Genomic DNA, 57,671 nt, shown 5'->3' on the forward strand with positions numbered 1-57,671 from the left:
ACCCGCGGCGCACTGACCACCTTCTCCATCGCCAACGACGTCGCCAAATACTTCGCGATCATCCCCGCCATGTTCACCGTGGCCTTCCCGGGGCTGAACCAGCTCAATGTGATGAAGCTGCACAGCCCGACCTCGGCGATCTCCTCCGCGATCATCTTCAACGCGCTGATCATCATCGCGCTGATCCCGCTGGCGCTGCGCGGCGTGCGCTACCGCCCCGCCTCGGCGGCGCAGCTGCTCAACCGCAACATTTGGGTGTACGGACTCGGCGGTCTGGTACTGCCCTTCGCCGGCATCAAAGTCATCGACCTGATCATCCAGTTCATCCCGGGACTGAGCTGACGGAAGAGGAAGGCGACCCACCATGCTCAACGCCCTTCCGGCGATGGTCCGCACGCTGCTGGCCGCCCTGCGGATACTGGTGGTGCTCACGGTGATCACCGGCGTCGGCTATCCGCTCCTCGTCACGGGCATCGCGCAGGCCGCTTTCAGCCACAAGGCCAACGGTTCCGACGTCGAGCGGAACGGCCGGGTCGTCGGCTCCAGCCTGCTGGGCCAGAACTTCGACCTGCCGAAGAAAGACCCGGACAACGCCGACGAGGCGCCCCGGCCGGACCCGAGGTTCTTCCAGCCGCGCCCGTCGGCCGGATCGTACGACCCGCTCGCCTCCGGGGCCTCCAACCTCGGCCCGAACAACCCCGACCTGATCGCGTCGATCCGGCAGCGCCAGGCCGCGATCGCCGCCTTCGACGGGGTCAGCCCGAACAGCGTGCCGCCCGACGCGGTGACCGCCTCCGGCTCGGGGCTCGACCCCGACATCTCCCCGGCCTACGCCCACGAGCAGATCGCCCGGGTCGCCAGGGCCCGGGGCCTGCCCGCCGCGACCGTCCGCAGACTGGTGACCGAGAACACCCACGGCCGGGTGCTCGGCTTCCTCGGCCAGAAGCACGTCAATGTGCTGAAACTCAACCTGGCGCTGACCCGGGTCACGTGAGCGGACCCGCGTACCGGGCGAAGGGCCCGGTACGCGGTGGCGGCGGCTACGGGGTGACGCCGGTGGTCTCCTCGGCGGCGATCCGGACGGAGTCGGCCGCGCTGCGGGCCCGCGCGGCAGGGGACGCGGGCTGCCCGCAGAAGACGGGGTCGAGAGCCAGGCGCTCGGCGGTGAACACCGCGTTGTTGTTGGAGGCGTTGGCCGAGACCGTCAGCTGCCGGGAGCCGTCCTTCGTGGTGTACGAGTACGTCTGGTAGCCCTCGACGATGCCGTCGTGGCCGTACACCTGGGTGCCGCAGGACAGGGTGTACTGGCGCATGCCGAGTCCGTAGGCGGACGTGGAGTCGACCGGCTGGACGGCTTCCATCTCCGCGAGCTGCGCCGGGGGCAGCAGCCGGCCGGCGGTCAGGCCCCGCCAGTAGGCGTTGAGGTCGGCGGTGCTGGAGATGGCCGCGCCGGCCGTCCAGATCCAGGAACCGGTCTGGGCGGTCGCGTCGGACAGCGGCTTGGAGCGGTCGTCCTCGGTGAGGTAGCCGACGGCGTGCGGGCCGCCGATTCCGGTCTTGGGCACGATGAAGCGGGTGTGGGTCAGGCCGAGCGGGGCCAGCACGCGCTCCTGGAGCACCTGCTGGTACGGCTTGCCGGTGAGGTGCTCGACCAGGATGCCGAGCACGACGAAGTTGGTGTTGGAGTAGCCGTACTGGCTGCCCGGGGTGAACTGCGAGCCGTGCGAGAGGGCGTCGGCCACCAGGTCGGCCGGGTCGTAGGTGGCGTACCGGAACTGCTGGTAGCCCGTGACGGTGTCGCCCACCAGGATGCCGGGGAGGTCGTTGGTGTAGTCGTACAGGCCGCTGGTGTGGTTGAGCAGTTCCCGCACGGTGATCGGCGAGTCGGCCGGGAGCACACCGGTGGGGAGGTAGCCGGCGGCCGGGGCGTCGAGGGTGAGCTGGTGGCGCGCCTCCAGCTGGAGGACCAGGACGGCGGTGAGGTTCTTGGTGATGCTGCCGACCCGGAACTGCCCCCGCTGGTCGACCGGGGTGCCGGCCGCCAGATCGCCGGTACCGACGCCGACCGATCCGCCATGGCCGGCGCGGTCGCTCACCAGGGCGAAGGCGCCCGGCGATCCGGCCGTCAGCACGCCGTTCAGCGCTTGCCGCAGCCCGGGCAGGTCGGGCGCCGGCGCGGTGGCGGCCGGGGCCGCGCTCGCGGTACCCGCCGTCAGGGCGGCGGAGGCGAGGGCGACCAGCGCGGCCGTCACGGCCAGGGCGCGGGAGTTGATGCTGCTACGACGCGAACGCACGGTGGGACTCCAGTTCTGTCTTGCCGCGGGTGCGCCGGTTGTGACAGCACCCGCGGCTAACGACTTCGCCGGGTCCCCCGTGGTTCCGTCAAGATCCCATCCGGGCGCGGGAGTTACTTCGACGCGACCCGCACCACGGACTTGCCCGCCCGCGGGGAGGTCTGCTCGGCGATCATCCGCGGCACGTCCTGGAAGTCGTACACCGCGCCCACCGGGGTGGTGATCGCTCCCTGGCCCGCCAGTTCGGCCAGCCGGGCCCACACCGCGGCCTCCGCCTCCGGCCCGCCGGGGATCGCGAGCACACCCACCGCCGTGTAGTTGCGCAGCAGCAGGTCCATCGCGTCGAGCGCGAGCGGAGCGCCGCTCGCGAGTCCGACCAGGGCGATCCGCCCGTTGCGGGCGATGCTCCTGACCGCGGTGGCCGCCGTGTCGCCGCCCACCGGGTCGTAGACGAGGTCGACGCCGCGGCCGCCGGTGATCTCGGCGATCCGCGCGGTCAGGTCCTCGGTGCGGTGGTTCAGCACGTGGTCGGCGCCGTACCGGGTGCACAGCTCCAGCTTCTGCGGGCTTCCCGCGACCGCGATCACCGTCGCGCCCAGGGCCTTGCCGAGCTGGAGGGCGGTGGCGCCGCTGCTGCCCGCGGCGCCCAAGACCAGCAGCGTCTGCCCGGCCTCGACCGGGGCGCGCTCGACGAGGCCCGCGTACGCGGTACGGAAGCCGATCGGGAAGCCGCCCGCCTGCTCGTCCGTCATACCGGCCGGGATGCGGATGGCCGAGCCTTCGCGCAGGTAGGCGTACTCGGCGTACCCGCCCCAGCCCTCCAGGAAGTCGGTGATCCCGGTGATCTGCTCGCCGACCGTGAACCGCGAGCCCGGCGGCACGGCGACGACCTCTCCCGCGGCCTCCTCGCCGAGACCGAAGGGCGGGTCACCGAGCAGCGGGAACTGACCGGCGGTCATCATCACGTCCGGGTAGCCGGCGCCGGCGGTCCGCACCCGGATCAGCACCTGACCGGGCGACGGCTCGGCCCAGGTCATCTCCTGGAGCTCGATCACCTCCGCCGGGTCGCCGAATCCCACCAGGCGCCACGCACGACCAGAAAACATCTCGTCCCTCTTCAGCTCACTCGCCTCAGTCCTCGAACACGGCGCGCCGCACACGTCGGCGCCGCCGCTGCCGACGCTACGGTCGAGCGGTGGGCGAGGCCATGATCAGGCGTCTACGGAACTTGCGCCATCGTCTGCGGCCTCCGCGGGGTCCGGGGCGGGTGCGGCAGGAAGGTCCCGGGGAGCGGCGCCGACCCCGGCGGCGGCGCGGCCGACAGCGGGTCGGCCCGGTAGCGGCCGGGGGACACCCCGGTGATCCGCTTGAAGGCGGCGCTGAAGGCGGCCTCCGAGGAATACCCCCACTCGGCGGCGACCGACGCGACCGTACGGTCGCCGCCGAGCAGCTCCCGGGCCGCGGTGTGGATCCGCCACCGCTGGAGGTAGTCCAGCGGCGGCAGGCCCACCAGCTGCTTGAACCGCGCCGCGAAGGCGGCCCGGGACATCCCGACCGCCTCGCCCAGCGCCGCGACCGTCCAGCGCCCGGCCGGCTCCTGGTGCATCAGCAGCAGCGCGGCGCCGATCTGCTCGTCGCTCAGCGCGCCCAGCCAGCCGCGCAGCGGCACACCGCCCGGCTGCTGCTCCACCACCGCCCGCATCGCCTGGATGAACAGCATCTCGGTGAGCCGCCCGACCATCACCGGCATGCCCAGCCGGCTCGCGCCCACCTCGTCCAGGCACAGCCGCAGCAGCGGCTGGATGGCCCGGGCCGGACCGGTGCCGGCCCGGATCGCGGTGAGCGCGGGCAGCCCTTCCAGCAGCCGGGCGACGGTGGCGTCGAGGAAGTGGACACTGCCGCCGATGATCAGGGTGCGCTCCGCGCCGTCCGCTCCGGGGCCGTCGGGGAGCCGGACGATCCGGGTCGGGGACGCCATGAACACCGCTTCGCCCTCGATCAGCGGCGAGCCCGGTTCGTCGGAGATCTCGATCGTGTCGTGGGTGGCCAGCAGGAAGCAGTCGCCCGTCGCCAGTCGCAGCGGGGGACCGCCGTTCGCGCCGATGCAGCACGAGCCGCTGAGCACCACGCCGATCTTGACGTGCTCGTGCACGCCGAGGCGCAGTCCCCAGTGGCCCGAGGCGTCGAGCCCGGACAAGGACCCGGTGCGGATGTTCAGCGACGCGAAGACGTCCGACAGCGGGTCGAGCACTGGTTCCATGCCTGTGAACGGTAATCGCGTCGTGTGAGCGAGGCGAACGGCGCCGGGTCGGCCCGCCCGCCCGGTCCAGGGGAAGCGCCGGCCCGGGAATCCCGGGGAATCCGGAACTGCCCTGTTGCCAGCCGACGTTCAGCGGTGGAAGAGTTCGCGGTCGCGGTTTATGAGAGCGCACTTTCATATAGGAGCAACGATGGAGATCGGTCTGCACATCTCGGACTTCACCTATCCGAGCGGACCCGGCGGCCTCGCCGACGACCTCATACGGGTCGCGGTGGCCGCCGAGGACGCCGGATTCGCCCGGGTCAGCGTCATGGACCATGTCTGGCAGATCGGCGTGGTGGGCCCGCCGGAGCACGAGATGCTGGAGGCCTACACCACGCTCGGCTACCTCGCCGCCCGCACCTCGCGCGTCCAGCTGCTGGCCTGGGTCACCGCGGTCAGCTACCGGCAGCCGGGCATGCTCGCCAAGCTGGTGAGCACCCTGGACGTGCTGTCCAAGGGCCGTGCCTGGCTCGGCATCGGGGCGGCCTGGAACGGCGAGGAGGCCGAAGGGCTGGGACTGCCCTTCCCGAGCACCGCCGAGCGGTTCGAACGGCTGGAGGAGACCCTGCAGATCTGTCTGCGGATGTGGAGCGAGGACGAGAGCCCGTACGAGGGCCGGCACTACCGGCTGGCGCGCACGCTGAACGTTCCGCAGCCGATCCGGCGCCCGCCGATACTCATCGGCGGCGGCGGGGAGAAGAAGACCCTGCGCCTGGTCGCCCGCTACGCGCAGGCGTGCAATCTCTTTGTCAGCCCGGAGCTGGAGCACAAGCTCGACGTCCTGCGCGCCCACTGCGAGGCCGAGGGCCGCGACTACGACGACATAGAGAAGACGGTCATGCTCCCCCTCGACCCAGGTGAGAAGGGGGAGAAGATCGACGAGCTGCTGGAGCGGCTGCGCTCGCTGGCCGCGCTCGGCTTCACCGAGGCGCACGGATCGGTGCCGAAGGTCTGGGACACCGAGCGGCTCGCACTGATCGGCAGGGAGATCGTGCCGGTGGCCGCCGGGTTCTGACCAGCGGTCCGGGTCCGCCGCCGCGGCCGGGTCCGACCCGCCGGCCGGCCGCGGCGGCCCCTCCCTTCCGGTCTCGCCTTCCCCGGTCCGCAGACCGGGGAGTGGTCAGCGCGTCGGCGCCGGACGCAGCTCGGCGACGACTTCCTCGTCGGTGATCTGCGGGAAGTCGTCGTACCAGAGCCCTACGGCCTGGAAGAGTTCGGGCCGCATCAGGCAGACAATCGTGTCCGCCTCCTCGCTCAGCGCGGCGAGGGACTGCGGCGCGCCGACGGGTACGGCGAGCACCAGCCGGGCCGGGCGCTCCCGGCGGAGGTTGCGCAGCGCGGCCCGGGCGGTGGCGCCGGTCGCCAGGCCGTCGTCCACCAGCACGACGGAGCGGCCCTCGGTCTTCGGCGCCGGCCGGCCGGCGCGGTAGCTGTCCTCGCGGCGGTGGAGTTCGGCCCGTTCACGCGCCACCTGCGGGCCGAGCCGTTCCTCGGACACGCCGAGCGCGGTGAGAGCCCGCGCGTCGTAGACGGGTTCGTCCTCCCCGGCGATGGCGCCGACGCCGTACTCCGGGCGGCCGGGAAGGGCGATCTTGCGGGCGACCACGATGTCGAGCGGGGCGCGCAGCGCCCGCGCCACTTCCAGTGCCACCGGGACCCCGCCGCGGGGCAGCGCCAGCACGAGCGGGTCGGGCAGTCCGCCGGCCCGCTGCATGGCGGCCAGCGGCTCGGAGAGTTCGCGCCCCGCGGTGACGCGGTCGGCGAAACGCATAGGGCGACTCCTTTCGCCGGACTACGTCCCAGTTTAATCGAACGTGCGCACGGGCTGGAGGTGCGTCAGCACCCCCGGACGCGGGGAGACCGTGCCGGGGTGCGGCGGGCGCGAGATCGGGCCTCACCCGTGTCCGTACCGCTTGCGACCCGGAGCGGATCATGAGGCGATCGGTAGGCGACATGGTCGACAGGGAGGAGCCCGCCATGGCCACCGCTCCGCTCCACGGTCCCGTCCCGCCCGGCCTCGGGCCCGAGCCCGAGCCCGGTCCCGACCCGCTGCCCGGCCCTGAGCCCGGCCCCTCGCCGCCGGCCGAACCCGACCCGGTCCCGCCCGGGCCGCCCGTGCCGCCGGGGCCCGTCCCGGACCCGCCGCCCCCTCCGCCGCCGGGCCCCGAGCCCTTCCCGGAGCCGGGGCCGCTGCCGGAGCCGGCGTCGTAGCCCGGCGCGGGCGGCGCCGTCCTCAGTCGAGGTGGAACACCTCCTCGGCCGGCGCCCACCACTCCCCGTCGGCCGCGCTCGCCAGCGGCTGCTGGCAGGGGTCGGTCAGGCGCCACCACTCCCGGCTGGCCGGGTCGGCGGCGATGGCCGCGGTGTCGGCGGCGTAGTCGTCCCCGCTGTACTCCAGACAGCTGAACAGCAGCCCGTCCCGCAGGAAGATCGAGTAGTTGCCGATGTGCGCGCGCCGGAGCGCCTCCAGTACGTCGGGCGGCACGGCGGCGTGCAGCCGGCGGTACTCCTGCTCGCGTTCCGGCCGGAGCCGGACCACGGCGGCGAAACGGCGCACCGTACTCATCGGATCGTGTCCATCGTGGTGCTCCATCGGCTCGTGATCTGCTCGTCGGGTCCTGGCCGCGGCCGACCGATCATATTCATCCATGGTTGACGGTGGTCGGCGGGCCGGAAGGACCATAGACATCCGATGCCTTCGTGCGCAATGAATCGGCGCTGATGTGCCCGGTATGAGCGGGAATGAAGCGGTCTGACAAGTGTTCTTGGCGGATGTTCATCCGAGGTCTTCCGTTTGCTTAACGCCGATGTCATAGTGACCGCGCAAATGAATGTGATTCATCGAGTCCAGGAGGTCATGTTCCGGTGCCAGGTCAACGCAAGCCCCCGACCGGAGACGGTGACGGGGGGGCCGGGCGCTACCGGCCGGGTTACGAGCTGGTCGCCGAACAGCTGCTCGGCTACATCGCCGAGCAGGGGCTGCGGCCCGGCGACCGGCTGCCGACCGAGGCGGGTCTGGCCGAGGTGCTCGGCGCCACCCGCAATGTGACCCGGGAGGCGGTGAAGGTGCTGGCCGCGATCGGGCGGCTGAGCGTCCGCCGCGGGGCCGGCATCTTCGTCGCCGAGTCACCCGGCGGGCTCGCCGACGACCAGCTCGCGCACTTCCAGCCGACCAGCATGGAGCACGTCCTGATGCTCCTGGACTACCGCACGGTGATCGAGTCGGAGACCGCCCGGCGGGCGGCCACCCAGGCCACTCCGATCGAGGTCCGCGCCGTACGGGAGAGCGCGGACGGCTCGCTGGAGGCCGGTCGCGCGGCCGACGCCGACGCGTTCGCGACCGCGGACGCGCTGTTCCACGACGCGGTGGGAGTCGCCGCGCACAACGTCTTCCTGCGATCGAGCGTCGGCAACGTCAGGCGTTTAGCCGCACAGTCGGACGTGCTGCTCTTCCACGGCGACGCCCCCGGCTCCCTGGAGGTGGCCGGCCGCCAGCACGTGGCCATCGCCGAGGCGGTCGCCGCCGGGGACCCGGATCGCGCCGCCGGGCTGATGGCCGAACACATCGCCACCACCCGGCAGCAGTTCGAGCGCAAGATCCGCGACCGCCTGTTCAACATCACCGACCGGACCGCCGGGCCGCCCGCGACGCGGCCCCCGGCGCAGCAGCCGGCGGCGACCGCACAGACATCCCCGCCGGAGACGTCCGCCTCCTGACCGGCGCCGCCCCGGCGGGGACCACGGGGAAATGAGCCGTCCATTGCCAGGGCGGTCCGGCTGAGCCGGGCCGCCCGTCCACCCTCCCATAAGGCGATTGGATTTCCGTGTCGATACCCTCAGCTCGTCGTCGCACTCCAGTGCGAAGAAGCGTGCTGGCCGTGCTCGCACTGGCCGCCGCCGCGCTGCCGTTCAGCGCCGCCCGGGCCGAAGCGGCACCGGCGACCCCGCCGGCCGCCCTGAGCGTCTATGTGTCACCGCAGTCCGGCAGCGACACCGCCGCGGGCAGCGCCGCGCACCCCTTCAAGACCCTGCAGCACGCCCGGGACTACGTCCGGACCGTCAACCACGGCGACCGGGACATCCATGTCGAGCTGCTGTCCGGCACCTACCAGCTGGCCGGCACCTTCACCCTGACCGGCCAGGACTCGGGCCGCGACGGCCACCGGGTGGTGTACGAGGCCGCGCCCGGCGCGCATCCGGTGATCAGCGGCGGCAGCCAGGTCACCGGCTGGACCCTCGCCGACCCGGCGCACAACGTCTACAAGGCGCATGTCGGCTCCATCGACACCCGGCAGCTCTATGTCAACGGCGAGCTGGAGACGCGGGCCCGCGGCGCGGACAATCCGCCCGGCTTCACCAAGACCGCGACCGGCTACACCTTCACCGACACCAGCCTGGACGCCTACCAGCGCCCATCGGACCTCGAAGTCGTCAGCCGCTGGGGCTGGATGATGTACCGCTGCCCGGTGCAGTCGATCTCCGGCAGCACGATGACGATGCGGCAGCCGTGCTTCCACAACGCCAACCTCCACCAGGGCCAGGAGATCCAGAACCCGACCTGGCTGGAGAACGCCCGCGAACTGCTGGACTCCCCGGGCGAGTGGTATCTCGACAAGGGCCGCGGCGACCTCTACTACATGCCGAAGGCCGGCCAGGATCTGCGCACCGCCACCGTGACCGTGCCCCGGGTCCAGGACCTGGTGGACCTCAACGGCACCCTCGCCGATCCGGTCGCCGACGTCTCCTTCCAGGGCATCACCTTCTCCTACTCCACCTGGCTCGCGCCCAGTTCCGCCGACGGCGTGGTCGAGGGCCAGGCCGGCTTCCGCATCGTCGGCGGGAACAACCCCGACTTCGACTCCACCCGGCTGAACTGGGTCAAGACCCCCGGCGCTGTCAACGTCGGCTACGGGCGGGGAATCGCCTTCCAGGACAACACCTTCACCCACCTCGGCGCGGTCGGCCTGAATCTGAACACCGGCACCCAGGGCACCGTGATCAAGGGCAACGTCTTCAAGGAGATCGCCGCCACCGGCATCCAGATCGGCGGTGTCGAGGTCATCGACGCGCACCCCGACGACCCCCGGTCGATCACCAAGGACAACACGGTGACCGACAACGTCGTCACCGATGTGGCCGACCAGTACAACGGCTCGCTGGGCATCCTGGCCGGCTACACCGACCACACGGTGATCACCCACAACAAGGTCTACGACCTGCCCTACAGCGGCATCTCCGTCGGCTGGGGCTGGGGACTGACCGACCAGGGCGGTGACACCAACTACCCGGGCAACTCCGGCGTCCCGATCTGGGACACGCCCACCACCAGCCGCGACAACGTGGTGAGCGACAACGAGATCAGCGACATCATGAAGCACCAGGCCGACGGCGGCGCGATCTACACGCTCAGCGCCAACCCCGGCGGCATGGTCTCCGGCAACTACATCAGGTCCGTCCCCTCACAGGCCTACGGCGCCATCTACCAGGACGAGGGCAGCCGTTACTGGCACACCACCCAGAACGCGCTGTGCGACGTGTCCTACCAGTGGCTGCTGCTCAACCACGGCATGGACATCACCGCCGACGACAACTTCACCACCCAGCCCGCCTACAGCGCGCAGTTCAACAGCACCGGCGACAGCGTCACCGGCAATACGACGGTGGCCGGCTGCGCCCAGCTGCCCGCGTCCATCGTGGACGACGCCGGACTCGAACCCGCCTACCGGCACCTGGACCCCGACCCGGCGAGCACCGACCAGCAGGCCCCGACCGCTCCCGGACAGCCGACCGCCGTGGCCGACTTCCCGACCGTCGCCGACCTCAGCTGGCCGGCCGCGACCGACGGCACGGGAGTCACCGGCTACGCGGTCCGCCGCGACGGCGTGCTCGTCAGCGCCTCCACCGGCACCTCCGTCCGGATCCCCGGTCTGACCGCCGGGGCGACCTACCGGTTCACCGTCACCGCCCGGGACGCGGCCGGCAACGAGTCGCAGCCCAGCCGGCCGGTCACCGTGACCATGCCGGGCGGCACCGACCTGGCGCTGGGCAAGCCGGTCACGGTGTCCTCGTACTCCGACCCCAACACGCCCGGTCTGGCGGTGGACGGTGATCTGTCGACCCGCTGGGCGCAGGGTCTCGGGCTGCCCGACCCGTCCTGGATCCAGGTCGACCTCGGCGCGCAGTACGACGTGAGCGGCGCGATCACCACCTTCGAGAAGGCAAGCGGCTACCGCTACCGCATCGACGTCTCGCCGGACGAGGCGCACTGGACCACCCTGGACGACCACACCGGGGCCGACACCACCGAGGCGACCAGCTACTCGCCCGCCACCGGCCCGACCACCGGCCGCTATCTGCGGCTGACCGTCACCGGCTCCAGCTTCAACGGCGGCAGCGTCTACGAACTCCAGGTCTACGGAACAGCGCTGCCCCCCAGCACCGACCACACCGCGCCGGCCGCCCCCGGGCAGCCCACCGCGACCCCGCTGCTGCCCGGCGCGCTCGACCTCAGCTGGCCGGCCGCCACCGACGACACCGGCGTGACCAGCTACGCCGTCCTCCAGGACGGCAACCGCGTCGCGGTCACCGACCGGACGCAGCTGCGGATCACCGGGCTGACCCCCGGCTCCCCGTACTCCTTCACCGTGGTGGCCCGCGACGCGGCGCTCAACGCCTCGCCGGCCTCCCCCGCCGCCACCCTCACCATGCCCGCCGACCACGACCTGGCGCTGGGCAAGCCGGTCACGGTGTCCTCGTACTCCGATCCGAACACGCCCGGTCTGGCGGTGGACGGTGATCTGTCGACCCGCTGGGCGCAGGGTCTCGGGCTGCCCGACCCGTCCTGGATCCAGGTCGACCTGGGCGCTGTCACCCAGGTCTCCAGTGTGGTCACCACCTTCGAGAAGCCCAGCGGCTACACCTACCGGCTGGAGTACTCGGCCGACGGCGCCACCTGGTCCACCCTCGACGACCACACCGCCCAGTCCACCGCCGCCGCCGCGAACTACTCCATCCCGCCGGCCCCCGTCCCGGCCCGCTATCTGCGGCTGACCGTCACCGGCTCCAGCTTCAACGGCGGCAGCGTCTACGAACTCCAGGCGTACGGCGGCTTCTGACCCCCTATCCCCGCCCCCGACCCGCCCCCAACCCGCTGCCGACCCCCGCCGCCGCGGCAGCGGCTCACAGAAACAGAAAGCAAGGATGAAGATCACTCATGTCGAAGTCCACCGGATCGACGTTCCGCCGGCCGATCCGCCCTTCCGCTGGCGGGAGGGGCTGAGCGGCAGCGCTCCGGCGGGCGACGGCGCGGTCCTGCGGATCGGCACCGACGAAGGCGCCGAGGGGGTGGCGCTGTTCGCCCGGCCGGGAGCGGCCGCCACCCTGCGGGACCTGGTGGACCGGGTCTTCCGCGAGGAACTCGTCGGCCAGGACCCCTTCCGGCGCGAATGGATCTGGCACCGGGTGTGGGAGCTGGACCGCATCCACGAACTCCCGCTGCCCACCCTCGGCCTCATCGACACCGCGCTGTGGGACCTGGCCGGACGGGTCGGCGACCAGCCGGTCTGGCAACTGCTCGGCGGCTTCCGCGACTCCATCCCCGCCTACGCCTCCACCTCCACCTTCGCCAGCACCGAGGAGTTCCTGCACGTCGCCGACCAGTGCCTCGAACTCGGCTACCGCGGCATCAAACTCCACGCCTGGGGCGACGCCCGGCGCGACGCCGCCCTGTGCCGGGCGCTGCGCGAGCACGTCGGCCCCGACATACCGCTGATGTACGACGGCTCGGCCGGCTTCGACCTGCCGGACGCGATCCACCTCGGCAAGGCCCTCGCCGAGGCGGACTACCTCTGGTACGAGGAGCCGATGCGCGAGTTCAGCGTGACGGCCTACCGCCGGCTCGCCGAGCACGTCGCCGTACCGCTGCTGGTCGCCGAGACCTCGGACGGCGCCCATATGAACTCCGCCGACTTCATCCAGGCCGGCGCCGCGACCTTCGGCGTACGCACCGGCACCACGCTGCGCGGCGGGATCACCGGCGCGATGCGCACCGCCCACCTGGCCGACGCCTTCCGGCTGCGCGCCGAGGTGCACGGCTCGGACATCCCCAACCACCACCTGTGCATGGCCATTTCCAACACCACCTACTACGAGTCGCTGGTCACCGCCACGACGGTGGTGCGCGAGCGCCATGTGGACGACCAGGGACTCGTGCACGCCCCCACCGGACCGGGCATCGCCCTCCCGCTCGACTACGGCTACGGACCCGAACTCCAGCGCTTCGTCGAACAGCCCCGCTGAACGTGAGACGAACGTGAGAAGCGAAGAACAGAAAGGCAAGACGATGAGGTCTTCCGGATCTCCGAGAACCGGCCTGCGCCGCACCGCCGTCCAGGCCGGCGCCGCCCTGCTGGCGCTGGCCGCGGCGACCGTGCTGGCCGGCTGCGCCAGTGCCGACCCCGGCAAGGACACCGCCTCCCCGGCGGGTGGGACCGCCTTCAAGCCGGTCACCCAGAAGGAGGGCTCCCCGATCACGGTCTGGGCGGACTCCACCCGGCTGCCGGCCGTGCAGGCGTACCAGAAGTCGCACCCGGACGTGAAGATGAAGATCGTCACATACGACGGCGGCGCCGACGGGTCGACCTATCTGCAGACGAAGGTGCGGCTGTTCGACCGTACCGGCAACGGCTGGCCCGACGTCGTCTTCGGCACCCCGACCGATGTCACCTGGGCATCGGCGGCCACCAAGCCGGGCGCGGTGCCGTTCGCCGCGCCCCTCGACCAGGGCCTGGTGCCGCAGAGCACCCTGGACGGCTTCGCCAAGGGCTCGCTGACGCCCTGCCAGTTCGACGGGCACACCTACTGCCTGCGCAACGACATAGCCCAGGTCGTGCTCTGGTACAACAAGGCGCTGATGGACCAGTGGGGCTACCAGGTCCCGACCACCTGGGCGCAGTACGAGGCGCTCGGCGAGAAGGTGGCCAAGGAGCACCCCGGCTACCTGGTCGGCTCGGTGGGCGACACCAACTCCCAGGAGTCCTACCTGTGGTCCAGCCAGTGCCCGGCGTTCAGCCTGGTGAAGGCGGACACCCTGCGGGTGGCGCTGCAGGACCCGAAGTGCACCCGGATGACGACGCTGCTCGACAAGCTGATCGCGGCCAAGGCGGTCAGCACCCAGGGCTTCTTCAGCCAGGGCTTCGCCAAGAGCAGCGGGTCCAAGGTGCTGATGGCCTACGGCCCCTCCTGGTACGGCCAGTACCTGTTCAAGGCCGCGTTCAACACCCCGGCCAAGCAGATGGCCGCCGCCGCGCCGCTGACCTGGCCCGGTGAGACCACCGCCTCGACCGGGAACGTCGGCGGCGGCGTCTGGATGGTCTCCGCGCACAGCGCCGACCTGAAGGCGTCCACCGACCTGGTCAGCTGGCTGACCACCTCGAACGACAACCAGGCGTCGGCGCCCACCTACCCCGCCTACACCCCGGCCGCCACCGCGTGGCTGGCCAACCCCGCCAACCGCGACTACTTCGCCACCGACGTCAGCGGCCCCTTCCAGCAGGCGGCCGGCGAGGTGTGGACCGGCTGGTCGAACACCAAGTTCTCCGACGCCACCGCCTGGTCCAGCGTCGTGCTGCCCGCACTGACCGCGGGCAAGACCCTCACCCAGACCCTGCCCGCCTGGCAGAGCGCGATCAGCGACGAGGCCAAGGCCGACGGATACCAGGTGACCAACAAGTGACCCTGCTGGCCACCCCGCGCGTCACCGTCCCCGCCCCCCGCCGCCGCACCGCGCGGCGGCGGGGGGCGGGCGGGGCCGCCGGCTACCTGTTCGCGGCCGGCTACACCCTGCTGCTGCTCGCCTTCGGCGTCTTTCCCACCTGCTACGCCTTCTACCTGGCCTTCACCAACGAGGCGGGCAGCTTCACCGGGCTCAACCAGTTCACCAAGGTCGCCCGCGACTACCGCTTCGGACCGGCCTTCGCCCATGTCGCGATCTACCTGGTGATGTGGCTGGTGGTCCTCGTCGTCCTGACCGTGCTGGTGGCGGTCGTGCTGCGCAGCCGGGTGTCGGCGGGCGTCTCGGCGCTGCTGCGGTTCCTCTACTACATCCCCGGCGCGCTGGCCGGGGTCGCCTCCGTGCTGGTCTGGCTCTTCATGCTCGACCCGGACGTCAGCCCGGTCTCCTGGCTGCTCACCTCACTCGGGCTCGACAGCTTCGCCGCGGTGCTGGCCCCGGGAAACCTGCCGGTGATCTTCCTGCTGATCGCCTTCTGGACCGGCGCCGGCGGATGGATGGTGGTGATGTACGGGGCGCTGAACAACATTCCCGACGAAGTGCTCGAAGCGGCCCGGATGGACGGCGCGGGGCCCTGGCGGACCGCCTGGCACATCCAGATCCCGATGATCCGGCAGTGGATCGCCTATATGACCATCCTGGCCTTCGCGGGCGGCACCCAGCTCTTCATCGAGCCGCAACTGCTGCAGACCGCCAGCCTCGGCCGGGTCAGTCCCGCCTGGTCGCCCAATCAGCTCGCCTACGTCTACGCCTTCCAGCAGGGCGACTTCAACGGAGCCGCCGCGATCTCCGTCTTCCTGCTCGCCTTCGGCCTGCTGTGCGCCGGCCTGCTGGTGTCCCGCTCGAACATGTTCACGTTGGATGAGAAATGACTCGAAGCACCGCGCTCTCCCGCGCGCCGGGCCGGCGCGCCACTCCGTCCCGGGCCGTCTCGGCCGCGATCGTCGCCCTGCTGCTGGCCGTCCTGCTGGTCTTCTTCGTGCTCCCGGTGATCTGGCTGCTGCTGGCGCCGTCGAAGACCGCCAACCAGATCGTGCACGACAACCCGCTGTCCTTCGGCTCCTTCGGGCAGATCGGCGCGGCCTGGCGGCACCTGTTCTCCTTCCAGAACGGCGCGGTGCTGGAGTGGCTGCGCAACTCGGCGGTCTACTCGGGGGGTTCGCTGATCCTGACGCTGCTCACCAGCGTCCCGGCCGGCTACGCGCTGGCGCTGACGAGATTCCGCGGCCGCAAGACCCTGCTGATCACCACCCTGGTCACCATGATCATGCCGTCGGCGACCCTGGTGCTGCCGGTCTTCCTGGAACTCAACCGCTTCCATCTGATCGGCACCGTCTGGTCGGTGATCCTGCCGTTCTCGTTCTATCCGTTCGGGGTGTACCTGGTGTACATCTACTTCGCCACCAGCCTGCCCCGCGACCTGCTGGCGGCGGCCCGTATCGACGGGTGCTCCGAGTGGCAGCTGTTCACCCGGATCGCGCTCCCGCTGGCCAGACCCGTGGTCGGACTGGTGGCCTTCTTCAGCTTCGTCGGCAACTGGAACAACTTCTTCCTGCCGTATCTCGTCCTGCCCAACAGCGACCAGTTCCCGATCCAGGTCGGCCTCAATCAGCTGCTGTCCTCCACCCCGTCCTTCAACCCGGTGGCCGGCGCCGGCCTGAACATCACCATCCCCGAGCTGTCGCTGGCGATCATCGTCGCCATCCTGCCGGTGCTGGTGCTCTTCCTCTTCTCCCAGCGCACCCTGGTCTCCGGCATGCTCGCCGGAGCCACCAAGGAGTGAGTTCCGGCGTTTGTCCGCGCGGGGCCGGCGTGATGGATACTGCACAGGGAAGGGCAGTCGGGCCGGCTCCGCGTCGGCCACGAACCACCAGGTCAGGGGAGGCGTCGTATGGTGTGGTACGCCCGCTTGGCCGTCCGCCGCCCCGAGGGCGACAGATTTCTGCTCCGGCGCAGGCCCCCGCCCCCGATCGACCTGTCGTTCGGTGATCCGCGGCTCGCGGAGATACGGGCGGCGGCCCTGGTGGGCGGCGCCGGGAAGTGGCCGGTGATCCGCGGGCAGCTGGCCGCCGCGCGGGAGGGGGAGGATCTGACCTTCCTGGCCGAGGGCCTGCGGAACGTCGCGGGGATCGAGCGGTGGATCGGCGAGGTGATCGCCGCCGGGCCCGGCGAGCCGGCCGACCCGCTGGCGCTGCTGGTCGCCGGCGCCCGGCAGGTCGGCTGGGCCTGGCACGCCCGGGGCCGGTTCCAGGCCGTGTCCGAGCCGCAGCGCGCACTCTTCCGCGGCCGGCTGGAGACCGCCCAGGAACACCTGTTCGAGGCAGCTGAGCGTGAGCCGTCCTGGGCGGCGCCCTGGTACTTCCTGCAGATCTGCGCTCGCGGCCTCCAGTCCGGCCCCGAGGTCGCCGAGCGCCGGTTCGAGGCGACCTGCCGCCAGGCCCCCGGCCACGCCGCCGCGCATCGCGAGTACCTGCGGCAGCTCTCCCGGCAGCCGGGCGGCTCACCCGAGCGGACGCACGCCTTCGCCCGCGCCGCGATGCTCGCCGCCCCCAAGGGCAGCCGGCTGGGTGAACTCGTCGCCGTCGCCCACCTGGAGGAGTGGCTGCACCTCGGCGGCGATCCCGAATCCCTCTATCTGGGCAGCCCCCAGGTGCTCGGCGCCCTGCACGAGGCCGCCGATCGCTCGGTCCACCACCCGGACTTCGTCCGCCAGCGGGACTGGACCCTCGCTTTCAACACCTTCGCGATGGCGTTCGCGCTGGCCGGCGACCACCGCGCCGCCCGCCCGCTCTTCCGGGCGCTCGGCAGCAGGGCGACCGAGGACCCCTGGCGGCACCTCGACGCCCGATCCCCGCTGGTGCCCTTCCTGGCCTGGCGCGCCCGCGTCGGCCGCTGACCGTGCCGCTCGGACGCCGCTCGGGTACCGGCCGGACGCCGGTCAGATCCCGTCCGCCGGACCGGGCCGCAGGACCGAGGCCAGCTGGCGCCGCGAGGTGATGCCGAGCTTCCGGAACACCTTGTTGAGGTGGTATTCGACCGTGGAGACGGTGACGAAGAGCCGGGTGGCGATCTCGGCGTTGGTCGCACCGCCCGCCGCGAGAGCGGCCACCTGCCCCTCCTGAGGAGTGAGGTCCCGGTCGGCCACGGCGGTCCGCCTGCGCGCGTGCTCGCCGGTGGCCAGCAGCTCCAGACGGGCGCGTTCGGCGAAGGCGACGGCGCCCATGTCGGTGAACATCCCGTACGCGGCCCGCAGCGGTACCCGGGCGTCGCTGCGGCGCCGGCGCCGCCGCAGCCACTCGCCGTGCAGCAGGTGGGTGCGGGCGAGTTCGGTGACGATCCGGGTCTTGCCGAGGTGCTCGGCGGCCTCCTCGTAGAGATCACCGGCCCGGTCGTCGTCGGCCGTCAGCGCCCGGCACCGGGCCAGCACACCCAGCGCCCACGGCGTCCCGCTCAGCGGCGCGCGCTCCTCGACGCGGCGCAGGGCGGCCGAGGCCGCGGCGTGGTCACCGGCGCGGACGGCGGCCTCGACCAGGTCCGGCAGCAGCCGGTTGCCCTGCCCCGGCACATCCGCGGCGAAGCCGCGAAGGGCCCAGGACAGCGCCTCGCGGTAGCGGCCGGCCCCCAGCTCCAGGATGGTCAGCGAATAGTGGGCGTGGCTGGCCATCACCGCGTGGCCGAACCGCTCGGCCCATTCGCGCATCGCGATCCCGGCGGCCTCCCGCGTCTGCGCCTCACGGCCCTGCCAGGCCAGCAGCTCCACCCGGTGCGACGAGCCCTGCGCGGGCATCCCGATCGCCCGGCCTATCTCGGCGGCCTCCCCGAAGTAGGCTTCCGCGCTGGTGAAACGGCCCGCCCACACCTCGGAGGCGGCCAGCGCGTAGAGCGTCACATTGAGGGCGTGCAGCGCGCCCTGGTCGCGGCTGAACGAGGAGATCCGCTCCGGCACCTCCCAGCAGCCGGCGTCGTCCCAGAGATCCTCGGCGGCGACATAGCTCAGCAGCGCCATCGGCAGGCCCGACTGCCCCAGGTCACTGGAGCGCAGCGCCTCCACCGCGGTCCGCAGCTTCGGGACGGCCGGCGCGTAGCCTTCCGCGATACGGGTGGTGTACGCGGCCACCAGCAGGTCGGGGACCGACGCGGGCAGCGAGCGGTTCCAGGGCATGGCGCGCACCGTGCGGGCCAGCTCGTCGAGCGTCACGCCCACGGTGTACTCGCGGGTCAGCATCGCCGCCACCATCGCCTCGAACACCATGTCGCGGGCCAGCCGTTCGTCCCACGGCGCGACCTCCACGGCGGCCGGTATCAGCAGGGACGGCGTGGTGGTGGCCCGCCCGAGGACCCACGCCAGCGCCGCGCGCAGCCGCTGGGCCGCGGCGCGCGTCACCGGTGTGCCGGACACCGGCCCAGCCTGGTCGAGCACGGTGCGGGCCATGGCCGCGTCACCGATGACGAGGTGGGCCTGGGCGGCGGCGAGGAAGCGCTTGGCCCGGTCCTGCGGATCGGGGGTGAGTTCGGCGGCGCGGGCGAGGAAGATGGCCTGCGCCGCGTAGCCGCCGCGGTTCCTGGCGCGCTCGGCCGCCTGCTCCAGTTCTCCCGCGACCTCCTCGTCGAGACCGACCGCGGCCTCCGCCAGGTGCCAGGCCCGGCGGTCGGGGGCGGTGTCCCGATCGGTCCCGGCGGCCAGTGCCCCGTGCACCCGGCGCAGCTCGGCCGGCCGGGCTCCCGCGTGGACCGCCGAGCGGATCAGCGGATGGCGGAAGGCGGGATGGCGCTGCCGCGACAGGACTCCGTGCTCCACCGCCGGATCCATCGCGTCGGCGGACAGACCGAGCAGGGCCGCCGCCCGCCAGAGCACGGCGGGATCGTCCTGCGGCGCGGCCGACAGGACCAGCAGCAGCGACCGGGTCGCCTCCGGCAGGGCCAGCACCCGGCGCAGGAAGTGCGCCTCCAGCAGACGGCTCACCGGCAGCGGCTGCGGCAGCGGTGCCACACCGGCCAGTTGGCGTCCCGCCAGCTCGTCGGCCAGCTCGATCAGCGCCAGCGGATTGCCCCCGGTGTCCGCGACGACCCGCCCGGCCACCGCGGGGTCCAGGCGCCCGGCGACGCTCGCGGCGAGCAGCGCCCTGGCGTCGTCGTCGGCCAGGCCGGTCAGCCGGCGCACGGGCAGCCCCGCGAACGGACCGAGGCCGGCCTCGCCCTCCCGCCCGGTGACCACCAGCCCGACACCATCGGCGAACAGCCGCCGTCCGAGGAACGCCAGCGCGTGCGCCGACTCGCCGTCCACCCACTGCACATCGTCCACCAGGCACAGCAGCGGCGCGGGGGAGTCGACGTCGGCGAGCAGCGTAAGGGTGGCCAGGCCGACCAGATAGCGGTCCGAGGCCGGACCGTCGGCCAGCCCGAACGCCGACCGCAGCGCGTCCCGCTGCGGCCCCGGCAGCCGGTCCAGCCGCGGCAGGAAAGGCCGCAGCAGCCGGTGCAGGGCGGCGAAGCCGAGACGCGCCTCCGATTCGACCCCGGACAGCCGCAGCACCCGCAGGTCGGCTCCGGTCTCGCCCGCGTAGTCCAGCAGCCGGGTCTTGCCGATGCCCGCCTCGCCGACGAGCACCAGGACACCGCTCAGGCCGTCCCGGACCTTGTCGAGTACGTCGTCCAGCAGCCGCTGCTCCTCGGACCGTCCCAGCAGCGGACGCGGCACGGCGGCGCGCCGCCCGCTCGTCACCCCGTCGTCGGCCGGGGCCAGCAGCTTCTCCATGGGGTGGACGGTAAGGAAGGCGGGCGCGCCGCTGCGAGCGTCACATGACGGTACTTCACCGCCGCGGGCCCACGACGAGCCCTCAAGCCAGCGGGCGGACGGCCATGGACAGCTCGGCGCGGGACGCCACGCCGAGCTTGGGGAAGATCCGGTGCAGATGCGAGCTGACGGTCCGGTGCGAGAGGTACAGCTTCTGGCCGATCTCCCGGTTGGTGAGCCCTTCGGCCGCCATCCGGGCGATCCGGAGCTCCTGCGGGGTGAGCCGGGCCTGCTCCTCGGGGCGGCGGCGCCTGCTGCCCTCGCCGGAGGCCCGCATCTCCTGGCGGGCCCGCTCGCTCCACGGGATCGCCCCCAGGGCGTCGAACGCCTCGCGGGCGGCCCGCAGCGGCGCCCGGGAATCGGCGGCCCGCCGCTGCCGGCGCAGCCATTCGCCGAAGGCCAGTTGCGCCCGGGCCCGGGCGAACGGCCACCGGGTCAGATCGGCGGCCAGCGCCTCCGCGAACAGCTCCTCGGCCTCGTCGTCGGCGGCCAGCAGCGCGCGGGCGAAGCGCAGGCCGGCGTGCAGCGCGGGTGACGGCGTGGCCAGGCCCACCGCCTCCATCTCCCGCATGATGCCGCTGATCTCCGCACCCCGGCCGCAGTGGACGGCGGCGTCGGCGAGGTCACCGACCGCGTAGCAGCGCAGCGCCAGGTGGTAGCAGGGATCGGCGGAGTCGTGCAGCCGCCGCAGCTGGGCGTACGCCTCGGCGAACTCCCCCGCGCCGAGCGCCGCCAGGCCGCGGGCCAGCTGCGCCCGGGCCAGCACCGGCCGCGCCCCGACCGGCAGTCCGGCCTGCTCGGCCTCCGCCGCCAAGGCCGCCGCCCGGTCCCGGTCCCCGCGCAGCGCCGCCACCGCCGCCTCGACCGCCCGCATCAGGCCGTACAGATACGGCTGGGTCGTCTCGTGCGCCAGCCGGCCGGACTCCGCCGCGGCGGGTACGGCGGTGGCCAGGTCCCCGAGCAGCGCCGCGCTGGACGCCTCCGCGCCCACCGCCCGCGCCAGCAGTCCGCGCCGGCCCTGTCGGCGCAGTCCGGTCGCCGCGGCGGCGGACAGGCTCTGGGCCAGGTCGTAGGAACCCACCAGCAGCGCGGCGGTGCCCAGCATCCGGTCGGTCCGCGCGTCGTCGTACGGACTCGGGCCCCGGCGCCGCAGGCGTTCGATGACGACCGCGCCGCGCTCGATCGGAGCGGCGTAGGCGAGGATCGCCAGCAGCCAGGGGTCGAGTTCGTCCAGGTCCATCCCCTCGGCGACGCGGACCACGAACCGCCGGGCCCCGGCGCCCGGTTCGCTCCAGTAGCAGAGCTGGGCCGCGCTCCACAGGACGCGCACCGCCAGGTAGGTGTCCCCGGCGGCGGCGACCGTCGCGGCGAGCGCCGCCAGGGTGCCGGCGTCCGCGGTGGGGTTGCGCAGGCCCTCGTCGAAGCTTCCGCCGATCCACACCACCCGGGCCCGCTGCTGCGGCGACAGCTCGACCTGCGAGGCCTCGGCCAGCAGCCGGGCGACGACCTCGCGGCGCCCCAGTTCGACCGCGAAGTCGGCCGCCAGCAGCAGCCGTTCGGCCCGCAGCACCGGGTCCTCGCTGAACCGGGCCGCCTGCTCCAGCGCCGCCACCGCGGCGCCGGTGGCGCCCCGGCGCTCGGCGCGGGCGGCGCTCGCCTGCAGTTCGGCGGCGACCGTCTCGTCCGGCGGCGGGGCCGCCGCCGCCCGGTGCCGGCTGCGGCGGTCCTGCTGCCCGGCGAGGACGTCGGCCAGCGCCGCGTGCGCCGCCCGGCGTTCGGGCAGGGTCATGCCCTGACGGATCGCCGAGCGGGTCAGCGGATGCCGGAACCGCAGCTCCACTCCGTCGGTCTCCACCAGCAGCGCGCCGACCGCGGGCACGAGGTCCTCGACCCCGGGCCGGTCGTCGGGCTCCTCGCCGGGCCGGTCGCCGGTCGCGCGGCGCGCCGCCGCCAGCGTCTCGGCCAGCGAGGCGCCGTCGTTGAGCGCGGCGATCCGGAGCAGGGCCCGGGTCGGCGCGGGCAGCGCGGCGAACCGCCCGGTGAACGCCCGCTCCAGCCGGGCCGTCAGCGGCAGCCAGGGCTCGGATAGGAAAGCGCCCTCGTCCGGCCGCTCCAACCCGGCCCACGCACCCGGCAGTTCGGTGAGCGCGAGCGGGTTGCCCGCCGCCGCGGCCAGCAACCGCTCCCGTGACTCCGGCTCAAGGCCGGGGGAGTGGCGGTCCAGCAGCGCCGCCGCCGCTTCCTCGGTCAGCGGGGCGACGGCCAGCTCGGGCAGCCCGGCGGCGTCCAGCCGCGCGTCGTACCCATCGCGGACGGCGGCCAGCAGGACGACCCGTTCGCACTCCAGCCGCCTGGCCAGCAGGACGAGCACCTCGGTGGTGCGGTCGTCGAGCCAGTGGGCGTCCTCCGCGATCAGCAGCACCGGGGCTTGCCTCGCGACCCCGACGAGCAGGTCCAGCACCGTCAGGGCGACGCGGTAGCCGTCCGGCACCGCCGGGTCCGCCCCGCCCAGCGCGGCGCGCAGCACCTCCCGATCGGCGACCGGCAGCAGTTCGGCGGCGGCCCGGAGCGGATACAGCAGCCGCTGGAGCCCGGCGAACGGCAGCCGCGTCTCGGACTCCACACCGGACACGCTCAGCACCCGCACACCGCCCGCGGCCGCGTACTCCGCCGCCTCCGACAGCAGCGCGGACTTCCCGGCACCGGCCGCGCCCCGTAACACCAAGGCGCCGCCGTGCTCGCGCACGCCGTCCGCCACCGCCCGCAGACGTGCCGTCTCCGCCTCGCGTCCGACCAGTCGCACCCACATCCTCCCTCAGGAAATGCCGGGCGTGTGCCGCCGTGCGCTGCCCCCGATCATAGGGGGAACACAGGATCGATGACGGGGGACTGGGGTCTTTCCACGGTACGAACACCGGTGCCCCGATGGTGTGCTGGCCCGGCCAGCAGTTACCGCGGCTTCGAAGGGCAGTCCATGACGACACCGGTTCCGGTCCTGTTCATCCACGGTCTGTGGCTGCACGCCACATCGTGGCAACCCTGGATCGACCTTTTCGAGGCGGAGGGCTACGCACCCTCCGCGCCGGGCTGGCCGGGCGACCCCGACACCGTCCAGGAAGCCCGCGACAACCCGGAGAGCATCGCCGATCACGGTATCGACGACGTGGTCGGCCACTTCGCCGCGATCATCGGCCGGATGCCGGTCAAGCCGGTCCTGGTGGGGCACTCCTTCGGCGGCCTGATCGCGCAGAAACTCCTCGGCCAGGACCTGGCCGCCGCCGCGGTCGCCATCGACGCGGCCCAGATCAAGGGCGTCCTGCCGCTGCCGCTGTCCGCGCTGCGCTCGACCCTGCCGGTGTTCAAGAACCCCGCCAACCGGCACCGCGCGGTGAGCCTGACCGCCGAGCAGTTCCGCTTCGCGTTCGGCAACGCGCTGCCCGAGGAGGAGTCGGCGCGGCTGTACGAGAAGTGGACGATCCCCGCGCCGGGCAAGCCGCTGTTCGAGGCCGCCGCGGCCAACTTCACCCCGCACTCGCCGGCCGAGGTCGCCACCGGCAACGGCTCGCGCGGACCCCTGCTGCTGATGACCGGCAGCAGGGACCACACCGTGCCCGAAGCCGTCACCAGGGCCACCTTGAAGCAGTACCGCCACTCCGAGGCGGTCACCGACCTCGTCGAGTTCCCGGACCGCGGCCACTCCCTGACCATCGACAGCGGCTGGCGCGCGGTCGCCGACACCGCGCTGGACTGGCTGCGCAAGCAGGCGCTCTGACCCGTAGACACCCGCTCCGGCCCGCAGGCGCGGGCGGCAGAGCCCGCGCCGGGCCATCCTCCCCTTCCCTCACCTGGAGTCCGCTGTGCGCCTCCCCCTTGCCTTCTCCCGACGGCGGGTCCTGCTCCCGCTGGCGCTGGCCGCCACGATCGCGATCACCGCCACCGCTGTCAGCGCCCAGGCCGACCCGTCCTCCGGGCCGGCCCGGTCCGCGGCGTCCCCGGTCACCTCGGCGGCCCCGGTCACCGCGGCGTCCTCGGCGTCCGCCCATGAGCAGCTGCCGGCCGGATTCACCGAGCACAAGGTCCGGGTCGGCTCGCTGGGCGTCCATTACGTCATCGGCGGCCACGGCCCCACCCTCGTGCTGCTGCACGGCTATCCGCAGACCTGGTACGAGTGGCGGCACATCATGCCGGCCCTCGCCGAGCACTACACCGTCATCGCCCCCGACCTGCCGGGGGCCGGGAAGAGCGACGCCCCGGCCACGGGATACGACAAGAAGACCCTCGCCGCCGACATCCACGGACTGCTGGTGAAGATCGGTCGCGACCACGACATCAGGATCGTCGGGCACGACATCGGCACGATGGTCGCCTACTCGTACGCCGCCGCGCACCCGCGGGACGTCACCCGGCTGGTGCTCAGCGAAGCGCCCATCCCCGATCCCTCCGTCTACGGGTTCCCGTCCCTGACCGCCGACGGCCCCGGTGCCTGGCACTTCGGCTTCTTCGCCCTCACCAACGGCCTTCCCGAGGACCTCATCAGCGGCCGGGAGACGCTGTGGACCGACAAGTTCATCGACGACCTCGAAGTCCGGAAGGGCGCGGTCACCCCGGACGAGATCAAGGTCTTCGCGAGCTATCTGCGCGACCCCGCCCACCTGGAGGCGAGCCTGGCGTGGTTCCGCACCCTCCCCGAGGACATCCGCAACGACGCGGTCTACCAGCGGACTCGGCTCACCATGCCGGTGCTGGCGATCGGCGCCCAGGGCAGCCTCGGCGACTTCGTCCCCGACCAGGTGCGCCAGTACGCGACCGACGTCACGGGAGTCGTCGTCCCCGACTCCGGCCACTGGATGTACGAGGAGCACCCCGCCGAACTCACCGCGATCCTCCTGGACTTCCTGGGGCGGTCCTGAGACCCGGCCGCACCGGCCCCCCGCCATCGCGTCAGCACCCCGTACGCCAGCCCAGTCCGCCCCACCCGAAGGAGTCCCTCATGACCGACACCACGGCAGTGCGCGCCGGCAGACACCTCCGGCCCCGTAAGCGGGTCGTGATCCCGGCGATGCTGGCGGTCGCCGTGCTGGCGATCCCGGCCGCCTCCACCGCCGCCTCAGCGGCGGCCACCGCCTCCACGACCTCGGCCACGCACGCGGTGACACCCCGGGCGCACGCCGGATCGGGCACCCGCGGATCCCACGGTCCCAAGCCGACGGTCGTCCTGGTGCACGGCGCCTTCGCCGACTCCTCCGGTTGGAACGGCGTCATCACCCGCCTCGTGCGGGACGGTTACCCCGTCATCGCGCCCGCCGACCCGCTGCGCGACCTCACCACCGACGCGGCCTACATCTCCAGCGTCCTGGACACCATCCCCGGACCGGTTGTCCTGGTCGGCCACTCCTACGGCGGGGAGGTCATCACCAACGCCGCGGTCGGCCACGCCAACGTCAGGGCACTGGTCTACATCGCCGCCTTCGCCCCCGAACAGGGTGAGAGCGCCCTGGCCCTGACCGGCGAGTTCCCCGGCAGCCAGCTCGGCGCGAACATCCTCACCCGGCCCTTCCCGACGGCGGAGGGCGGCACCGGCGTCGACGCGTATGTCGACCCGGCGCACTTCCGCGAGGTGTTCGCCGGCGACCTGCCCGCCTCGACGACCAGGCTGATGGCCGCGACCCAGCGACCCGTCACCTTGGCCGCCCTGTCCACCCCCAGCGGCGTACCCGCCTGGAAGACCATCCCGTCCTGGTATCTGGTGGCCGGCTCCGACCAGGCCATCCCGGCGGCCGCCGAACGGCTGATGGCCAAGCGCGCCGGCGCCCGCACTGTCGAGATCAAGGGCGCCTCGCACGTGGTCATGATCTCCCACCCCGGCCGTACCGCCGACCTCATCACCGCCGCGGCCGACGCCACCACCTGAGCCGATCCCGCCCGGATCCTCCCGACCGGGGCCGCCGCGCGCGGTCCCGGTTTCCGGCGTGCCGCCGGTGGCGGCCGCCTGCCTGGTACCGGCCCGCACAGGCAGCACTCTCCCTGGCACCCGCGACCGGGCCGGCGCGACCGTGGTGGGTGCGGCCGGCCGGAGGACGGACTCCGCCCGCCACCGGGGCGCGCGCCCGTCGGCGCCTCCCGTACCGCCACGCGCGGAGGCCGGCGGCCGCGCCGAGGTCAGCGCGGCGGTCCGACGATGACCTGGCCGTACAGGTCCGCCGCTTCGGCCATGCGGTCGCGGGAGATCTCGAAGCCCTCGGGGCGAGGAGCGCTCATGTCCCGCCCGGCGTGCCGGAACATGCCCTCGATGCCGCCGGGGGTGCAGATCATCAGCAGATCGGCGGTGTCGGAGGTGATCCGGTAACTGTGCGGGACGTTCCGGGGCAGGAAGACGATGCCGCCCTCGGACAGTTCCATCTCCTGGTCGTCGGACCACAGCAGGGCGCTGCCCTTGACCAGCATGAAGACCTCGTCCTCACGGGTGTGCATGTGGTAGGGCGGTGCCTCGCCCTTGCTGACGGTGAACCGCCCGACGGTCAGCTGCCCGCCGGTGGCGGCGCTGTCCAGCAGGACGGCGAACTGCCCGCCGTCCAGCCATTCGAGCTTCTGCTGCTGATCCGCCTGTGCGAGATAGGCCATGGTCATGAAGCTGTCCGTCCTGTTCGTCAGGTCTGCTCGATTCGTTCCGTCTGTCCGCTACCCCGTCAAGGATGCCTGGTCATGGGCTCGTTACGGTGTGCCGCGGGGGCCGGGGCAGCCTTGTCGGCGCGTCGGCGGGGCCATAAGGTGAGCGCGCATTCATGTGATCGTCTTCCGGACCCGCCGCCTCGTCCCAGGAGTGCACGTGCTCGCTGCCCCCTCCCGCGTTTCCGGCGCCCGGCCGCGCCGCCGATCCGTCCGTTCCGGATTCCTGGGCGCCGCTGTCGCGGTGCTGGCGATCACCGGCGTGACGCTCTCGACCGAGAGCACCGCCGTGGCGGCGGTCCTCGGAGAGCGCGGCGCGCCGGGCCAGGGCGACCCGTACTTCCCGCTGTCCGGAAACGGCGGCTACACCACCCGGCACTATGACCTCGACCTCGCCTACGACCCGGCCACCCGCCGGCTGGACGGCGACGCCGAGATCACCGCGCGCGCGTCGCAGGGGCTGAAGACCTTCGACCTCGACCTGTCGGGACTGACGGTGCACGCCGTCCGGGTGGACGGCCGGACGGCCCGCTGGACGCGTACGGGCCAGGAACTCGTGATCACGCCCCGCAAGGCGCTGCGCCGGGGAGAGACCTTCCGGGTCGAGGTCTCCTACGGCGGCGTGCCGGAGAACGTCACGGACCCCGACGGATCCCCGGACGGCTGGATATCCACCGACGACGGCGCCTTCGTCGCGGGCGAACCCCAGGGCGCCATGTCCTGGTTCCCCAGTGACAGCCACCCGAAGGACAAGGCCTCGTACACGTTCCGGATCACCGTGCCGACCGGATACACCGCGGTGGCCAACGGCGTCCTGACCTCGCAGCGGAGCAAGGGCGGCAGGACGACCTTCGGGTGGCATCAGGCCGAGCCCATGGCCGCCTACCTCGCGACGGCGACGATCGGGAAATTCGACGTCCAGCGCTACACCACCGCCTCCGGCATCCCCGTCTACAACGCCGTGGACCCGCGCGAGGCGACCGCCGCCGCCCCGGCGCTGGCCCAGATCCCCGCGATCCTGGACTGGGAGACCAAGCTGTTCGGTCCCTATCCCTTCGCCGCGGCCGGCGCCATCGTCGACCACGCCCCTGATGTGGGCTACGCGCTGGAGACGCAGACCAGGCCGGTCTACGACCGCGCGCCGGATGTCGGCACGGTCGTCCACGAGACCGCGCACCAGTGGTACGGCGACTCGGTGAGCCTGACCAGCTGGCAGGACATCTGGCTCAACGAGGGCTTCGCCACCTACGCCGAGTGGCTCTGGGACGAGCAGCACGGCGAGCAGAGCGCGCAGGCCCGCTTCGACGGCTACTACGCGCGACCGGCCACCAGCAGCCTGTGGGCGTTCCCGACCGCTGATCCGGGCACGGGGGCGAACATCTTCGCCTCGCCCGTCTACACCCGGGGCGCGATGACCCTGCAGGAACTGCGTACCGCGGTCGGGGACGCCCATTTCTTCACCATCCTGAAGAGCTGGGCCGGCAGCCACCGGTACGGTCACGGCACCACCGCCGAGTTCATCACCCTGAGTGAGAAGGTGTCCGGCAAGGACCTCGGACCGCTCTTCCACACCTGGCTCTACACGGCCGGCAAGCCCGCCCAGCCGTAGACCGGCGCCGCCGGGCGGGTCACACCATGAGTTCGATGGCCCGCCCGAGCAGTCCGGCCAGGAACACGGCGACGACGATCATGATGACGGTGACCGGCGCCGGTCCCCAGCCCCGGCTGAGGGCCTTTCGTTCCGGTGCGTCCAGACCGGAGACCCCCGACTCGGCCGGCGGGGTCTGGCCGGGCCGCTGCAGGGCGTCCTCCGGGACGCTCAGGCCTTCGTCCGACAGGTGCGGGTTCTCGGGCCTGGGGTGGCTGATCGCCATGGCCGGTCCTCCGATCATGCGGCTCAGGTACGAGGTCCGTAAGACCTTCGGCTACCCGTCGCCGCCGGGGCGAACCCTCAGACCTTGTTCGGCTGGATGTCGAAGGCGAGGACGGCGCCGCCCTGGGTGAGCAGATCCCGCTCGTTGATGTCGGCGCGGATCTGGGTGAACAGGTCGAGGCGCGTCCTGCCGCGCGACGGGGTGATCGTGCCCTGGTACGAGCCCACGAAGGTGGTGCCGTCCGCGTTCGACGTCTGGATGCTCATGAACCAGAAGTGCGTGCCCTGCTCAGCCATGGCCGGCCCCTTTCGGTGGTGTGCGGTGTCCTGATGACGGGCCGTCGGGCGGCGCCGCCCGGTGCCCGCGCGGTCGCGCCGCGGATCAGTCCCGGCGTTGCGGGGCGCGGTCGTCCCGGGTGGAGCCGGACCGCCCCCGCTCCCCCTCGTGTTCCTGGTCCTCCCCCTGGCCCTGCTGCCGCTGCCGCCGGGCGCGGCGGATCTCGACCAGCAGCGGCAGCAGGGAGACGACCACGATGAAGGCGACGAGCGGCAGCAGGTAGTGGTCGATGTGCGGGACCGAGGTGCCCAGCGCGTAGCCCGCCAGTACCAGGCTCTGCGACCAGGCCAGGGCCCCGACCGTCTGCCAGATGGTGAAGGTGCGCACCGGGACGCCCAGGGCTCCCGCCGCCGGACTCAGCACCGTCCGCAGCATGGGTACGAACCGGCCCAGCGCGATCGCCTTCCCGTAGCCGTACCGGGACAGCATCTCCTCGACCCGCGCCACGGCCTTTTCCAGATGCCGGTTGTCGCTGCGGGCCAGGAGCGCGGCGCCGCCCCGCCGTCCGATCAGGAACCCGAACTGGGCGCCGGCGATGGACCCGACGGCGCCGCACACCAATACCTGCCACAGCGACAGATGGGGACCCGGGCGGCCGCCCGCGCACAGCAGCCCGGCGGGGAAGAGCAGGGTGTCCCCGGGCAGGAAGAAGCCGACCACCAGCAGCCCCGACTCGGCGAAGATCACCAGCAGGACGCCCAGCGCGCCGAAACTCGTCAGCACCTGGGAGCCGTCCATCGGATTGACCGCGTCAGTTATCACGCCCGGCAACCTTCCCCAACATTCCCACCCCGGAATCGGTCCGGCCCCGGACGACTTCTACGGCATGTAGGAGTCAGACTCTTCGCTCAGCGCCCTCATCGGGCGAGCAAGATCTCACGATAAACGTCCCGGTCCCCTCCGGCTGCATCCCGGTGGCCTTGGGGCCGCACGCGCGTGTCCCGGCGCCGTGCCGGCCGTGCCTGATCGCCCTGGGCCCGCCCTTCGGAAGGTTTGTCCGTATATCGGGTATAACGTAGCTGTTCTTGTGCGACCCGACGGCGGACCGAAAGGCAGAGACCCTTGGCTGCGACACCGAACGCCCGCCGTGACATCACCGCGGACGACGTGGCGGCTCTCGCGGCACGCGTGTCCGGACCGGTGCTGCGGGCCGGGGAGATCGGCTTCGGTGACGAGGCGTCGACGATCAACTTGTCGCTGCGGTACGAACCCGATGTGATCGTCGGGGCCACGGACGCCGTCGATGTGCAGGCGGCGGTCCGGTTCGCCCGGGAACACGGCCTTCCGGTCGCGGTGGTGGCCACCGGGCACGGCCCCGCCCGTCCGGTCACCGAGGGCGTGCTGATCACCACCCGGCGGATGACGGGCGTGACGATCGATCAGGCGGCGCGGACGGCGCGGGTCGAGGCGGGCGTGCGCTGGCAGCAGGCGGTCGACGAGGCCGCCGCGCACGGTCTGGCGCCGCTCACCGGCTCAGCTCCCTCGGTGGGGGTGGTCGGATACACCCTCGGCGGCGGCCTGAGCGTGACGCTGGGGCGTGCCTACGGCTGGGCGGCCGATCAGGTTCGCTCGATCGATGTGGTGACCGCCGACGGGGAGTTGCGGCACGCCTCGGCGGACACCGAGACCGACCTCTTCTGGGCGCTGCGCGGCGGAAAGATCAACTTCGGAGTGGTCACCGCCCTGGAGTTCGGGCTCTTCCCGGTCGACCGGCTGTACGCGGGGGGCCTGTTCTTCTCCGGCTACAACCTGCGGGAAGTGCTCGACGCCTACCGCGCGTTGGCGGAGCGGGCGCCGGACAACCTGATGTCCTCGGTGGCCGTCCTGCGGATGCCCGCCGCCCCGCCGGCCTTTCACGCCGCCCCGTGGGAGCCGGTGATGGTCCATGTCCGCGTCTCCTATCTGGGCGATCCCGTCGAGGGCGAGCGTCTCATCGCACCGCTCAGGGACGCCGCTCCCGTACTGCTCGACATGGTCGAGGACCGGCCCTACCGGGAATTCGGCCTGATCGCTCCCGGGCCCGCGCGGCCCATCGCCACGGTCGAGCAGTTCGCCCTGCTCAAGGAGATGCCGCCGGAGGCGGCGGAGGCGATCGTCCGGGTGGCCGGTCCTGACGCGGAGCCGGGCGTCAACATCATCGACTTCCGCCATCTCGGCGGCGCGCTGGCCGTGTCCGAGGGCAGGCAGCCCAGCGCGGTGGACCCGCTCGACGCGGAGTTCCTGATCATCCTCTCCACCGTCGTGGCGCAAGGGGACGGTGAGGAGCGCAGCGCGGTCGGCCTGGACCTGCTCGACGCGCTGCGGCCGTGGCTGAGCGACCACAAGCACGCCAACTTCCTGGCGCCCTCGGACGCCACGGAGAGCGGAATCCGGGGCGCGTTCCGGCCCGCGACCTATGAGCGGCTGCGGGACGTCAAGGCCCGCTTCGACCCCGACAACATGTTCCGCAAGAGCCACACCATCCCGCCGGCCGGGTGAGGCCGGCCGGCGCCGAAGGCCGGTGCGGCGGGCGGGTCCAGGACCCCTGAAAAGCTGTCAGTCATGCGTCAGTCGCAGGTCAGGGGCGGTGCGGCATAGTTGTTGTCAGAAGGAAACAGCGCGACGGTGAGGGTGGCGACGAAGACCACCACCCCAGCCGGAGCGTGGTACTGGAGAGGTTCCCGTAGCGGCCTAACGGGATCCGTGCCTTGGCTCGGGTGGGTTGTATGGCCCACGCAGGTTCGAATCCTGCCCTCTCCGCTGCTCGTGTTGTGGCGCTGACTTGTCCGGGGTGTGGGTTGCTCTGGGTGGGGAGGTGTTGTTGGAGAGGTTCCCGTAGCGGCCTAACGGGATCCGTGCCTTGGCTCGGGTGGGTTGTATGGCCCACGCAGGTTCGAATCCTGCCCTCTCCGCTGCTTGTGCTGTGGCGCTGACTTGTCCGGGGTGTGGGTTGTCCTGGGTGGGGAGGTGTTGTTGGAGAGGTTCCCGTAGCGGCCTAACGGGATCCGTGCCTTGGCTCGGGTGGGTTGTATGGCCCACGCAGGTTCGAATCCTGCCCTCTCCGCTGCTCGTGCTGTGGCGCTGACTTGTCCGGGGTGTGGGTTGCTCTGGGTGGGGAGGTGTTGTTGGAGAGGTTCCCGTAGCGGCCTAACGGGATCCGTGCCTTGGCTCGGGTGGGTTGTATGGCCCACGCAGGTTCGAATCCTGCCCTCTCCGCCGCCGCTCGACAACGTGCCGCCGATCCGTCCGGGAGACCGCATCCGGGACCGGTCGGCGGTTCGTCGTGTGCGGGACCCGCGCGCCTCCGGCCAGGCCGGATTACCTCTCGGGTAATGGTGCCGGTTCCCGCGCTGCGATACGTTGGCACCCGATTTACTTCGAGAAAAGACAGCGGGGAAGGTCACGGCTGATGACAGCGACGACCGACATGTACCTCCAGCCGCCGATCGGCCACCTTCTGCGCCAGTGGCGGGAGCGCCGGCGGCTCAGCCAGCTCGACCTGTCGGGCCTCGCCAAGGTCTCCACCCGGCACCTCAGCTTCCTGGAGACCGGCCGGTCGAAGCCCAGCCGGGAGATGGTGGTACATCTCTCGGGTCAGCTCGACATCCCCCTGCGGGACCGTAACATCCTTCTGCTGGCCGCCGGTTACGCACCCGTCTACCCCGAGAGCCCGCTGGACGCCCCGCAGATGAGCGCCGTGCGTACCGCGGTGAGCCAGATACTGAAGGGCCACGATCCCTACCCGGCGATCATGGTCGACCGCAACTGGGACATCGTGGACGCCAACCGCAGTTTCTCGTTGTTCACCGAAGGCGTCGCTCCCGAATTGCTGGAGCCGCCGATCAACGCGCTCCGGCTGACCCTCCATCCCGACGGGATGGCACCGCGGATCACCAACCTCGGTGAGTGGCGAGCCCACTTGATGCACCGGATGCGCCGCAAGGCGGCCCGGGACGACGAAGCCGTCGCGCTGTACGAAGAGCTCCGCGACTACCCCTGTGACCAGCCGGAACCCGAGCTCGACATGCCGGGTCCCGGCGACATCTTCGTGCCGCTGAACCTGCGGCAGGGGGACCGGACGCTGTCCTTCTTCGGCATGCTGGCCACCTTCGGCACCGCGCTCGACATCACGGTCGCCGAGATGGTCATCGAGTCCTTCTTCCCGGCGGATCCAGAAACCGTCGCGGCACTGCACGGCGGCTTGGCGCATATGCCAGCCGAATCCAAGGAGTAACGCACAGACCAGGCCTATTCGGTAAAGTTCGGGGGAATTCACATGGTCCTGTTCAGTATTCTCGGGCCGCTCGAAATATATTCCGAGAAGACCGGCACCACCTCTCCGGGTGAGGGTTCCTTCCAGGACACCCTGCTGATCACCCTGCTGAGCGCCCGCGGAAGAGTGTTCCCGGCCGGCGTCCTGATCGACGAGCTCTGGGGCCAGGCCCCGCCGTCGAACCCGGTCAACGCCCTGCAGGCCCACATCAGCAGACTTCGGCGCAAACTTCGAGGGCTCGAACCGGACCGGCCGCACGGACGGCTGGCGCTCATGCCGCTGTCCGGCTACCGGCTGGACGTGCTGGACGAGGAAGTCGACGCCCAGCTCTTCCTGGCCGAGGCCGCCGCTCTGGAGCGGGAGGCGGGCACTCTCCCGCCCGAGCAGGTGGTCGCCCGGGTGGGCCAGGCCCTGCGGCGCTGGCGCGGTCCGGCGCTCGGCGGAATCGTCGGCGGTCCGATCTGCCAGGAGAGCGCCCGGCTGTACGAGCAGGCCCGGCTGCGGGTGCTGGAGATCCGCTTCGACGCGGAGCTGGCCCTCGGCCGGCACGGCGCGATCATCGGGGAGCTGACCGAGCTGGTGATCGCCCGGTCCTCCTTCCGCGAGCGGTACTGCGAGCAGCTGATGACCGCGCTCTACCGGTCCGGCCGGCAGGCCGAGGCGCTGGAGATCTACCGCCACGCCCGCGAACAGGTGGGGGAGGCGGCCGGTACCGGGCCGTCACGCGCGCTGCGCGACCACGAGCGGGCGGTGCTGGAGCACGACTCCATCCTGGAGGCCCCGGACACCGGCACCGTGCGGACCCTCGCCGGCTCCCGGCGACGCACCGCGGCGGCCGCCGCGCCCGGCCACCGGCCCTCCGAGGGCGGCCGCTCGTTCGCCCGCCTGTAGCACCGGGCATCCGACCTTCCCCAGCACTTCGCCCCGCCGGGCCAGGCCCGGCGGGGCGAAGTGCTGGGCCCCCGGATCAACCGACGGCGTCGGTCGAGTCCGGGGGCCCGGGCAGTGCCGTCACCTCGCTGCCGAGGTGGTCCGGCACGCTCTTCACAGCGACGGCGGCTTCATGCCGAACTGGTAGTCCATGGTGATCCGGCCGTCCTCGTCGAGGATGATGAAGTCCTGCCCGAAGGTGTCGACCTCACCGGTGGCCGTGGTGATCATGACCCAGCCGAACTTGACCCCGCGGTGGTGCCCGTAGGCGTCGTTCTGCGACTTGAAGGAGAAGCCCTTCGAGAAGTACTCCTCGTGGGCGGTGGCGACCGCGGCCTCCAGGATGTCGTGGCCGCGGGCCACGAACAGGCGGTTGAAGTAGGCGCCGTCCTCGGCCCAGACGTCCTCGACGAGCTTGCGGCGCAGGACCGGGTCGCTCTCGTTCCACATCGCCATGTAGCGGTCGACGATCGCGTTGTACTTGCTGTTCACTCCGATGGGCATGGTGCCTCTCCTCTGGTGGGGTGACTCCGGTGGTGGAAGGTCGTGCGGTGGAGGCCGGGTCAGGAGACCCGGTGGTGAGGGGCCGGCCGCGGAACGCGCGTCATGAAGCGGTGACGAGGGCCTTGCGCAGCCGGCGGGTGAGGTCGAGGGTGATCGGCAGGGCCTGGTCGTGGATGAAGAAGTGGCCGCCGGGGAAGGTGCATTCACCCAGGTAGGCCGAGCTGCGGGTGGCCCAGGAGCGTGCGGCGCCGGGCTCCATCAGCGGGTCGTCGGTCGCGGTGTAGGCGATGACCGGGCAGTCGACACGGGCTCCGTCGTCCGTGTAGTTGGCGCAGACCGTCAGGTCCGCCCGGGTGGCCGGCATGGTCAGCGCCATCACGGCCGGGTCCTGGTAGATCTCGGGGGGCAGCGAACCGAGGCTGAGCAGCCAGGCCACCAGTTCGTCCTCGGGCAGGCTGATCTTCTCCTGGGTCGGCATGGTGAATCCCTCCGGCGACCAGGCGGCCGCGCCGATCAGGATCGGCGTGGGGTCACCGGCCCGCTCCAGCTCCAGCGCCAGCCGGTAGGCGACCAACCCGCCCATGGAGTGCCCGAACAGGGCGAACGGGCGGTCGTCGAGCTCGGCGAGCAGCGCGTCCCGCAGGGACTCCACCAGCGGCTCGATCGTCAGGTCCGCCGGTTCGAACCTGCGGTCCTGCCGGCCCGGCAACTGCACCGCCTGCAGGGAGATGTCCGCCGGCAGCAGGTCGTTCCACTCCCGGTACATCACCGAGGCGCCGCCCGCGTGCGGCAACGCGAACACCCGGATCGCGCCCGCGGGCGCGTCGACCGGTGAGAACCACTGCCCGGACGCGGCTCCGGAGTGACCGGATGCCGGCTGGTCCCGTGCCGTCACGTGGTCGTGCATCGTCGTTCCTCTCAGCGCCTCGGATCGGCGTCGGATCGGCAGGCGGATCGGCGTCGCGTCAGCGTCTTCTCGGCGTCGGATCAGCGCAGGGATATCGGTGTCGGAATCAGCTTCGGATCGGGTCGCGCAGTTCGCGCCGCAGCACCTTGCCGGTGGGATTGCGCGGCAGCGCGCTGACGAACTCCCAGCGGGTGGGGATCTTGAAGTCGGCGATCCGGCCGCGCAGCGACACCGACAACTCCCGCGGCGTCGCCTCCAGACCGGGCCGCAGCACCACGACCGCCTTGGCGATCTCGCCCCAGCGTTCGTCGGCCATGCCGACCACCGCGACCTCGGCCACCGCCGGGTGCGCGTACAGCGCGTTCTCCACCTCGACCGGGTAGATGTTCTGCCCGGCGACGATGATCATGTCGTTGATGCGGTCGCAGATGAACAGATAGCCGTCGGCGTCGACATAGCCGGCGTCCGGCATGTACAGCCAGCCGTCGTGCAGGGCCTCACTGGTCGCCTTGGGATTGCGCCAGTACTCGACGAAGGTGGCCGGGGTCCACAAGGTGATCCGTCCGATCTGGCCGGTCGGCAGTTCCTCGCCGTGCTCATCGATGATCCGCACCTTGTTGCCGGGGCACACCCGGCCCGCCGAGCCGGCCTTGGGGCCGCCGGCCAGGTGCTCGGCCGAGGTCAGGCAGGTGACGACGCTCCCGGTCTCCGCCGAGGCGTACATCTGGACCACTTCGCAGCCGAACTCCTTGACGCAGCGCCGCATCAGCTCGGCCGGCATCGGGGCGCCGCCGTAGACCACCTTGCGCAGCGAGGCGAACGCCTCGGGGCTGGCGGCGGCCTCGTCCAGGATCATGCCGAGCATCGCCGGGGCGGCGAAGGTGTTGGTGATCCGGTGCCGCTTGATCAGCCGGACCGCCTCTTCGGCGACGAACATCCGCATGACCACATTGGTCGATCCGGCCACGATGCCGAACATGAACCAGGCGATGCCGCCCGAGTGCAGACCCGGGAAGGAGATCAGCGCCCGGTCCTCGGGAAGCCAGTCGATCCAGTCGAGGCCGGCCGCGCCCATCGCCTCGGCGAAGGTGAAGTAGGTGCGGTGGGCGAGCACGACGCCCTTGGGCAGTCCCGTGGTGCCGCTGGTGTACATCTGGAACACGGCGTCGTCGGTGGTGGTGCCCGGGTCGAGATCGGTGTCGGGACTGCCCGCCTTCCAGCGCAGCAGGCCGGCGCCCAGTTGATCGTCCTCGTCCAGGGAGACCACGGTCTTCAGCTCGGGCAGCCCGTCGCGTACCCGCTCCAGCACCCCGGCCAGCCGGGGTTCCACGAAAGCGAATTCGGCGCCCGAATCGCGCAGCGCGTGGTCCACCTCGGCGGCGGTCAGCCGCCAGTTGACCGGGACCAGGACGGTGCCGGCCTTCGCACAGGCCAGCGCGATGTCGTAGTAGTGCTCGGACTCGCGTCCGAGGTAGGCCACCCGCGCCCCGCGGCCGAGCCCGGCCGCGAGCAGGGCGTGGGCGGTGCGGTTGCTCTCCTGGTGCAGCCGCGCGTACGTCACCTCGCGGTCCTCGCAGATCACGGCGACATGGTCGGGCTGGGTACGCGCGTGCAGGGCGAGCCTGGCGTGCAGGGTCGCGGGTTCCTTACGAATGGGGTCGGTGGGCTCGATCATGGGACTGTCGCTTCCGTCCGTCGGTCCGGTCGCACCGGAAGGGGAATCGCGGCCGGTCGCCCGGCGGGTGGCCTCGCGGGCCACCCGCCGGGCTCACGGCGCGGACAGGTCAGACCGCCGGTTCCGGGACCAGTTGCAGGTCCAGGTACTCGGCGAGCAGGGACGCCGACGGGTAGTCGTAGGCGACCGAGGCCGGCAGCGGCAGCCGCAGCGCGGATTCGAGTGCGTTCTTCAGCTCGACCGCCACCAGGGAGTCGAGACCGAGCCGGACGAACTCGGTGACCGAGTCGACCGCTTCGGCGTCCTCGTAGTGCAGCACCATGGCCACCTTCGAGCGGACGAACTCGTCGATGGTCGCGGTGCGCTCCCGCCGGCTGGCGATGAGCAGCGCGTCCAGGTCGATTCCGCGCGACGTCGTCTCCTCGGGCCGGACGACGAGCTCGTAGAAGGCGTTGGCCAGCGGCCTGGCGCCGGAGAACTTCGTCCAGTCCGCGTCGCCGATGACCACCTGGGCCAGCGGCCCGCCGAGCACCGAGGCCAGCGCGCGGACGCCCTTGGCCGGGGTGAACAGCTTGACGCCCTCGTCGGCCCACCGGCGGATCAGCTGGTCGCCCAGCCGGGCCGACATGCCGACCTCGCCCCACGGTCCCCAGTTCACGCTGAGGCCCGGCAGGTCCTGGCTCGCGCGCCAGCGCATCAGGTGGTCGAGGAAGGCGTTGCCCGCCGCGTAGTTGGACTGCGTGGGCGCCCCGATCACCGAGGCCGCCGAGGAGAAGCCGACGAAGAACTTCAGCTCGGGCAGGGCCGCCGCGGCCTCGTGCAGCATCCAGCTGCCGTAGACCTTGGCGCGCAGGACACCGTCGATGCTGTCCCAGGTCTGCGCGGAGACCGGGGCGTCGGCGATGGTGCCGGCCGAGTGGATGATGCCGCCGACCGGGTGCGGGATGTGCTCCAGCGTGGCCATGATCTGCCACAGGTCGTCCGGGTCGGAGATGTCCCCGGTCAGGAGGGTCACATCGGCGCGCTCGGCCAGCCGGGTGTACAGGTGCGCCACGTCGGGAGCGGGTGTCCCGCTGCGGCTGATCAGCGTCAGATGCCGGGCACCGAGGTGGACCAGCTTCTCCGCGGTGACCAGTCCCAGCGCGCCGAGGCCGCCGGTGATCAGATAGGTGTGGTCGCCGTCGACGGTGATCTCGGCCGGCTTGGCCGCGTGCTCCTCCTCGAAGTTCAGCACCAGCTTGCCGATGTTGGCGCCGCGGCCGAGTACCTTGAACGCCTCCTCGATCTCGTCCAGCGAGTAGGCGGTGGCCTTGATCGGCGGCAGCTCGCCGCTCTGGACCAGGTCGACGATGATGCCCATGATCTCGGTGTTGAGCCGGAACATCTCGTCCTGGGGCAGTTCGCTCAGGTCGAAGTTGTGGTAGACGACGTCCGGCCGCAGCTCGTGCACCTGCTCCGGGGTCCAGGCGCCGACCTTGCCCATCTCGACGAACCGGCCGCCCTCGCCCAGCGAGCGCATCCCGGCCGGGATGTAGTCCTTGTTGAGGCTGTTGAGGACGATGTCCACACCCGTACCGCCGGTGGCAGCCGCGATCTCGTCGGCGAAGTCCAGGGTCCGGGAGTTCATCAGGTGCTGCACGCCCTGGGCCCGCAGCAGCGGCCACTTGTGCGGGCTGGCGGTCGCGTAGATCTCGGCGCCCGCGGCCTTGGCCAGGGCGACCGCGGCCTGCCCCACACCGCCGGCGGCGGCGTGGATGAGGACCTTGTCGCCGGCCTTCATGCCGGCCAGGTGGTGCAGCGCGTAGTAGGCGGTGACGTACACCGACGCGAGGCCGGCCGCCTGGGTGAAGTCGATCGTGGTGGGCTTGCGCACCGCCATCGCCGACGGGACGGTGAGGCTGCTCTTCATGCAGCCCAGGTAGTTGATGATGACTTCGTCGCCGACCGCGTGGGCGGCGTCGGGCCCGGTCGCCACGACCGTGCCGGCCGCCTCGAAGCCGAGCGGCTGCTCACCGAACTCCTTGAGCATCCCGAGCACGTTGAGCACGTCCTTGAAGTTCAGGCCGGCCGCGTGCACCCGGACCTGGATCTCGTCGCCCTGCGGGGCGACCGCCTCGGACGGCGCGATCCTGACCCCGGAGAACTGCCCGTACTCCTTGACCACGAGTTCGAAGTCGCCCTCGCCGCGGCCGTTCGGACGGCCCTTGCCGTCGGTCCGCATCAGACGCCTGACATGGCGGTGGCCGGCCCGGAAGGCGATCTGGAACTCATCGGTTCCCGGCGCCAGCACCTCTTCGAGCAGCGGGGCGAGGTCGTCGTCGGGCAGGTCGACCATGGTGACCCGGTAGGCGGGGTACTCGTTGAGCAGCGTGTGGCCGAAGCCCCACAGGCTCGACGCGGCGTGCTGCTCGCCGGTGCCGGCCCGGTCGCCGGGCAGCCACTGGGCGCGCTCGGTGACCAGCCACAGCCGCTGGTTGCGGCCGAAGCCTCCCTCGCCGAGCGAGGCGACCAGGTCCAGCAGGTCCCGGTAGTTGCTCTCGGACTCCGCGCGCAGGCTCGCGGCGGTCGTCTCCTCGGCGGCGTCCCCGGACTGCCAGAACCAGGCGACATCGGTGATCCGCTGCTCGCGCAACACCGAGACGGCCTCCTGCGGGGTGCCGGCGAAGGACACCCGCGCGCCGGCCGCCGTCGCCCGCTCGACCAGGTCCGCCGAGTCCGCCTCGGGACGCTGGGCGACCAGGATGTGCCGGTCCTCCTGCGCCGTCTGGGCGATCAGGGAGCGCTTGAGCCAGCGGGGCTCGTTGAAGAAGCTGTCGCGGGCTGTGGTGGAACTGTCCGCCACCCGCTTGCAGCCGAGTCCGCGCAGCTCGAAGACGGGCTGGCCGTCCTCGGTCGCGATCAGGTCCAGCGAGATGTCGACACCGGGGGCGTCGGGGACGCCGACCCGCAGCGCCACCCGCAGGGACTGCGACCTGGGCTTGCGGAAGAGCCGGAACCAGCCGAAGCGCACCGGCAGGTAGCTGTCGCTGTCGTCGCCCACCAGCGCGGCGAAGGCGTGCGCGGCCGCGTCGACCAGGGCGGGGGAGATGTGCTCCAGCGCGTCGGCGGTGCGACCGAGCAGGTCGCCGATCGCGAGGTCGGTGCCGTGCACCTCGACCGAGCGCATCCGGGCGAACTCCGGGCCGTACTCCAGTCCGGCGTCGGAGTAGGCGGCGTAGACCTCGTCGGAGCTGAGTACGTCCCGCGGCTCCTGGACGGCCCCGGCGGCGTCGAGCAGCGCCTGCCCGGTCTCGGTGGGCGCGTCGACCGACTCGCGGCGGGCGCCGAGGACGGCCGTGCTGTGCCGGCGCTCGATGGTGCTGTCCCGGCCGGGCACCCTGCTGATGATCTCGACGGTCGCGGTGTCCTGCGGTCCCGGGGTGAGCCGGGTGCGCAGCTCCGTGGTCTCGTCCTCTTCCAGGAAGAGCGGCTCCAGGATGCGGACGTCCTGGATCGGCCGGCGGGTGTCGCCGTGGACGGCGTCCTGGAGCGCCAGCAGCGTCTCCAGGTAGCCGGTGCCCGGGAAGACGACCCGGCCCATGACGACGTGGTCGGCGAGGTAGGCCGGCGAGGTGGAGCCGATACGGGTGGAGAACTCCCGTATCCCGTCCTTCAGCTGCTCCTCGGTGGAGACCTCGGCGCCCAGCAGCGGGTGGAAGGCCGAGCCCGCGGCGCCCACGGCGCCGCCCAGGCCGTGCCGCCGGCCCTTGAGCGGCAGCCAGTAGCGCTTGCGGTCGAAGGCGTACGTCGGCAGGTCGATCAGGTGCCCGGGCCGGCCGGCGTGGAATCCGTCCCAGGAGAACGGCAGACCCGCGGTGTACAGCTTGGCGACCGCCTCGCTGAGCACGGCGCCCCGGTCGTCGTTGCGGCGCAGACTGCTCACCCACACGTGGTCCTCGGGGGTGACGCACTGCCGGGCGAGCGCGCTGAGCGCCCTGGACGGCCCGATCTCGATGAACGCGTGCTTGCCGCGGCGGTCCACGGTGGCCATCCCGGCCTCGAAGTCCACCGCCTCTCCGATGTGCCGGATCCAGTACTCGGGGTCGGAGATCTCGGAGAACTTCGCGACCTTGCCGGTGAGGTTGGAGATCACGGTCAGGTTCGGCTCGTGGAAGGCGGTCTGCGCGAGCGCGGCGCGGAAGTCGTCGAAGACCTCTTCCATGAGCGGGGAGTGGAAGGCGTGCGAGACCGGGAGCGGCTTCACTTCCCGGCCGCGCTCGACCAGGATCTTGGTGACCGCGGCCAGCGACTCCACACCGCCGGAGACCACGCACTGGCGCGGCGAGTTCCTGGCCGCGATGGCCAGGTCCGGGTAGTCCGCGAGCAGCGGCGCCACCTCGTCGGCCGGCGCGTCCACCGCGGACATGCCACCGGGGGCCGTGACGGACTGCATCAGCCGGCCGCGGGCGGCGACCAGGGCGATCGCGTCCGGAAGGTCGAACAGCCCGGCGACGGTGGCGGCGACGACCTCGCCGATGCTGTGCCCGATCATCACGCTGGGCCGCACACCCCAGGACAGCCACAGCTTGGCCAGCGCGTATTCGAGGGTGAACAGCGCGGCCTGGGTGTAACGGGTCTGGTGGATCTCCTCGGCGTCCTCGGTCTCGCCGAACATCATGGCGCGGATCGACAGGCCGAGCAGTGGGGCGAACAGCTCGTCGCAGGCGTCCACCTGGCGGCGGAACTCGGGGTACTGGCGGTAGAGCGGCTTGCCCATCCCGGCGTACTGCGAGCCCTGGCCGCTGAAGAGGAAGGCGGTCTTGCGGATGCTGCCGGTGCTGTGCGCGGTGGCGTCCTCGCCGTCGGACAGGTGGCCGTCGAGCAGCCGCTTCAGGCCCTCGGTGTCGTGGACGACGCCCGCGATCCGCTGGTTGGTGAAGTGGGTGCGGGCGACATTGCCCGTGTAGCACAGGTCGGCGAGGCCGGCCTCGGGGTGCTCGTCCAGGAAGAGCCGGTAGCGCTCCAGCTGGCCGCGCAGCGCCTTGGTGCTCTTGGCGGACAGCGTGAAGAGGTGCCCGGGGGTCTCCGTGGCGGCGTCGGCGGTGTCAGCGGCGTCGGCGGTGGCGTCGGCGGCCGGCGCCTCCGGCTCGGCGGGGGCCGGCACGCGGACCGGCGCCTGCTCCAGCACGACCGACGCGATGCTGCCGGCGAAGCCGAAGCTGTTGATGACCGCGCGCCGGGTCGGTGCCTCCCAGGGCAGGTTCTCGGTGGGCACCTTGACCGGGATGCTGTCCCACGGGATGCGCCCGGAGGGGTTCTTGAAGCCCACGTGCGGGAAGATCGTGCCGCTGCGCAGCTGCAGCAGCGTCTTGAGCAGCCCGGCCATGCCGGCGGCCGGCTCCATGTGCCCGACGTTCGTCTTCACCGAGCCGACGACGATCGGGTTTTCCTTGGTGTGCGAGTCCGTGAACACATCCGTGATGGCGCCCATCTCGATGGGGTCGCCCAACGGGGTGCCGGTGCCGTGCGCCTCGACGTACTGGATGTCGGACGGGGTCAGCCGGGCGTTGGCCAGCGAGGCGCGGATGACGGCCTCCTGGGCGGTGCCGTTCGGCACGGTCAGGCCGGCGCTCTCGCCGTCCTGCCCGATCGCCGTACCGCGCACCAGGGCCAGGATGGTGTCGCCGTCGCGCTCCGCGTCGGACTGCCGCTTGAGCACCATCATCGCGCAGCCCTCGGCCCGGGCGTAGCCGTCGGCCGAGTCGTCGAAGGTCTTGCAGTGGCCGTCGGCCGCCAGCATGTTCCCGTTGGAGAACATCACCAGGATCTTGGGGTGGTGGATGGAGTTGACCGCGCCGCACAGCGCGATGTCCGTCTCACCGCGCCGCAGCCCGTCGACCGCCATGTGCAGGGCGGTCAGCGAGGAGGCGCAGGCCGCGTCGGTGGTGATGCTGGGGCCGCGCATCCCGAAGAAGTACGACAGCCGGCCCGGCATCGGGAAGCCGGTGATGCCGGAGGCGAGGTGCCCGTCCAGCTCCTCGTAGGGCAGCGAGTCGAGCTCCAGCGCGTAGTCGATCGAGCTGGCGCCGATGTACACGCTGCCGTTGCCGTGCCGCAGCGAGGCCGGGTTGATGTTGGCGTTCTCCAGCGACTCCCAGGCGGTCTCCAGCAGCAGCCGCTGCTGGGGGTCGACGTACTGCGCCTCCAGCGGCGAGATGTTGAAGAACGGGGCGTCGAACTGGTCGAGGCCGTCGATGAAGCCGCATCCGGCGGTGCGGATCTTGCCGCGGTCCTCCTCGTCGAACGGGGCGAACGCCTCCAGGTCGAAGCGGTCCTCCGGCAGTGGCCGGATGCCGTCCCCGCTGTCCCGCAGGAACTGCTCGAACTGCGCCAGGTTGTTGTTGTCGCCGGGGAAGCGGACACCGACGCCGACGATGGCGATCGGCTCGTACTTCTCCCGTTCCAGTCCTTCGATGGTCGCGCGCTGGAGCCGGATGACCTCCTCTTGCGAGTCGTCCGGACCTTGCTGGGGAGCGGGAGCGGTGGTCACTGCCCCGCCTCCTTTCCTTGGATGCCGGTGATGGCTGCGGAGCGGGTGGGGGGAGCGAACAGGTCGATGAGGACGTCGCCGGTCAGGTGGTCCAGCAGGCTGTCCACGGTGGGGCGGTTGAACAGGACGTTGGCGCTGATGGGGTGCCCGAGCACGGCTTCGAGCCGGTTCTTGATCTCCAGGATCAGCAGGGAGGTGAAACCGAGTTCGAAGTAACTCGAGTCGCCGTTGAAGGGCTCGGTCTCGGCCATCGACAAGGTGGTCCTGAATTCGGCGACGACCAGTTCGGACAGGGCCTCACGGCGTTCGGAACGTGGCAGGTCGCGCAACTCGGCCACCGCCTCGGTCTCTTCGGGCATCGTGCGCATCGGTTCACCTCTACGGGTTCGTTTCCGGGTGGGCGGACGTGCGGTCGGACGGTCGGACGTCGCTGTCCGCCGCGTCCGCCGGCGGGGCGTGGTCGCAGGGATCAGCCGCGGGTGCGGCCCGCGAAGGCGGTCGGTGTCTCGGGTGCGTCGGGCGCCTCGGAGGCGGGCGACGCCGATGCTTTGCCCTCGGCCGTCACGGCCGGCGCGATGGCCGCGTACTGCTCGGGCCGGTTCGAGCGCAGCCACGCGGCGTAGCCCAGGCCGCCGACACCGGCGGCGAGGATCAGCCACGGCATGGCGTTGATCACCACGTTGGTGGTACCGGTCATGATCTTGAAGTTGCTCACCACGAGCACGGTCGCCGTCCCGAGCCCGGCCAGCCCCAGCAGGGGCGCCAGTCCGGTGCGCCACCAGTGCCGGTCGGACCGCTTGCGGTAGAAACCGAGCACCGACAGCGAGGCCAGCGCCTGCAGGACGATGATGCCCAGCGTGCCCAGTCCCAGCATGCTGGTGGCCAGGCTGGTGTACGGGTCGAGGCCGGCCGCCGCGAAGGCGGCGACGACCACGACGGCGAACACCGTCTGCACCACGCTGGCCCGGTGCACCGCGTTGTGGCGCGAGTGCACCGCGTCCAGCCAGCGGGGCAGCAGGCGTTCGCGGCCCATCACGAACATGTAGCGGTTGGCCGCGTTGTGCAGCGCCAGCCAGCCGGCCAGCAGACTGGTGCACAGCAGGATCTGCATGATGGTGGTCGCGGCGCTGTCCAGGTAGTCGTCGCTCAGGTTGAAGAACATGTCACCGAGCTGCGAGGTGGCGACCGAACCGACCTTGGACGGCCCGATTGCGCCGACCGCGAGCCAGCTGGTGATCGCGTAGAACAGGGAGATCAGCGCCACCGAGATGTAGGTGGCCCGGGGCACGCTGCGCTTGGGATCGCGGGCCTCCTCGCCGTACAGCGCCGCCGACTCGAAGCCGATGAAGGACACGAAACCGAACATCATGGCCACGCCGACGCCGGTCGCGGTGAAGTTGCTCGGGGCGAAGGAGGTCCGGGGCAGCGAGCCGAAACCGTGCCGCGCCAGGACCGCGATGTCGAGTGCGATCAGCACCAGGACCTCGCAGACCATGAACACGGACAGCACCCGCGCGCTCAGGTTTATCTCCCGGTAGCCGAGGAAGCCGACGAGTACGAGACCGAGCGCGGCCCAGATCTCCCAGCGCAGATCGAGCCCGTGCGAGGCGGCCACCAGCTGGGCGAAGTAGGCGAAGGCGCCGGCGAGTCCGACCGTCGCGGTGTTGTAGGCGACGACGGCGATCATCCCCGCGCCGACGGCCGGCGGCCGGCCCAGGCCGGAGGAGACGTAGGTGTAGAAGCCTCCGGCGTTGACGATGTGCCGGCTCATCGCCCCGTAGCCGACGGAGAAGCAGAGCAGGGTGAGGCCGGCGAAGGCGAACATCGCGGGCACTCCCGGGCCGTTGCCCAGGGCGAACGCGAGCGGGACGGTGCAGACCATGGCCGCCAGGGGGGCGGCGGCCGCGACGATCAGGAAGACGATCTTCGGGGTGGTGAGGGTGCGTATGAGCCGGGCGTCCGTCGCGGGTACGCCGGCCTCGCCGTTGTCGGGCATGCTTCCTCCGTTCTTCACTCGGCTGTGGTGCCGGAAGGGGGGCTGGACGGTTCGGGACGGCGGCGCGCGGTGCGCGCGGGCGGGGCGCCTCAGGTCCGGCGGCGGCCGCTAGGCCACCTTGGCGCCGCGGTCCTCGACGAGTCGCACGACGGCTTCGAAGTCCTCCAGCTCGGCGAGTTCGTCGTCGGAGACCCGCGCGCCCCACTGCTCGAACGTCATCGACAGCTCGACCAGGTCCAGCGAGTCGAGGCCGAGGTCGCCCAGGGTGGCGTGGGGGGTGAAGTCGCTCTCGACGGCGTGGAACGATCCGATCAGGAGCTGCTTGATCTGGTCGTACACGGTGTTCTCCTCGGCGTGGGGGCCCGATGGCCGGGCAGGGTCGGGCGGCGGACCGGCTCGGGGTGAGCCGCGGCCCGCGGGGGCGGGCTAGGACGCGTCGGCGGTCTGCGCGGCGGAGTCGCTGTCGGCGCCGGTGGCGACGAGCGAGGTGGTCTCCGGCCAGACGACCGTGCCGGCGCCCCAGGTGAGGCCGCCGCCGAAAGCGGCGAGCAGCGTGCGGTGTCCGGCGCGCAGCGTGCCCGCGGCGGCCGACTGCGCCAGCAGGATCGGTACGGAGGCGGCGGCGGTGTTGCCGACCTGGTCGATGTTGCTCAGCCGCCGTTCGCCGGCCGGGATGCCCAGCCGGTCGGCGACCGAACCGACGATCCGCGCGTTGGCCTGGTGGGCGGCGAAGCGGTCCACGTCGTCGGGGAGCCAGCCCGCCTTGTCGAGCGCCAGCCGGGCGGTCGCCGTGGTGCGTTCGACGGCGTGCCGGTAGGTGTCGGGGCCGTTCATGGTGAAGTAGTGGTCCTTGGGTCCGGCCTCGGTACCGGCCGAGCGCTGGCGTGCGCCGCCGCCCGGGATCATGATCAGGTCGCTCTGCCCGCCGTCGCTGCCGAGCGTCACCGGACCGATCGCGCCGGGCTCCTCGGGGTCCCCGGCGCGCAGCACCACCGCGCCGGCTCCGTCCCCGAAGATGGCCGCGGTGACGCGGTCGGCGGGATCGAGGATGGTGCTGAACGCCTCGGCGCCGATCAGCAGGACGCGTTCGGCGATGCCGGCCGCGATCAGGCCGGCGCCGACGCCCAGCCCGTAGACGAAGCCGGTGCAGACGGCCGATACGTCGAAGGCGGCGGTACCGGTGAGCCCGAGGCGGCTGGCCACCTCCGGGGCGGTGCCGGGGCAGCGCCGGTCGGGTGTGGTGGTGGCCAGCACCACGGCGTCCGCGTCGGCGCTGCCGGACGCCTTCAGCGCGAGCCGGCCGGCCTCGGTGGCCATGTCGCCGGTGGACATGCCGGGGGAGACCCGGCGGCGGGCGTGGATCCCCGTTCGCTCCCGGATCCACGCGTCCGAGGTGTCCAGATGCTTGGCCAGGTCGTCGTTGGTGACGATGGTCGGCGGCAGCCAGGCGCCGAGCCCGGCGATGACCGCGGCCCGCCCGGGCCGGCTCTCACCGGGCATGATCGCCGCCCGCCGGGGTCTTCGCGGTGTGCATGGCGCTGTTCTCGATGCCCATGTACTTCATCCGGACGACCGCCATCTCGTCGGTCCAGTGCTCCGCGGTGTCGTAGCGCTCGTCGGGCGTGGTGTCGAGCAGCAGCCGGCCGGGCCACACCTCGTAGGAGGCGAGCAGCTCGCTGTGGTCCCGCATGCCCTGCTGGAAGAGCTTCTCGCGGTGGATGACAAAGCCGCGGTCCGGGATGCGGTCCCACAGGCGCCGGCCGCGCTCCAGGATGTCCATCAGGCGCGGGCGGTACTCGGGGTGCTTGATCAGGTGCTCGCGGACGATCGCGCTGCCCACCGCCAGGTGCCGGATCTCGTCGATCGAGGCGCCGCGGGCGATGGCGCCGGCCGCGGGGTCCAGCACGTTCCACTTGCGCTCGCTCAGCTCGGCGGCGGGGGCCAGCACGCCCTCGATGACGATGGTGAACACCGCGACACCGCCGACGAAGTCGTTCTCGTCGCGGACCGTGCGCACCGCGAACTCCAGGATGGGGTCGATGACCTCACGCTTGTAGTCGACCGACAACGCCTCGACGGTGCTGTGCAGTTCGTCCTGTGACACCCCCAGTTCGAGCAGGTGGTTGCGGAACACCATGGAGTGGCGTGCCTCGTCGATCAGCTGGGTGGAGTAGAACTCCATCTCGGGGACGGCGGGGGCGTTGGCCACGTAGTACGCCAGCGCGCGGGTGGCCTGGTCCTCGGCGACCGAGCGGTGGGCCATCTCCAGGACCAGCGCGTCGCGCAGCGGACCGGGTTCGCGCATGTACTCCGGGGTCGTCTCGTCGGCGGTGTGACCGGAGCGGGCCCGGTCAGCCAGGGTGCCCTGGGCCACGCCGGTCAGCCAGTACGGCAGATCGCACTGCTCCGGGGTCAGGACCAGCGTCATCGCGCCGTCCAGCAGTCCTGGCGCTTGGTCCCAGTCGGTCTCGGACGGAATCGTCTCGGTCATCTTCTCGGCTTCCTTTCGCGTACGCGGCTCGGCGTCGCGCGTCGGTCGGGACGGTGGGAGGAGCGGGGCGACGTCCCGGCGGTTCAGTCGAAACCGGTGCCGGACGCCCCGGCCGGGGCCCGCCAGCCGCGGCGGCGGGCGACATCGTGGAACTCGGTGCCGTACAGCGCGCCGCCGTAGCTGACCAGCGGGCTGCCGTGGCCGCTGCGGGCCGAGATCACCCGGCCGAGCAGCAGTTCGTGGTCCCCGACGGCCACCAGGTCCTCCAGCCGGCACACCAGGGTGGCCAGCGTGTGCCGCAGTACCGGCAGTCCGGTGTCCGGGTCGGATTCCCAGCCCACCCGCTCGAACTGCCCGGCGCCGGCCGGGCGGTCCGGGTTGGCGAACCAGTCGGCGAGCAGGGCCTGGCGGTGGGTGAGCACGTTGACCGCGTACTGCCCGGCCGCGACGGCCAGCCCGGTCAGCACCGCGCCGCCGCGCAGACCCGCGGACAGGATCGGCGGGTTGCGCAGCACCAGGTTCACCGCGCTCACCGTCGAGCCGTGCGGCCGTCCGTCGTGGAGGGTGGTGAGTACCGTGACGCCGGTGGTCAGCCGCAGCACGGCGTCGCGTACGGCCGGGTCGGTGCTCGCCGGATCGGTGCTCGCGGGCTTGACGCTCGCGCGGCCGGTGCTCGCGGGCTCCGCGGCGTTCATCGTCCGGCGGCGGCGCCGGCCGGAACGGTCCCGGTGGACTCGGCCGCGGGCCGCGTGTGCAGCAGCTCGGCGGACAGCCGGACGTAGGCCGGGTTGGGCTCGGGCTCGAAGGCCAGCGAGAACGGCTTGAGGAAGTTGCCGAACACGCCGCGGTCGATGAACAGGTGGAACGGCAGGACCAGCAGCGCCCATTCGGGCCCGGCCACCCACATCCAGATGCCGGCCACCACCGCCTGGGTGATCAGGCTGTGCATGGTGTTGTAGGCGATGTAGTAGCCCTTGGCCACGTGGTGGTCGGGGCTGCGGCGGTAGGCGATGGCGCCGGGGATGTAGCCGATGAGGTCGATGTAGACGAACAGCACGACCGCGGGCAGCCAGCGGACCTGGCCGATGTTGGCGATGAGCAGGCCGGTGACGACCGCGAGGCCCACCAGGTACTCGGCGCGGTGCAGCCGGTAGGTGACCTTGGTCTCGACGGGATTGGCGTGGTCCATGACGGTCTCCTGCTAGGGGACGGGTATCGGGACGGGGGTCAGTTCGAGGTTGCCGCCGAGCTTGACGTGCTCGTGCAGGCCGACGACCGCCCAGGCGACCGTTTCCTTGATCACGCGTTCGGCGATCGGGTCGAGGATGCCTTCGAGGCTCTCGATGCCGAAGTCGAAGTCGCACTCGAAGTGCAGGATCGTGTCCGGGCCGGACTGCTTGATGTCCCAGAAGCCGACGAAGGAGTCGAAGTCGCCCTCGGTCTGCTCGAACTCGATGCGCAGGTCGTCGCGCAGGAACCGCTCCCGCTCGGACCAGCGCAGCAGGCCGCTGCGGAAGTGCAGCTCCCAGCTGGACTCGCCGGTGGCGCTCGGCCGGGTCTCGGTGACGACGGTGGACAGCACGTGCGGAGCCAGCTCCGGGTAGCGCTTGAACTGCACGACGTTCTCGAACACCGTGCCGGCGTCCTCGGCGAGGATTTCGGCGTCCATGATCACGCGGCGCATGTCAGTTCCCGTCCTTCGGCATCTGGACGCGCCCGTCGACCAGCGCGCGGGTGGCGAGGTCGAAGGCGGTCATCAGGAACTCCACGTCGGAGTCGGTGAGAATGGCCGGCGGCGTGAAGCGCATCACCGCGCTCTGGTTCATCGAGTGGTTGGCGACCACTCCGTGGTTGAACAGCTCGATCAGCAGCTCACCGGCCAGGCCGGCCTCGATGAACTCGATGCCGATCATCAGGCCCTGGCCGCGGACCTCGACGATCAGTTCGGGGATGTTCTTGCGGGAGATCGCCTCGAAGCCCTCCAGCAGCCGGCGGCCGAGGTCGGCGGCCTTGGGTACCAGCTGCTCCTCCCTGGTCGCGGTGATCGCGCCCTGGACGGCCGCCATCAGCAGCGGGGAGCCGGTGAAGGTGCCGGTGTGCAGATACGGGTCCTTGTCGAACGGCGAGAACGTCCTGCGGTTGGCCAGCGCGGCCGAGACCGGGACCACGCCGCCGCCCAGCGCCTTGCCGGCGAGCAGCACGTCGGGGGTGATGCCGTACAGGTCGGCGCCCCACCACGCGCCCAGCCGGCCCATGCCGGTCTGCACCTCGTCGAGGATCAGGAAGTCGTCGAACTCGCGGACCAGGGCCTCGACACCGGTCAGGAAGCCCTCCGGCGGCAGATTCACGCCGCCCTCGCCCTGGACCGGCTCGATGATGACCGCGGTCTGGCCGGGGTACTGGGCCAGCTCGGCGCGCAGCGCGTCCAGGTCGCCCCACGGCACGTGCGTCACATCGGGCAGCAGCGGCCGGAAGGGCTTCTGGTACACCTCCTTCGCGGTGGCGGACAGCGCGCCCAGCGTCTTGCCGTGGTAGCCCCGCTGCATCGACACCAGCCGGCGCTTGCCGTTGGCGCGGGCCAGCTTCAGCCCGGTCTCCACCGCCTCGGCGCCGGTGACCGCGAAGTGGATGCGGTTCAGGCCGGCCGGCACCACGGAGGACAGCGCCTCGGCGGCGCGCCCCACGGTGGGTTCCAGCAGGATGCGGGTGGAGATGGGGTGCAGTTCGAGCTGGCGGCGCACGCCCTCCATCACGGTGGGGTGCCGGGCGCCGAGCATGAACACGCCGTAGCCGCCGCAGTTCAGATACTCCTTGCCGTCGCTGGTCTGCAGCCAGGCACCGGAGGAGGCGACCTCCATGTGGCTGCCGAACAGCTCGGCCACGGTGGCGCGGCCCTTGCTGAGGTGCGCCCGGTAGAGGTCGAGGATCTCCTGTTCGGTGTCGGTCTTCGGGGGGCTTTCCAGGAATACGGTCATGGAACAGTGCTCCCTGTTCGCGGTGGGCTCTCCAGGGGATTCGCTGGAGATTCGGTGCGGGTTCGTGGGGGGTTCGCTGGGGGGTTCGCCGCGAGGACGCGGCCGGCCGGCGCCGGCGCCGTGCTCAGGACAGCAGCAGGGGCCCGCCGGCGTAGTAGTCGACGAGGGCCTGCGTCGTGCTGCCGCGCGACGGCGGGTGGAACGCCAGCGGCTGCACCGCCGAGGCGAGGTAGGAGACCTCGGAGGAGCCGATGAAGGCCATGCCGCCGAGCAGCTCGACGGCCAGGTTCGCCGCGGCGGCCAGTTCCCGCTGCACCGCGAACCTGCTGGTGAGTACGGCCGCGACCGCGTCGTCCCCGACCAGCCCGTCGCGGATCGCGCGGGCCATGCCCTCGGTCAGCGCGACGGCCGACTCCAGGTGCAGCCCGAGGGTGGAGCGGTCGGTGATGCTGCCGCGGCCGCGGCTGAGCACGAGCTCGGCGAGGGAGCTGGCCGCGCCGACGTACGCGGAGGTGACCAGCATCTCGAACCAGACGAACGCGGCGGTCTGCAGGTCGTCGAGCCGGCCCGGGTCCTCCGGGGTGGCCCGGATGACCAGCCGGTCCGGGACGTGCACATCGGTCAGCCGGACCTCGTCGCTCTGCGCGGCGGCCAGGATCGGGCTGCCCCAGAACGGGTGGACCTCGATCCCGGGGGACTCGGCGGGGATCAGCAGGATCGCCAGCGAGGGGGGACCGTCCGGCGAGGGCAGCGTCACACTGGCGGTGAGCAGGCTCATCGACCGCGACAGGCTGCACGGCTTCTTGGCGCCGTTCACCAGGAAGCCGTCCTCGACCCGGGTCGCCGCCAGCGCGGGGTTGAGGATGTTCTGCTCGGTGCGGCCCTCGGCCCAGCCGGACGCCAGCAGCATCCCGTCGGGGGCGATCCGGGAGAGCAGCGCGATCTGCGACTCGGTGGGCTTGCCGGTGCGCTCGGTGAGGGCGAACAGCATCGCCGCGGTGAAGTTGTGCATGGTCGCGGCGGCGCCCAGCGAGGGCGACAGGGATCCGATCGCCCGGGTCACCCGGACCGCTTCCAGCGGGTCCGCGCCGAGGCCGCCGTACGCCGACGGGACGAGCAGGCTGGCGCCGTTGTGGGACTTGAACAGGTCGATCACCGGGCTGTCGGCAGCCTCGCGCTCGTGCAACGGGAGTTCGGAGAGGCTCTTGACCAGCCCGGGGTGGAGCCGTTCGCACGCGTCACGCGCGGTGTCCAGGGAACGCATGGCCTACTGCCCTTCAGCGCCGGGTCAGCGGCGCGATCGGTGGATGTCCGGGAGACAGGGCCCTCAGAACTCGTATTCCGCGACGCGGGGCGAGACCCCGGTGGCGATGCTCACGCCCTGTACGTGGGAGGTCTTGAGGATCGGGTAGTTGCCCTCGCCGAAGGCTCCGCCGGTCAGGCCGGTGCCGCCGTGGGTCGGCAGGTAGGGCAGGAAGCCGATGTGCGAGTCGTTGACCTTGAGCATGCCGCCGTTGCGCAGCTCGGCGACCACCCGGTCGATCACCTGGGGGTCGGTGGCCCACAGCGAGTTGCGCAGCCCGTAGCGGTTGGAGTTGAGGAAGTCGATGGCCTGGTCGAGCAGCGTGTCGTCGGGCGTCGGGGCCGGCACGATCACCGGCAGCAGCGGGAAGAAGGTCTCCTCGCGCACCATGTCGAACTCGCGGGCGGTGTCGAGTCCGTCGACGCGTACGGCGGTGGCCTCCAGGAACACACCGGACTGCGAGGGGGTGCCGTCCACCTCGACCCGCTTGCCGCCGATCATGATCTGCCCGCCGTGCTCGGTGGCCTGGGTCAGCAGCCTGAAGAAGCGCTCGCTGCGGCGTACCGGGGAGAGCAGCACATCCTCGCTCTGCGGGTATCCCGGCCGGATCTCCGCGGTCTGCCGGACGATCTCGGCCAGCAGCTCCTCGGCGATGTCGGGGTGGGCGATCACATAGTTGGGCACCATGCAGATCTGGCCGGAGCCGAAGAAGCTCTCGGTGATGGCCTCGACGGCCAGCGGGATGTCCGCGTCCTTCCAGACCAGCAGCCCGTCGTTGCCGGCCAGTTCGAGGATCGGCTTCTTGCCGCGGGCCACGCACTCCTGCTCGAAGCGCAGTCCCTCCTCGCTGCCGCCGAAGAACATGATGTCGTTGACGGCGGGGTGCGCCAGCCAGCTGTCGAGGATCTGGCGGGGCCGGGCGCAGATCACGTTCAGCGTTCCGGGCGGGGCGCCCAGCTCCTCCAGCAGTGGGGCGACCAGCTCGCGCATGACGTACAGGGTGCTCAGCGCGATGCTGCGCGGCGAACGCACCACCAGGGTGTTGCCGGCCATCAGCGCCAGTACGGCCAGCCCCGAGTTGGGCAGCGGGGCGTTCTGCGGCGGGAACAGGCAGACCACACCGTCGGGCTGGCGGCGCACGATCAGCCGGCGCGGGCCCTGCTCGAACTCGGAGTGCATCTGCGAGGCGTAGTACGAGCAGCTCTCCTCGCTGTACACCTGCAGCAGGCAGGTCAGTTCCCAGCGGGCCAGCTTCACCGGGTGGCCCTCGGCGACCAGGATGTCCAGCACCGTGTCGTAGTGTTCGAGCAGCTTCTCCCGGAACATCGCGCCGAGCCGCATCCGGTCCGCCAGCGGTACGGCGGCCCATCCGCGCAGGGCGCCCGCGGCTGCTTCCGTCGCCAGGTCCACATCGCTGTCCGCGATGACCGCGCAGCGGCCGACGACGTACGGGTGCTGGGCCGCCGCCGAGCGCGGGTCGGGGTCCTTCTCCAGGGCGCGCTTGAGGCTCACGCTGGTGAAGACATCCTCCAGCAGGGACTGGGAACTGACGGTGTAGACCCAGCCGATTCCCTCGTAGTCCTTGCCGCCGATATACGCGGGATAGCTCAGCAGTGGTTTTTCCCGGCCCGGGGAGGGAGCAATCTCTGAAGCCCTTTCCATGGCCACGTCCCGTTCTCCTCAGATTCATTGAGAATGTGGTGGAGACGGGTCGAGAACCCGTCCGGCTTTCGTTGTCCGAGGTGAACGATGACAGATCGCTCTGACTGCCCACTGACAGGTTCCTGACGCTTCGATCCGAGCTGACGTCCCGTTGACTTGTCACTGACATGAGCCGTAAATGGCCCTGGAACAGGCCTCCGGGCCTTGCGGCGCAGGGGCCCCTGTGTAATAACGGAGACCGTCGGACTCTCTCGTGCGGCCGTTCCTGGACATCTACCGAGAAGCGTCGGGTGGTAAAAGTGACCGAACTGACAGATCTGAAGACATCCGGTGAAACAGTACTGGAGGCAATCCGCGAGTACACGGCTGCCGACAATCCGAGCGCTTTCCTGGCGGTCAGCGAGGGAAATTCCTATTTCACCTTGCCGGGACGCCCGGGAGTGGTGGTCTACCGCCCGGCCGGCCGCTTCCTGGTACAACTGGGCGGCCCCTTCGCCCCGGACGATTCCTACCGTGACCTGCTCAGCGGGTTCCGGAAGCTCGCCGCCGAACAGGACCGCACCGTGGTCTCCGTCCAATTGCAGGCGCGGGACGCGCAGATCTACGCGGAATCCGGGTTCACCGTCAATCAGGTGGGCGCCTCGTACGCCGTCGACCTGGACTCCTTCACGCTGGACGGCACCCGCTTCATGCAGCTGCGCAACAAGATCTCCCGGGCGCTGCGCAACGGCCTCACCGTCGTCGAGGAGCCCTACGAGAAGTGGCGGACGTCGGTCGAGGAGATCGACCGGCTGTGGCTGCCGCTCAAGGGCGAGGGCGCGCGCCCGCTGGAGTACCTGGTCGGCCAGTGCGGCGGCGAGATGCAGCAGCACCGCCGTCTGTTCGTCGGCCACGTCGACGGACAGATGGCGGGCTACATCCTGTACTCACCGGTCTACGGCAGCCGCCCCGGCTGGATGCACGACCTCAGCCGGCGGCGGCCCGGCAAATCGCCCGGCATCATGGAGGCAATCAACAAGGCCGCCATCGACGTCTTCCGGCAGGAGGAGGTGCGCTGGCTGCACTTCGGCTTCACCCCGTTCACCGGCCTCGACGACAAGCTGGAACTGCCGGGCAGCAGCCCGGGGTTCACCTGGTTCATGCACTTCCTGTGGGAGCACGGAGAAGGCGTCTACCCGGCGGTGACCCAGCTGGCGTACAAGGAGAAGTGGAACCAGAGCCTGGTCCTGCCCGAGTACGTGGCCTTCGACGGCGAGGCCGGCATCAACGCGTTCGTGCACGTGTTCCGCGCCGCCAACGCCCTGTGAGTGACCGGCAACTTCCAACCCTGTGAGAGGACAGCCCCGTGAACGCGGAAGCAGATCAGGTTCCGACAGTGCTCGACACGGCCAGGCAGCGGCTCGTGGAGTCCTTCATGGCCTTCTGCGCCGACCCGGACATCGAGGCGCTCGGTGAGGCGGCCGACCAGGCACTGCGCGGCCTGGACGCGGTGATCGTACGTGAGACGGAGCCGGCCCCGAGCTCACAGCGCTGAGTCCAGCATCGGATCCTGGTCGAGGATCGCCCGCTCGTAGTCGCGCATGGTCGGTGACGGCTCCAGCCCGAGATCGTCGGTCAGCCGCCGCCACAACTCGCGGTACACAGCGAGCGCGTCGGCCTGCCGGCCCGAGCGGTACAGCGCCACCATCAGCTGCTGCCGGAACCTCTCCTTGTAGAAGTCCTCGGTGAGCAGGGCCTGTAATTCCGGGATGATCCGGACATGGTCGCCGTTGCGCAGTTCGCTGTCGAACAGCAGCTCAAGGGCGGCCAGCCGCATCTCCTCGTAGCGGGTGGCGGCGGCCCGGCACAGCCTGCCGCCCACCGGACCGCCGAAGACCGGCCCGCGCCACAACTCCAGCATCCGGCGGAGCTCGCGGACGGTGACGGCCGGGTCGTCGTCCTGCGGCCGGCTTCTGATCCGCTCGACGCCGGCCGCCAGCACCGCCGCGTCCACCTCCTCGTCGGCCACCATCAGCCGGTAGCCGGAGGGGTGGGTGACCAGCCGTGACGGGCCGTCGGCGGACTCCAGCAGGGCCAGTTGCTGGCGCAGCCGGCTGATGTGCGCCTGAAGGGCGTTCTCCACGTGGCGGGGCGGCTTGTCGCCCCACAGTTCGTCGATCAGTGATTCGATCGGCACCAGGCGGCGGGCGTTGGCGAGCAGGACCACGAGCAGCGTCCGCTGCTGCGGGCCCCGCGGCCGTAACGTCTGTCTCGGTGAACCGATCTCGATGGGTCCCAGTACGTGAAAGCTCAACATCGGTGATCTCCAGGAGTGAGTGAAGTTCCCGGCGTGGGTCGTGCCGACTGCAGAAATCGGACGAGGAGCTATGTTGCGCCCGGAACTTTTCGGACTCCGGGCAGACTGGCGGAAATGTCTGTGCGGTCACCGAGCAAAGATATTCGGATGGATCTGGAGACAGTGTCGCATGCTGCTGGCGGGTCGCAAGGGGTCAGCCGGGTCAGTCCCCATTACCTCATGGGTAATTGACCGTCGGCGGTCCGGCTCGGGAGAGTCTCATCAGCACACCTCTCAACGGCCTCCCCGTAAGGGAGCGTTCGGCCCTTCGATCAGGGAGTATCACTGATGACCACCAGTACGAATCCTGAGGCCGCGCCCGCGGCTCCCGCCCCGCCGCCGGCGACCAAGCCGCACCTCGGCACCCTGCTGGTCGTACTGACCGGCACTTTCATGGCAGGCCTTGACTTCTTCATCGTCAACGTCGCGGTACCCTCCACCCAGCGCGACCTGAACGCCACCTCGGCCGAGATCCAGTGGGTCATCGCCGGCTACGCCCTGGCCTTCGGCGCCGGGATGATCACCGGCGGACGGCTGGGCGACATCTTCGGCCGGCGGCGGATGTTCGCCTTCGCGATGGCATTGTTCACCCTGTCCTCGGCGGCCTGCGGCCTGGCGCCCAACGCCGAGTTCCTGGTCGTGGCCCGGGTCGTGCAGGGCCTGTCCGCGGCGCTGATGGGTCCGCAGGTCCTCACGATCCTGGCGACCACCTACGTCGGCGAGGCGCGCGCCCGCGCGTTCAACGCCTACGGCATGGCCATGGGCATCTCCGCCGTCTTCGGCCAGCTCATCGGCGGCGTGCTGATCCAGGGCAATGTGCTCTACCTCGGCTGGCGCGGCTGCTTCCTGATCAACCTGCCGATCGGTCTGATCGCGCTCTTCCTCGTCCCGAAGCTGGTCCCCGAGTCGCGCGCTCCCGGCCGCCCGAAGCTGGACCTGGTCGGCACCCTGCTGGTGACCCTGGGCCTGGTCGCGGTGGTCCTGCCGCTGATCGAGGGCCGGGCGCAGGGCTGGCCGGCCTGGACCTGGATCTCGCTGGCCGCGGCGGTGCCGCTG

General features: G+C 71.4%; 46 protein-coding genes, 4 tRNA genes and 1 pseudogene (1 of these 51 running past the window's edge). 24 read left to right on the forward strand and 27 right to left on the reverse strand.

What is annotated here, in order from left to right; translation table 11 throughout:
* Window positions 1-342 (forward strand): annotated as a pseudogene (locus ACFO3J_RS08710) (potassium-transporting ATPase subunit B); the annotation flags it as partial.
* 22 nt (window positions 343-364) lie between these two features.
* The gene (gene kdpC / locus ACFO3J_RS08715; RefSeq protein ID WP_386427825.1) at window positions 365-994 is read left to right on the forward strand and encodes a potassium-transporting ATPase subunit KdpC; all 630 of its coding nucleotides are present in this window, start codon (window positions 365-367) and stop codon (window positions 992-994) included.
* A 46-nt stretch (window positions 995-1,040) separates the two neighbouring features.
* On the opposite strand, the gene ACFO3J_RS08720 is transcribed toward kdpC, so the two are convergent.
* The 3 genes from ACFO3J_RS08720 to ACFO3J_RS08730 form a co-directional block, all read right to left on the reverse strand.
* On the reverse strand, window positions 1,041-2,294 hold the full coding sequence (locus ACFO3J_RS08720) for a serine hydrolase domain-containing protein (protein ID WP_386427827.1): 1,254 nt from the start codon (window positions 2,292-2,294) through the stop codon (window positions 1,041-1,043).
* Window positions 2,295-2,407: 113 nt separating this feature from the next.
* Entirely contained in the window at window positions 2,408-3,400 is a 993-nt protein-coding gene (locus ACFO3J_RS08725; RefSeq protein ID WP_386427828.1) for an NADPH:quinone oxidoreductase family protein, read from the reverse strand.
* A gap of 113 nt (window positions 3,401-3,513) precedes the next feature.
* Complete coding sequence (locus ACFO3J_RS08730) at window positions 3,514-4,554, reverse strand: helix-turn-helix transcriptional regulator (RefSeq protein WP_386427830.1); 1,041 nt, start codon at window positions 4,552-4,554, stop codon at window positions 3,514-3,516.
* A 190-nt stretch (window positions 4,555-4,744) separates the two neighbouring features.
* On the opposite strand from ACFO3J_RS08730, the gene ACFO3J_RS08735 reads away from it, so the two are divergent.
* Window positions 4,745-5,611 (forward strand): LLM class F420-dependent oxidoreductase, encoded by an 867-nt coding sequence (locus ACFO3J_RS08735; RefSeq protein WP_386427832.1) that lies wholly within the window; start codon window positions 4,745-4,747, stop codon window positions 5,609-5,611.
* 105 nt (window positions 5,612-5,716) lie between these two features.
* Here the strand turns inward: ACFO3J_RS08735 and ACFO3J_RS08740 are convergent, their stop codons facing one another.
* Window positions 5,717-6,367 carry a phosphoribosyltransferase gene (locus ACFO3J_RS08740; RefSeq protein WP_386427833.1) on the reverse strand — a complete coding sequence of 217 codons (651 nt, stop codon included), beginning with the start codon at window positions 6,365-6,367 and terminating at the stop codon, window positions 5,717-5,719.
* Between the two features lie 462 nt (window positions 6,368-6,829).
* Window positions 6,830-7,162, reverse strand: coding sequence for an L-rhamnose mutarotase (locus tag ACFO3J_RS08745; protein ID WP_386427835.1), 333 nt, complete (start codon window positions 7,160-7,162; stop codon window positions 6,830-6,832).
* 299 nt (window positions 7,163-7,461) lie between these two features.
* Here ACFO3J_RS08745 and ACFO3J_RS08750 point away from each other — a divergent pair, with 299 nt between their 5' ends.
* From ACFO3J_RS08750 to ACFO3J_RS08780, 7 genes are all read left to right on the forward strand, one after another.
* Window positions 7,462-8,313, forward strand: a complete 852-nt coding sequence (locus tag ACFO3J_RS08750; protein WP_386427837.1) for a FadR/GntR family transcriptional regulator — start codon at window positions 7,462-7,464, stop codon at window positions 8,311-8,313.
* Between the two features lie 170 nt (window positions 8,314-8,483).
* On the forward strand, window positions 8,484-11,711 hold the full coding sequence (locus ACFO3J_RS08755) for a discoidin domain-containing protein (RefSeq protein ID WP_386428281.1): 3,228 nt from the start codon (window positions 8,484-8,486) through the stop codon (window positions 11,709-11,711).
* Between the two features lie 85 nt (window positions 11,712-11,796).
* Window positions 11,797-12,894 (forward strand): enolase C-terminal domain-like protein, encoded by a 1,098-nt coding sequence (locus tag ACFO3J_RS08760; protein ID WP_386427839.1) that lies wholly within the window; start codon window positions 11,797-11,799, stop codon window positions 12,892-12,894.
* Between the two features lie 43 nt (window positions 12,895-12,937).
* The gene (locus tag ACFO3J_RS08765) at window positions 12,938-14,329 is read left to right on the forward strand and encodes an ABC transporter substrate-binding protein (protein WP_386427840.1); all 1,392 of its coding nucleotides are present in this window, start codon (window positions 12,938-12,940) and stop codon (window positions 14,327-14,329) included.
* Complete coding sequence (locus ACFO3J_RS08770) at window positions 14,326-15,258, forward strand: carbohydrate ABC transporter permease (protein ID WP_386427841.1); 933 nt, start codon at window positions 14,326-14,328, stop codon at window positions 15,256-15,258. Before ACFO3J_RS08765 ends, ACFO3J_RS08770 begins: the two co-directional genes overlap by 4 nt.
* Window positions 15,255-16,169, forward strand: a complete 915-nt coding sequence (locus tag ACFO3J_RS08775; protein ID WP_386427843.1) for a carbohydrate ABC transporter permease — start codon at window positions 15,255-15,257, stop codon at window positions 16,167-16,169. Before ACFO3J_RS08770 ends, ACFO3J_RS08775 begins: the two co-directional genes overlap by 4 nt.
* Window positions 16,170-16,277: 108 nt before the next feature.
* On the forward strand, window positions 16,278-17,282 hold the full coding sequence (locus ACFO3J_RS08780) for a hypothetical protein (protein WP_386427844.1): 1,005 nt from the start codon (window positions 16,278-16,280) through the stop codon (window positions 17,280-17,282).
* Between the two features lie 42 nt (window positions 17,283-17,324).
* Here ACFO3J_RS08780 and ACFO3J_RS08785 read toward each other — a convergent pair whose 3' ends face one another.
* Together ACFO3J_RS08785 and ACFO3J_RS08790 are read right to left on the reverse strand one after the other, a co-directional pair.
* Window positions 17,325-20,141, reverse strand: a complete 2,817-nt coding sequence (locus ACFO3J_RS08785; RefSeq protein WP_386427846.1) for a helix-turn-helix transcriptional regulator — start codon at window positions 20,139-20,141, stop codon at window positions 17,325-17,327.
* 82 nt (window positions 20,142-20,223) lie between these two features.
* Window positions 20,224-22,983 carry a helix-turn-helix transcriptional regulator gene (locus tag ACFO3J_RS08790; protein ID WP_386427848.1) on the reverse strand — a complete coding sequence of 920 codons (2,760 nt, stop codon included), beginning with the start codon at window positions 22,981-22,983 and terminating at the stop codon, window positions 20,224-20,226.
* A gap of 171 nt (window positions 22,984-23,154) precedes the next feature.
* Between ACFO3J_RS08790 and ACFO3J_RS08795 the strand changes: the two genes are divergently transcribed.
* The 3 genes from ACFO3J_RS08795 (at window position 23,155) to ACFO3J_RS08805 (ending at window position 26,091) form a co-directional block, all read left to right on the forward strand.
* A complete protein-coding gene (locus ACFO3J_RS08795; RefSeq protein WP_386427849.1) occupies window positions 23,155-23,952 on the forward strand; it encodes an alpha/beta hydrolase in 798 nt (265 codons plus the stop codon).
* Between the two features lie 85 nt (window positions 23,953-24,037).
* A complete protein-coding gene (locus tag ACFO3J_RS08800; RefSeq protein WP_386427851.1) occupies window positions 24,038-25,090 on the forward strand; it encodes an alpha/beta fold hydrolase in 1,053 nt (350 codons plus the stop codon).
* A gap of 80 nt (window positions 25,091-25,170) precedes the next feature.
* Window positions 25,171-26,091, forward strand: a complete 921-nt coding sequence (locus ACFO3J_RS08805; RefSeq protein ID WP_386427852.1) for an alpha/beta fold hydrolase — start codon at window positions 25,171-25,173, stop codon at window positions 26,089-26,091.
* A gap of 248 nt (window positions 26,092-26,339) precedes the next feature.
* Here the strand turns inward: ACFO3J_RS08805 and ACFO3J_RS08810 are convergent, their stop codons facing one another.
* Complete coding sequence (locus ACFO3J_RS08810) at window positions 26,340-26,801, reverse strand: cupin domain-containing protein (protein ID WP_386427854.1); 462 nt, start codon at window positions 26,799-26,801, stop codon at window positions 26,340-26,342.
* A gap of 289 nt (window positions 26,802-27,090) precedes the next feature.
* Here ACFO3J_RS08810 and ACFO3J_RS08815 point away from each other — a divergent pair, with 289 nt between their 5' ends.
* Entirely contained in the window at window positions 27,091-28,455 is a 1,365-nt protein-coding gene (locus tag ACFO3J_RS08815) for a M1 family metallopeptidase (protein ID WP_386428283.1), read from the forward strand.
* Between the two features lie 19 nt (window positions 28,456-28,474).
* Here ACFO3J_RS08815 and ACFO3J_RS08820 read toward each other — a convergent pair whose 3' ends face one another.
* The 3 genes from ACFO3J_RS08820 to ACFO3J_RS08830 all read right to left on the reverse strand — a co-directional run bounded on the left by ACFO3J_RS08820 (window position 28,475) and on the right by ACFO3J_RS08830 (window position 29,794).
* A complete protein-coding gene (locus tag ACFO3J_RS08820) occupies window positions 28,475-28,720 on the reverse strand; it encodes a DUF6480 family protein (RefSeq protein WP_386427855.1) in 246 nt (81 codons plus the stop codon).
* Window positions 28,721-28,797: 77 nt separating this feature from the next.
* Window positions 28,798-29,016, reverse strand: a complete 219-nt coding sequence (locus tag ACFO3J_RS08825) for a hypothetical protein (protein ID WP_386427856.1) — start codon at window positions 29,014-29,016, stop codon at window positions 28,798-28,800.
* A gap of 85 nt (window positions 29,017-29,101) precedes the next feature.
* Entirely contained in the window at window positions 29,102-29,794 is a 693-nt protein-coding gene (locus ACFO3J_RS08830; RefSeq protein WP_386428285.1) for a DedA family protein, read from the reverse strand.
* Between the two features lie 324 nt (window positions 29,795-30,118).
* Between ACFO3J_RS08830 and ACFO3J_RS08835 the strand changes: the two genes are divergently transcribed.
* From ACFO3J_RS08835 to ACFO3J_RS08865, 7 genes are all read left to right on the forward strand, one after another.
* Window positions 30,119-31,534, forward strand: a complete 1,416-nt coding sequence (locus ACFO3J_RS08835; RefSeq protein WP_386427858.1) for an FAD-binding oxidoreductase — start codon at window positions 30,119-30,121, stop codon at window positions 31,532-31,534.
* A 172-nt stretch (window positions 31,535-31,706) separates the two neighbouring features.
* Window positions 31,707-31,795: transfer RNA gene (locus ACFO3J_RS08840), tRNA-OTHER, on the forward strand.
* A 63-nt stretch (window positions 31,796-31,858) separates the two neighbouring features.
* Window positions 31,859-31,947 (forward strand) — tRNA-OTHER (locus ACFO3J_RS08845).
* A 63-nt stretch (window positions 31,948-32,010) separates the two neighbouring features.
* Window positions 32,011-32,099 (forward strand) — tRNA-OTHER (locus ACFO3J_RS08850).
* A gap of 63 nt (window positions 32,100-32,162) precedes the next feature.
* Window positions 32,163-32,251: transfer RNA gene (locus ACFO3J_RS08855), tRNA-OTHER, on the forward strand.
* Between the two features lie 193 nt (window positions 32,252-32,444).
* Entirely contained in the window at window positions 32,445-33,269 is an 825-nt protein-coding gene (locus ACFO3J_RS08860; RefSeq protein ID WP_386427860.1) for a helix-turn-helix domain-containing protein, read from the forward strand.
* 42 nt (window positions 33,270-33,311) lie between these two features.
* A complete protein-coding gene (locus ACFO3J_RS08865; protein WP_386427861.1) occupies window positions 33,312-34,199 on the forward strand; it encodes an AfsR/SARP family transcriptional regulator in 888 nt (295 codons plus the stop codon).
* A 153-nt stretch (window positions 34,200-34,352) separates the two neighbouring features.
* On the opposite strand, the gene ACFO3J_RS08870 is transcribed toward ACFO3J_RS08865, so the two are convergent.
* The 15 genes from ACFO3J_RS08870 to ACFO3J_RS08940 all read right to left on the reverse strand — a co-directional run bounded on the left by ACFO3J_RS08870 (window position 34,353) and on the right by ACFO3J_RS08940 (window position 54,280).
* Window positions 34,353-34,742, reverse strand: a complete 390-nt coding sequence (locus ACFO3J_RS08870; protein ID WP_386427863.1) for a nuclear transport factor 2 family protein — start codon at window positions 34,740-34,742, stop codon at window positions 34,353-34,355.
* 100 nt (window positions 34,743-34,842) lie between these two features.
* A complete protein-coding gene (locus tag ACFO3J_RS08875) occupies window positions 34,843-35,649 on the reverse strand; it encodes a thioesterase II family protein (protein WP_386427864.1) in 807 nt (268 codons plus the stop codon).
* Window positions 35,650-35,755: 106 nt separating this feature from the next.
* On the reverse strand, window positions 35,756-37,324 hold the full coding sequence (locus ACFO3J_RS08880) for a long-chain-fatty-acid--CoA ligase (RefSeq protein ID WP_386427866.1): 1,569 nt from the start codon (window positions 37,322-37,324) through the stop codon (window positions 35,756-35,758).
* Between the two features lie 109 nt (window positions 37,325-37,433).
* Entirely contained in the window at window positions 37,434-43,853 is a 6,420-nt protein-coding gene (locus tag ACFO3J_RS08885) for a type I polyketide synthase (RefSeq protein WP_386427868.1), read from the reverse strand.
* Entirely contained in the window at window positions 43,850-44,221 is a 372-nt protein-coding gene (locus tag ACFO3J_RS08890) for an acyl carrier protein (RefSeq protein ID WP_386427869.1), read from the reverse strand. The genes ACFO3J_RS08885 and ACFO3J_RS08890 overlap by 4 nt, the downstream gene beginning before the upstream one ends.
* 101 nt (window positions 44,222-44,322) lie before the next feature.
* Window positions 44,323-45,849 carry an APC family permease gene (locus ACFO3J_RS08895; RefSeq protein WP_386427871.1) on the reverse strand — a complete coding sequence of 509 codons (1,527 nt, stop codon included), beginning with the start codon at window positions 45,847-45,849 and terminating at the stop codon, window positions 44,323-44,325.
* Between the two features lie 108 nt (window positions 45,850-45,957).
* Window positions 45,958-46,188 (reverse strand): acyl carrier protein, encoded by a 231-nt coding sequence (locus ACFO3J_RS08900; RefSeq protein WP_386427872.1) that lies wholly within the window; start codon window positions 46,186-46,188, stop codon window positions 45,958-45,960.
* An 87-nt stretch (window positions 46,189-46,275) separates the two neighbouring features.
* Window positions 46,276-47,349: a beta-ketoacyl-ACP synthase III gene (locus tag ACFO3J_RS08905; protein ID WP_386427873.1), complete on the reverse strand. Its 1,074-nt coding sequence runs from the start codon at window positions 47,347-47,349 to the stop codon at window positions 46,276-46,278.
* Window positions 47,339-48,340: a VlmB-like protein gene (locus ACFO3J_RS08910; protein WP_386427874.1), complete on the reverse strand. Its 1,002-nt coding sequence runs from the start codon at window positions 48,338-48,340 to the stop codon at window positions 47,339-47,341. Before ACFO3J_RS08910 ends, ACFO3J_RS08905 begins: the two co-directional genes overlap by 11 nt.
* Window positions 48,341-48,423: 83 nt before the next feature.
* A complete protein-coding gene (locus ACFO3J_RS08915; protein ID WP_386427875.1) occupies window positions 48,424-49,035 on the reverse strand; it encodes a flavin reductase family protein in 612 nt (203 codons plus the stop codon).
* Window positions 49,032-49,529 (reverse strand): hypothetical protein, encoded by a 498-nt coding sequence (locus ACFO3J_RS08920; RefSeq protein ID WP_386427876.1) that lies wholly within the window; start codon window positions 49,527-49,529, stop codon window positions 49,032-49,034. Before ACFO3J_RS08920 ends, ACFO3J_RS08915 begins: the two co-directional genes overlap by 4 nt.
* 12 nt (window positions 49,530-49,541) lie before the next feature.
* The gene (locus ACFO3J_RS08925; protein ID WP_386427877.1) at window positions 49,542-50,024 is read right to left on the reverse strand and encodes a type II toxin-antitoxin system RatA family toxin; all 483 of its coding nucleotides are present in this window, start codon (window positions 50,022-50,024) and stop codon (window positions 49,542-49,544) included.
* Between the two features lies 1 nt (window position 50,025).
* Entirely contained in the window at window positions 50,026-51,315 is a 1,290-nt protein-coding gene (locus ACFO3J_RS08930) for an aspartate aminotransferase family protein (protein ID WP_386427878.1), read from the reverse strand.
* A gap of 124 nt (window positions 51,316-51,439) precedes the next feature.
* Complete coding sequence (locus ACFO3J_RS08935) at window positions 51,440-52,579, reverse strand: acyl-CoA dehydrogenase (protein WP_386427880.1); 1,140 nt, start codon at window positions 52,577-52,579, stop codon at window positions 51,440-51,442.
* Window positions 52,580-52,642: 63 nt separating this feature from the next.
* A complete protein-coding gene (locus ACFO3J_RS08940) occupies window positions 52,643-54,280 on the reverse strand; it encodes an aldehyde dehydrogenase family protein (protein WP_386427881.1) in 1,638 nt (545 codons plus the stop codon).
* Window positions 54,281-54,588: 308 nt separating this feature from the next.
* On the opposite strand from ACFO3J_RS08940, the gene ACFO3J_RS08945 reads away from it, so the two are divergent.
* Window positions 54,589-55,587, forward strand: a complete 999-nt coding sequence (locus ACFO3J_RS08945) for a bifunctional lysylphosphatidylglycerol flippase/synthetase MprF (RefSeq protein ID WP_386428287.1) — start codon at window positions 54,589-54,591, stop codon at window positions 55,585-55,587.
* A gap of 38 nt (window positions 55,588-55,625) precedes the next feature.
* A complete protein-coding gene (locus tag ACFO3J_RS08950) occupies window positions 55,626-55,814 on the forward strand; it encodes a hypothetical protein (protein ID WP_386427883.1) in 189 nt (62 codons plus the stop codon).
* Here the strand turns inward: ACFO3J_RS08950 and ACFO3J_RS08955 are convergent.
* Window positions 55,803-56,576, reverse strand: coding sequence for an AfsR/SARP family transcriptional regulator (locus ACFO3J_RS08955; protein ID WP_386427884.1), 774 nt, complete (start codon window positions 56,574-56,576; stop codon window positions 55,803-55,805). The genes ACFO3J_RS08950 and ACFO3J_RS08955 overlap by 12 nt on opposite strands.
* Before the next feature lie 327 nt (window positions 56,577-56,903).
* Between ACFO3J_RS08955 and ACFO3J_RS08960 the strand changes: the two genes are divergently transcribed.
* On the forward strand, window positions 56,904-57,671 hold the 5' portion of the coding sequence (locus ACFO3J_RS08960; protein WP_386427885.1) for an MFS transporter. The gene runs 687 nt beyond the window's last position; the window shows 768 of its 1,455 coding nt (coding positions 1-768); its start codon is at window positions 56,904-56,906; the stop codon falls past the right edge of the window.

This window comes from Streptomyces polygonati (assembly GCF_042650325.1).
Taxonomy (GTDB): domain Bacteria; phylum Actinomycetota; class Actinomycetes; order Streptomycetales; family Streptomycetaceae; genus Actinacidiphila; species Actinacidiphila polygonati.

Coding starts and splice junctions, on each gene's coding strand:
- kdpC (WP_386427825.1), top strand. CDS start 365: ATGCTCAACGCCCTTCCGGCGATGGTCCGCACGCTGCTGGCCGCCCTG.
- ACFO3J_RS08725 (WP_386427828.1), bottom strand. CDS start 3,400: ATGTTTTCTGGTCGTGCGTGGCGCCTGGTGGGATTCGGCGACCCGGCG.
- ACFO3J_RS08730 (WP_386427830.1), bottom strand. CDS start 4,554: ATGGAACCAGTGCTCGACCCGCTGTCGGACGTCTTCGCGTCGCTGAAC.
- ACFO3J_RS08735 (WP_386427832.1), top strand. CDS start 4,745: ATGGAGATCGGTCTGCACATCTCGGACTTCACCTATCCGAGCGGACCC.
- ACFO3J_RS08740 (WP_386427833.1), bottom strand. CDS start 6,367: ATGCGTTTCGCCGACCGCGTCACCGCGGGGCGCGAACTCTCCGAGCCG.
- ACFO3J_RS08745 (WP_386427835.1), bottom strand. CDS start 7,162: ATGAGTACGGTGCGCCGTTTCGCCGCCGTGGTCCGGCTCCGGCCGGAA.
- ACFO3J_RS08760 (WP_386427839.1), top strand. CDS start 11,797: ATGAAGATCACTCATGTCGAAGTCCACCGGATCGACGTTCCGCCGGCC.
- ACFO3J_RS08765 (WP_386427840.1), top strand. CDS start 12,938: ATGAGGTCTTCCGGATCTCCGAGAACCGGCCTGCGCCGCACCGCCGTC.
- ACFO3J_RS08775 (WP_386427843.1), top strand. CDS start 15,255: ATGACTCGAAGCACCGCGCTCTCCCGCGCGCCGGGCCGGCGCGCCACT.
- ACFO3J_RS08780 (WP_386427844.1), top strand. CDS start 16,278: ATGGTGTGGTACGCCCGCTTGGCCGTCCGCCGCCCCGAGGGCGACAGA.
- ACFO3J_RS08785 (WP_386427846.1), bottom strand. CDS start 20,141: ATGGAGAAGCTGCTGGCCCCGGCCGACGACGGGGTGACGAGCGGGCGG.
- ACFO3J_RS08795 (WP_386427849.1), top strand. CDS start 23,155: ATGACGACACCGGTTCCGGTCCTGTTCATCCACGGTCTGTGGCTGCAC.
- ACFO3J_RS08805 (WP_386427852.1), top strand. CDS start 25,171: ATGACCGACACCACGGCAGTGCGCGCCGGCAGACACCTCCGGCCCCGT.
- ACFO3J_RS08810 (WP_386427854.1), bottom strand. CDS start 26,801: ATGGCCTATCTCGCACAGGCGGATCAGCAGCAGAAGCTCGAATGGCTG.
- ACFO3J_RS08820 (WP_386427855.1), bottom strand. CDS start 28,720: ATGGCGATCAGCCACCCCAGGCCCGAGAACCCGCACCTGTCGGACGAA.
- ACFO3J_RS08825 (WP_386427856.1), bottom strand. CDS start 29,016: ATGGCTGAGCAGGGCACGCACTTCTGGTTCATGAGCATCCAGACGTCG.
- ACFO3J_RS08830 (WP_386428285.1), bottom strand. CDS start 29,794: ATGGACGGCTCCCAGGTGCTGACGAGTTTCGGCGCGCTGGGCGTCCTG.
- ACFO3J_RS08860 (WP_386427860.1), top strand. CDS start 32,445: ATGACAGCGACGACCGACATGTACCTCCAGCCGCCGATCGGCCACCTT.
- ACFO3J_RS08865 (WP_386427861.1), top strand. CDS start 33,312: ATGGTCCTGTTCAGTATTCTCGGGCCGCTCGAAATATATTCCGAGAAG.
- ACFO3J_RS08870 (WP_386427863.1), bottom strand. CDS start 34,742: ATGCCCATCGGAGTGAACAGCAAGTACAACGCGATCGTCGACCGCTAC.
- ACFO3J_RS08875 (WP_386427864.1), bottom strand. CDS start 35,649: ATGCACGACCACGTGACGGCACGGGACCAGCCGGCATCCGGTCACTCC.
- ACFO3J_RS08880 (WP_386427866.1), bottom strand. CDS start 37,324: ATGATCGAGCCCACCGACCCCATTCGTAAGGAACCCGCGACCCTGCAC.
- ACFO3J_RS08890 (WP_386427869.1), bottom strand. CDS start 44,221: ATGCGCACGATGCCCGAAGAGACCGAGGCGGTGGCCGAGTTGCGCGAC.
- ACFO3J_RS08895 (WP_386427871.1), bottom strand. CDS start 45,849: ATGCCCGACAACGGCGAGGCCGGCGTACCCGCGACGGACGCCCGGCTC.
- ACFO3J_RS08905 (WP_386427873.1), bottom strand. CDS start 47,349: ATGCCCGGTGAGAGCCGGCCCGGGCGGGCCGCGGTCATCGCCGGGCTC.
- ACFO3J_RS08910 (WP_386427874.1), bottom strand. CDS start 48,340: ATGACCGAGACGATTCCGTCCGAGACCGACTGGGACCAAGCGCCAGGA.
- ACFO3J_RS08915 (WP_386427875.1), bottom strand. CDS start 49,035: ATGAACGCCGCGGAGCCCGCGAGCACCGGCCGCGCGAGCGTCAAGCCC.
- ACFO3J_RS08920 (WP_386427876.1), bottom strand. CDS start 49,529: ATGGACCACGCCAATCCCGTCGAGACCAAGGTCACCTACCGGCTGCAC.
- ACFO3J_RS08925 (WP_386427877.1), bottom strand. CDS start 50,024: ATGCGCCGCGTGATCATGGACGCCGAAATCCTCGCCGAGGACGCCGGC.
- ACFO3J_RS08930 (WP_386427878.1), bottom strand. CDS start 51,315: ATGACCGTATTCCTGGAAAGCCCCCCGAAGACCGACACCGAACAGGAG.
- ACFO3J_RS08935 (WP_386427880.1), bottom strand. CDS start 52,579: ATGCGTTCCCTGGACACCGCGCGTGACGCGTGCGAACGGCTCCACCCC.
- ACFO3J_RS08940 (WP_386427881.1), bottom strand. CDS start 54,280: ATGGAAAGGGCTTCAGAGATTGCTCCCTCCCCGGGCCGGGAAAAACCA.
- ACFO3J_RS08955 (WP_386427884.1), bottom strand. CDS start 56,576: ATGTTGAGCTTTCACGTACTGGGACCCATCGAGATCGGTTCACCGAGA.